The following is a 57,671-nucleotide window of genomic DNA, read 5'->3' on the forward strand; positions in this document are numbered from 1 at the left end:
GGGCCGTTTCGCCCCCGCGGGCCCCCGTGCAGTAGACTCGGCGAAGCCCGTTCGCGGGCGGACGGGGCGTAGCGTAGTGGCTAGCGCGCCTGCTTTGGGAGCAGGAGACCGCAGGTTCGAGTCCTGTCGCCCCGACAACACAACCGGCCCAACCAGGCACTGCGCCCGGGCGGGCCGTTTTCGCATCCATCCTCCAACCCGACGGCACCCGACGACGCGGATCGGTGCACACCATTTCGGACCCCAGTGGCCCAGCACGGCGATGTGTGTGCATACTTGGATTACCTAAGTACCCAGACTCAGACCGACCTTCCCCTGCTTGGCCCTCTGGAAGGATCATCGTGCTCAGAAGCCAGTCCATGGATCCCGCGCCGCATGGCACACCCATCGACGTCGCCGATGAGTCCCGACTGCCCGTACCGCCCGCACCGGGCACGCTCTGGAGGATCGGCAGATCTGGGGAGGTCCAGCGCGTCGTCGCCGTCACCGACGGATGGGTGCGGCTGAGTTCCCTGCACTCCGGGACGCAGTCCAACATGCGCCTCGAGGAGTTCGACCGGGGATGCGTCTTCGTGGGAAGGCTGCTGCCGGACGCGGGCAGGTGAGCCCCGTCGACGATCAGCATTGAGCATTGTGCGCGTTTGCGCACAATATCGCTACGGAGTCGCTAACTTCAGACTTGGCAAGCGCTTGCGCGAGCCACCGACAACGAGGCTGAGGCGATGGGATCCCCCGCCCACGCCGAACTCCGTGTCGTGTACCGCCGCCCTGGCTCCTGTTCCACGGGAGTACCGGGGCGGCATTTCACGTCAGGGGGAGCCGCTGGCGGACCCGGACGGGCGGGACGTTGGTCTTGCTCGTGGACGGCCCGGACCGGGCAGGTGCACAATCGGTACATGCCAGTCCCCGACCGTACGGTGGCAGACCTGGAACTGGTCCGGGACGACTACCGCGCCCTGCTGGCGTCAGCACACCCCGATGAATTGCTGGCACGCACCCTGGGCACGCGCTGGACCAACCGGGAACTCCTGTTCCACATGTGGTTCGGTCAGCACCTGGTGAGGGTGTTCATCCCCCTGTTCGGCGGTTTCGGGCGGCTGCCGCGCTCCGTGTCCATCGGCTACGCGCGTGCACTCGCGATGGTGACCTGGCCCTACAACTGCATCAACTTCGCCGGGCCGGTCGCCGGTGTCCGGGTCGTGGGCCTGCCTCGGGCTGGACGCTGGATGGACCACGACACCGACTGGCTCACCAGGTGGGCGGGCCGGGCGAGCGACGCCGACCTCCGGCTCGGCATGGCCGTCCCCAAGCGCTGGGACCCGTATTTCACGCGTTGGATGACCCGCGCGGACGTGCTCGCGTGGGCGCCTCGGCACTACTACCACCACCGCGCTCAACTGACGCTGGAGGGGACGCGGCGCTGAGTGCCCGTCGAGGCATCAGCGCTCGGTCACCAGGGACCAACCGGAGTCGTCGAGCGTGACGAGACCGCGGTCCCTGAACGCCTCCAGCCAGCCCTCCATCGGGTACCAGCCCCAGCGGGAGTGGAACCGGTTGGCATTGGCGACGATGTCGGCGACGTGCTCGACCGGGGGGCGGCTGACCGGGTGCCACTGGTGGAACACCCCGGCAGCGGCGCTCCACCACAGCCGGCCTCCGGCGGCCGCGAGCCGTTGCCCGAAGTCGGTGTCCTCCCCGCCGTAGCCGACGTAGTCCTCGTCGAACCCCCCGATGGCCGCCCAGTCCCGTGTGGTGACGCCCAGGTTCAGTGACCAGAGCAGCCGCGGGTCTCCGGGCGCCAGCGGTGAGGTGGGCAGCACCCGGGCCGGATGGTCCCGGCCGAGGGCCTCCAGCCTGCTCGGTTCGTAGTCGTCCTCCCCCATGGCCTCGGGCAGGTACCGCACCCGCCCGGAGACCACCGCCGGTCCCGGGCCGGGGGCCATGCCCAGCAGCCGGTCGTAGTCGGCGACGAGGCCGGGCTCAGGTATGCAGTCCACGTCGAGCAGCGCGACCGCGCGCACACCGAGTGCCGCGGCCCGTGCCACGCCCGCGTTGCGGGCGGCCGCCAGCGGAAGCTTGCCGCTCGCCGGCAGCTGCACCAGATCGCTGGGGAGCCCGGGCTCCAGCGACATCACGTCGCTGACGGACGGGTCGCCCATGCTGACCACCACGTGCACCGCAGGGGGGACCCCTCCTGCGACCAGCCCGCGGCGCTGGCGCTGCAGGTGCCGGTGGCGGCCGCTCACGACGGTGACGACGGCCAGTTCTCCGCTCATGGGGTCACCCGGGCCGCCAGGTGCGCGAGCGCCTCGGCGGCACGCCCCGCGCCGTCGCGGCGGTTCCACTGCTTCCAGCCCTCGCCGCCACGGCGCCGCGCCTCGTCGAGAAGCTGCGGCCAGGTATCGGGCTCGGGCCATTCGTCCAGCGCCACGGCGAGCCCTGCCCTGCGGATGGCGGCTGCTGCGTGGCGCTGCTCGTCGAACGGCCGCGGCTGGGCGACCACGACGGCGGGGCGACGAGCCGAGGCGACCTCCGCCAACGCGTTGTTGCCGGCGTGGCACACGACGACGTCGCACCCGTGCAGGTCCGCCCAGAGATCGGGGGAAGGATCCGCCGGCGAGCGCCAGACCCAGTCCCAGCCGGGGGTGGCCGCTCGCGCGGCCTGCACGGCGCCAGCGGGCAGGTCCGTACCCCCGCCACCCCAGACGCCGAGGACCCTGCGCCCGGCCCGGGCCCGGGTGGCGGGTGGCTCCAGGTCGTCGAACCTGGACATCGCTCCCACGAAATGGGTCTTCTCACTCCAGTGCGCGGGCCACCCTTGGTCGGCGAACCGCTGCTCCCACGGGGCGAGCAGCGTGCAGGCCGAGTCGTAGGCCGCGAGGTGGGGGCGGTCCGAACGGTCGCCGCGCATTGCGACGACGACCGTGGGGACGCCGAACAGCCGGGCGAGCAGTGCAACCTCGACCGAGACGTCGACGACCACCAGGCACAGGTCCGGGAGCCGCTCGGCGATCGCGCGCATGCGCCCGCCGAGGCCCTCGTGGCCCAGCGGCGCCCAGTGCAGCACTCCCCCAGCTGTCGGCTCGAACGGTGTGTTGGTCTCGTCGGTGGGCAACCGGACCCACTCACCGGTCCAGTCGTCGGGCCGCACCAAGCTGCTGAAGGCGACGACACCCACGCCGCGCCGCGCCAGCTCCCGGCCGATCCCGCGGGCCCGGGTGACGTGCCCCAGCCCTTGGTGGTGCACGTAGTAGCCGATCACGCGATCAACTCCTCGTACAGGGCGATGTAGCGCTCGACGACGGCCCCGAGGTCGAACCGACGGGCAGCATGGTCGCGAACTCCTGCCCGGTCGAGGGCCTCCACCTCGCCGAGGGCGGCCCCGGCCGCGTTGACGGTGTCCTCCTCGTCCGCCTGGACGGGCACCGCAAGGCCTCCCGGAGGCTGGACCACCTCGGGGATCCCTCCGCGCGCCAGCGCGAGCACGGGTGTGCCGCAGGCCATCGCCTCCGCGGCGACCAGCCCGAACGGCTCCTCCCACAGCGGTGTCACCAGACAGGCGGCGCTGGAGCCGACGAGGACGGCTAGCTCCCGACGCCTGAGGTGGCCGACGTAGGTGATGTCGTCGTCGAGCAGCGGGGCCAGCGTGTTCTCGTAGTACTCCATGTTGGACAGGGGTCCGGCGATCCGCAGCCTGCGCCCCGCCCGCTTCGCGATCAGCGCCGCCACGTGCGGGCCCTTCTCCGGCACGATCCTGCCCATCCAGACCAGGTCCGGGCCACCGTCGCCGAACCCCCACTCCGCGAGGTCGACGCCGTTGTGGATCACGCGGGGACTGACGAGGTGCGACCAGCGCTGGGCGATGGCGTGGCTGACGGCGGTGACGTGTGCGTCTGCCCCGAGGTTGCGCAGCGCGGGCTCCAGCCACGGCGTCGGCGGGGTGTGCAGAGTGGTGACGAACGGCATGGGCAGCAGGTCGCTGAGTGCGATGGGCAGGTAGTGCAGCGAGTTGTTGTGCACGATGTCGATGCCGCGCCGATGGATGAGCTGCTGCATGCACCCCAGGTACGCGAAGGTCTCCTGCACCACCCGCTCCAGTGGCATAGAGACGTCCGCGCGGGCCTGGGCGCTGAGGTGCACCGGTTCCACGTAGAGTTCCTCCAGATCGAGTTCTGGGTCGCTGCCCCGCCCCGCGAAGACCGTGACGCCGATGCCACGGTCGCGGAGGCCCCGGGCCAGCTGCCAGGTGAATGACTCCAGTCCGCCCGCGAAGGGCTCGGCTATCGGGAACCTGTCATGCGCGACCAGGGCGATCCTCATGTCGCGCTCCCCCGGACCAGTGACGAGTAGATGGCCTCGTGGGACGCGGCCAGGACACTGCGCTGGGTCCGGCGCCAGCCAGGATCGGCTCCCCACCGGCCGCCCTCGGCCACGACGTCGAGGGCCGCGGCGACGTCCCCCGGGTCGGGCACACCGTCCTCCAGCCGGTAGCCGAGCACGTCCGGTTCCTGCTGGTGGTAGTGGCCGATGCGCGGCGCGAGCACCCTGGTCCCGAGGTCGAAGCAGGCCTCCAACCAGCCCGAGTGGGTACCGAAGCGGTAGGGCAGCACCGACAGCGCCAGGGAGCGGAAGTAGTCCCACAGCTCACCGTCGTCGTAGTAGTCGTGGACGTGGACCTCGACGTGGCCGAGCCGCTCCAGCGTGGACAGCACCGAGACCACGTCGGCCGAGTGGTTGCGCATCCCGGGCGTCACGACGTCGGTGTGGACGTCGACCACCAATTGCAGGTCGCGCTCGGCGGTCTGCTCGGCCAGCAGGGGAAGCAGCGGCAGGGGGTTCATGTTGGCCCGCAGGCTCTTCAGGTGGATTCCCACGCGCCTCGCGGCGGACGCCGGCCGCGGCACGCCCATCTCCTCGATCGGGACGACGTGCGGATGCGGCAGCACGTGGGCTAGCCGCCCCCACCGTCGCCAGATCTCGTCGGCGGCGCCTCGGGTCAGCGTGACCAGCGCGTCGGCCTCGCCCACCAGGACTTCCAGTGCTGCGGCGTGGAGCCCCGGGTCGGCGTGGTGCGGATTGACCAGGTCGTGGACGGTGTACACCAGCGGCCGGTTCGCCGCACGGAGTTCCCGCACCACGGTTCGGAGGTCGTCTGGACCGAGCGCGTCGAACCCGAAGTGGACGTGGAAGACGTCGAACTCATCCGCGTGCTGCGTGATCCAGCCCGGCTGCAGCATCACCGGGGGCCACCACTGCTGCTCACTGGCGGCCTCGGGGGGGCGCGGGTCCGGCAGCCGCTGGGCGCCGGCGCCGTCGCTGCGGCCGATGTGACGGACGTAGACGTGTCCCGAAGGAACCGATGCGACTCTCAAGACAAACCTCCCAAGTCAGTGCCGGGGGTCGGATCTCTCGCCACTCGGGAGCCCCGACGCCCCTCAGGGACGCCTTCAGGTCAAGATAGCGCGTCCGTGGATCGGAACCGTGATGCCTTGCGATCAGGGTTCGGCACGCCGTTGGACAAACCCCGGGGCCGGGGGTTGACTGTTGCGGTGCACCGCTCCCGCAACCCCATGATCACGACGCTCCTCAGCCTCCGAGGCAACGGCCGCGCCTCGGTCTACACGGAGCCCATGTGGGGCCTGTCGATGATGCTGGTGCTCCCCTACGCCTCGGTGTTCATGCTCGCGCTGGGTGTGCACGATGCACAGATCGGGCTGCTCGCGACCATCTCCATGCTGTCCCAGGTGGTCTTCGGCCTGCTCAGTGGGGTGATCACCGACAAGCTCGGTCGACGCCGGACCACCGCCCTGTTCGACGTCATCGCATGGGTGATCCCGTGCCTGGTCTGGGCCTTCGCGCAGAACTTCTGGTGGTTCCTGATCGCTTCGGTCATCAACGGCGCCTGGCAGGTCACCCAGAATTCCTGGGACTGCCTCCTCGTGGAGGACGTCGACCGGGCCGAGATCCCCAAGGTGTACTCGCTGGTCAAGGTGGCGGCCGAGTTCTCCGCCCTGTTCGCCCCGATCGCCGCCCTGCTGGTGGCGAACCTGGGCCTCGAGTTGGCGGTACGGATCCTGTACCTGAACGCGTTCCTGATCATGGCCGTGAAGATCTGGCTGCTCTACCGGTTCACCACCGAGACCGCGACCGGTCGCCTCAGGATGGAGCAGACCCGTGGCGTGAGCATCTGGAGATCGCTGTGGGAGTACCGCAGCGTGCTGGGGCTGATCGTGCGCTCCAAGGGCACCATCTTCTCCCTGGGCATCTCCGCCATCGTGGGCGCCGTGACCCTGGTCAACGGCACCTTCTGGCAGATCGTCATCAACCAGCGCCTCGGCGTGCCCGACGCGCTGCTGCCGTTCTTCCCCATGGTGCGCTCGCTACTGTCGGTGCTCTTCTTCTTCACCCTCATCCCCCTGCTCACGCACGCCCGGCACCTCAAGGCGCCCACCCTGATCGGGTTCGGCGTCTACCTCGCAGGGCAGCTGCTGCTCGTCGCGATCCCGTCCCCCGATGGCGCCGCCGCGGTCTCCACCTACCTGCTGCTCGCGGTGTGTCTGCTGCTCGACGCCTTCGGTGCCGGGATCCTGTTCATGCTTGCCGAGTCGCTGGTGGCGCTCCACGTCGACCGCAACGAGCGCTCCCGGGTGATGGCCATCCAGCGCACCGCCGTGATGCTGGTCACCGCGCCCTTCGGCTGGATCAGCGGCTGGCTCTCGGGAATGGACCGGACCTGGCCGTTCCTCCTGACCTCGGCCCTGTTGGTCCTCGGGCTCGTGGTCGCGGGTCGGTTCTGGGTGACCACGCACGAGGAAACGCAGGACGCCGCCACCTGACGCACTTCCGACGGCCCGGGTGGGACAATGCTGCATGGACAACATCGACCCGGCCCTGGTCGCGGAGGCGCTCGACACGAAGGCCGACGAGCTGCGTGCCCGCATCGAGGAACTCACCCGCCCTCCCGAGGCCGGCGCGACGATCGGCTTCGGCAAGCGCATCGGGGACGGCACCATCCAGGCGGTCCAACAGTTGGCGGACTCCTCCACAGCCGAGTCCCTGCAGCGCACTCTGAACGAGGTCGTCGACGCCCGCGCCCGGCTCGAGGCGGGCGAGTACGGCCGCTGCGTGGTGTGCGGCGAGCCGATCCCCGCGGCGCGGCTCGAGTTCCGCCCATGGGCGGCCACCTGCGTCCAGCACGCCGGTTAGCGCACAGCCACCCTTCCGCCGGGTCGGGCCGCGGTCGTAGGATAGGTGGGCCCGCAGGATTCGGAGACGACGATGACTCGATTCGTACCACCCGCGCCCGCCTTCATGGCCCTGGGCGACGGCACCCACAAGCTGCCCGTCAACGCCGACGTCCGCAGGCGGATCGGCAAGACCGACGGCGACGAGGTCGAGGTGCACCTGACCCGTCGGCGTTCCTGAAGCACGCGTTGACTACGATGAGCGTCGTAGCCAACCGAAAGGGTGTCCGATGCAGTACCGCCGTCTCGGCAACTCAGGTCTGAGTGTCTCCATCGTCGGGCTGGGGTGCAACAACCTCGGCCGCGCGCAGACCGCCACCGAGGACCAGGCCGGCACCGACGCCGTCGTCAACGCCGCGCTCGACGCCGGGGTGACGCTGTTCGACGTCGCCGACACCTACGGCCGCGAACAGGGTCTCTCGGAGGTTCTCCTCGGCAGGGCGCTCGGCGCCCGCCGCGACGACGTCGTCCTGGCCACCAAGTTCGGCATGCCGATGCACGGCCTCAACGGACCGGACTTCGACGCCCGCGGCTCCCGCCGCTACATCATGCGCGCGGTGGAGGCCTCGCTGAAGCGCCTCGGCACGGACCACATCGACCTCTACCAGTTCCACACCCCGGACCCCCTCACGCCGATCGAGGAGACGCTGGCCGCCCTCGACGACCTGGTCCGCGCAGGCAAGGTGCGCTACGTCGGACACTCGAACCGCGCGGGCTGGCAGATCGCCGAGGCGGAGTTCGTCGCAAGGGCAGCAGGCGGCACCAGGTTCGTGTCCGCCCAGAACCACTACAACCTGCTGGACCGACGCGCCGAGCTCGAGGTCACCCCTGCCGCGGAGGCCTACGGACTCGGGGTGCTGCCCTACTTCCCGCTCGCCAACGGGCTCCTCACTGGCAAGTACTCCGACGGCACCGCCCCGGAAGGCAGCCGACTCACCCACGCCCGCCAGTACCTGATGGACAAGACCGACTTCGAGCAGTTGCGGCGGTTCGGGGACTTCGCCGCCGAGCGCGGCCTGAGCGAGATCGAGGTGGCGTTCTCCTGGCTGGCCTCGCGCCGGTCCGTCGCCAGCGTCATCGCCGGCGCCACCCGGCCCGAGCAGATCACGCAGAACGCAGCCGCGGCCGACTGGGTCCCCACGGCCGAGGACGAGGCCGCCCTCGACAAGATCTTCCCGCCCGCGAAGAAGATCGCGCTGTTCTGAGGGCCCGGGAGCGTGGTGCTGCCGCCCACGGGATCTGGAGCGCGCATCGCGGACCTGCGAGGATGAGCGCGTGAGCCCGTGGCTGATCATCGACATCCTGCTCGTCGCGTACTGGCTGGGCGCCATCGTCCTGATAATCAGCGAGGACCGGGACCCGACTGCGGCCCTGGGCTGGTTGCTCGTGCTGGTGATGCTGCCCGTGGTGGGAATCGTCATCTACTTCTTCTTCGGCAGGAACTGGGCGGCGATCTCGCAACGTTCTGCGGTGCGCAGGAGACTGCTGGAACTGGGCCGCGCGTTCATGCCCCGGATCCACCGACCGCACGCCGGGCAGGTGGCCGCCTTCCGGGCCGACCCGCCGTCGGACTGGGCCCTGCGGATGAGCACCCTGATCACCGGCAAGGCGGAGTCACCGCCACTGCCCGTGCGGACCTGTGAGATCCACGTCGACGGCTCGGAGTACTTCGACACGCTGATCGCGGACCTCGGCGCGGCGCAGCGCTTCATCCACATGGGCTACTTCATCTGGAAGCAGGACGAGCTCACCGGGCGCATCACCGAGGTTCTGCTCGAGCGCCTCGCCGCCGGTGTGGAGGTCCGGATCCTGAACGACTTCTTCGGGTGCCTGCCCTACCCCAAGCAGGAGATGCGCCGCCTCAGGGCCGCCGGCGCGCTGGTGGGCAGCGACATGAAGGGGCTGGCCCGCCTCAACTACCGTAACCACCGCAAGATCACGGTCGTCGACGGGGAGATCGGACACACCGGCGGATTCAACATCGGCCAGGAGTACATCGACGGCGGCAAGAGGTTCCCCGCCTGGCGGGACACGGGCCTGCGCCTCACGGGTCCGGGCGTCGCGGACCTCGAGAAGCTGTTCGACATCCGCTGGTACGAGGCGTTCCGGGAGGACCTGTTCCGTGACGAGTACTACCCCGACCCCTCGCTGCCGGGTGGCGACATCATGGTTCAGACCGTGCACCACGCGCACGACGACCCGTGGCACGCGACCACCCGCGCCCACCAGGTGGCCATCTCGGGCGCGAGGGACCGGATCCTCATCCAGTCCCCCTACTTCGTCCCGGACACCTCCACCATGGACGCGCTGGTCAACGCCGCCGCCAGCGGCGTGCGGGTGGACCTGATGACCACGCTCCACCTGGACAAGCGGATCCCCTGGTACGCCGCCGAGACCTACTTCCTGCAGTTCCTGCGCGCCGGTGGCCGGATCCACCAGTGGGAAAAGGGCTTCTTCCACGCCAAGTCCATGACCGTCGACGGTGTCGCGTGCTCCATCGGCACCCTGAACCTGGACATGCGCAGCCTGCGGCTCCACAAGGAGCTGATGGTGTGGATCTACGACGCGCAACTCACCGCCGAGCACGAGCGCCACTTCGAGAACGACCTGGCCGAGTGCCGCGAGATCACCCTCGAGGAGGTCGAGGCCTGGGGGCCGCTGCGGCGCTTCCGAAACTCCGCCTGTCGGCTGCTGTCCAACCTGCTCTAGGCACGGCTCCGGGCCCGGAGCGTCCTGGCCGGGATCAGGCCTCGAACAGCCAGGTGTCGGCGAGCAGCAGCCACGCCACCTCCTGCGGATCCGGGTCCACCGAGTGGATCGCCAGCAGGCGTGCGAACGTCCGGACAGTGGCTCGGGCCACCTCCAGCTGCCCCTCGGACTGCTCGTGGACGGCCAGCCACAGGCAGGCCAGCGCCACCCCCCTGGCCCCGTGCACCGGCGGGACGGAGGTGGTCAGTCCGTAGTCCACCCACTCGAGCACGCGGTGGCGCAGCGTCTCGTAGTCGCCCGTGAGCACGGCCCACCAGTCCATCGCGGGCCGACCGCGGGCGGCCTCGGGCCCGACGGTGACCCTGACCCCCTGCGCCATCAGGATGGGGGCGAGCTCAGAGCCCGGGTCCGCGGCCAGCAGCGCGTCCGCGGCCGCAGCGGCCTCGCCCCCCACCGGCAGCTCGGTGGTCGCCGCGGCCCGCAGCCCGGCGAGGACACCCCACAGCGTTGGCGCCTCGAAGGACTCCCCCAGCAGCATGTCGAGCTCGTCCAGTGCGGCGCGGTCCTCGACCCGGCGCGCCGAGCCGGCCACGTGCAACCAGGCGGCGAGGTCGTCGCTGCGCGCCGCGCCGACCGCCTCGGCCGCGATCTCCGACGGCTGCAGGTGCCAGCCGACGTCGAAGCTCGTGGTGCCGCGGGCATCGGACAGCCGAACCGGGTGCACCCCCACGGGGCCGGTGAGCGTCGTCGAGTCGCCGTCGGAGGACTCGCGCAGCCCGACGGTGGACACGGCCGCGTCGGGAGCGAGGATGTCGACGTCGTCCCCCTCCGTGACGAAACAGCGCTCGGGCAGCCAGCCCGGCTCCTGCGGGAGCCCATCCAGTACCTCGAGGCGCCAGCCGGACCCGAGGGACTGGCCGGCCCGGACCCAGCCGCCGTCGCCGAAGATGGCGATCCCGTCCGCGGCCGTCCCGCCCGGGGGCGGCCCGCAGTTGCCGCGCCACTGCCGGAAGAGCCCCACCCCCGACGGCGTGGGCAGCACCACGCGTCCGGTGGCACCCCCCAGCCAAGCCAGCTGCGGCGCCGCGGAGTGGAGCACGAGCACGGGCGAGTCCGTGACGAGCAGGTCCTCCTCGGAGGTGTTGTCGATCTCGACGTCGATCCCGAAGCGTGGTTCGGGCCTTACCCGGACCCGCATCACCAGGTGCCCCTGGCCGAAGACCAGCACGTCCTCCTCCGGGCCCGGGGCCCGGGACCAGCCGTCGGGCAGCGCGAGCTCCAGCCACTCCAGGGGCGCGGGCAGGTCCTCGACGCGGAACCCTGCCGGGGTCTGAATGACGTCCACTTCAGTCGATGACGCCGGAGATGCGCTGGTCGTGGGACTCCGGAACGTTGGCGGTGATGACCGAACCGTCGGCGCGGCGGCCGCCCGTGACCGGGTGCTTCGCGTCCAGCGACGGCAGGTCCTCGCCCTGGTGGTCCAGGCGCACCACGACGGGGTCGGGTCCGCTCACGACGACGTCGGCCCCCCGCACCGCGAGCTCCACCGGGCCACCCCTCTCGAGCGTGAACGAGATCTGCTCACGCTCCAGGTGGACCCGGATGCGGGAACCGCGGATCTGGAGCGGGAACCGCATGCTGGGCCAGTCGCGGGGCAGTCGGGGGTCGAAGGTGATCCGTCCCTCGTAGTCGCGCAGGCCGCCGAAGCCGTAGACGAGGGCGTTCCACACGCCGCCGGCGGAGGCGACGTGGACGCCGTCGCGCGCATTCTGGTGCAGGTCCGCCAGATCCACGAACAGGCCGCTCAGGAAGTACTCCATGGCCATCTCCTGGTAGCCGACCTCCGAGGCGATCACCGACTGCACCACCCCGGACAACGACGAGTCGCCGGTGGTGATCGGGTCGTAGTACTCGAAGTCGGCGCGCTTCTCCGCCAGGGTGAAGTGGTCGCCCTGCAGGAACAGGGCGAGCACGACGTCGGCCTGTTTCAGCACCTGGAAACGGTAGATCACCAGGGGGTGGTAGTTGAGCAGCAGCGGGTACTTGTCGAGGGGCGTGTTGGCCACGTCCCACAGCTCGCTGCTGAGGAACTTCTCGTCCTGCGGGTGGATGCCGAGGGTCTCGTCGAAGAGCACCACCATCGCGTCGGCGCACCGCTCCCACTCGGCGACCTCGTCCGGTCGGAGTCCCAGGTGGTCGTTGACCCGGCGGTACGCCACCGGGTAGTCACGCTCCAGCTCTTTCATCAGGGACACGGCGGCGCGCAGGTTACCGCGGGCCATGACGTTGGTGTACATGTTGTTGTTCACGACGGCGGTGTACTCGTCGGGGCCGGTGACGCCGTGGATGTGGAACGTCCTGTGGCCGTCCGCCTCTGTCCGCCAGAACCCCAGGTCGGCCCACAGCCGCGCCGTCTCCACCAGGACCGCGGCGCCGTCGCGGTGCATGAACCCGGTGTCGCCCGTGACGTCGTGGTACTTGGAGAAGGCGAACGCCACGTCGGCGTTGATGTGGAACTGGGCGGTGCCGGCGGCGTAGTAAGCCGATGCCTCCTCGCCGTTGATCGTGCGCCACGGGAACAGCGCACCCTCCTGGGACAGCACCCGGGCGCGCTCCCGCGCCTGCGGCAGGATGTTCACGCGGAACCGGAGTGCGTTTCGCGCCATCCCGGGGTTGGTGTAGATCAGGAACGGCACCAGGTAGACCTCTGAGTCCCAGAAGTAGTGGCCCTCGTACCCGGAGCCGGTCACCCCTTTCGCGGGGATGCCCATCTGGTCGCTGCGCGCGGCGGCCTGCGCCAGCTGCAGCAGGCACCAGCGGGTCGCCTGCTGGACCGCGGGCTGGTCCTCGACCTCGACGTCGGTGTTGGACCAGTACTCGTCGAGCCATTCCCGCTGCAGGTTGTAGTAGTACTCGAAGCCGTTGTCCTGCACCCGGTCGAGCGTGCGGCGGCAGCGGTCGAACAGCTCGGTGACGGGGACGCCGCGGGAGGTGTGGTACGCCACGGCCTTGCGGATCTTGACGGGCACGCCCTCGCGGGCCTCCACCCGGAACACCTGCTTGCCGAGGTCGTCCTCGGTGGAGATGAACGACTCGAACTCGTTCTCGGTGTCGATGTAGTTGTCGGCGGCCACACCCAGCGTCATGCAGGAGTTCGTGGTCTCGTACCCCAGCGCCATCCGGCCGCCCTGGTACCAGTTGGCCCTGGGCTGCAGCACGCGCCCGTTGAACCGGGCCGCGCGCCGCGGGTCGAAACCCTCCTCGGAGCCCGGGCGGCGGTAGTCGTCGAAGCCGTCCTGCCGGTTCACGATCTGGGAGCTGATGATCACGGGGGCGTCGCCGCTGACCATCGTCACCTCCAGCTCGAACAACGCCAGGTGACGGTCGGTGAGGCTGGTCATCCGCTTCGACACGACCCGCACGTACTTGCCTGCCGGGGTGCGCCAGACCAGTTCCCGCTCGAGGCGGCCCGTGCGGAAATCCAGTGCCCGCTCGTAGCTGTCCAGGTCGGCCACGGACAGGGTCAGCGGCTCGTCGTCGACGTAGAGCTTGATGAGCTTGCTGTCGGGTACGTGGACGATCGTCTGGCCGGTGTGGGCGAACCCGAACGCCTCCTCGGCATGCTTGATCTGCCACGTCTCGTGGAAGCCGTTGATGTAGGTGCCGTGTGCGTACGAGGTGCGCCCCTCCTCGGGGTTGCCGCGCATCCCGAGATAACCGTTGCCCACGGAGAACAGCGTCTCGGTGGTGCCGACGTCGAGGGCCGAGGGCTCGCTCTCCACGAGGCGCCACGGCTCGACGGGGAACCGCGAGCGGTTCAACGGGTCCGAGGACACGACCCGGCGCATCACAGCCCCACCAACTCCTGCAGGTCCGCCACGACGACGTGCGCGCCGGCGGCCACCAGCGCATCGCGCCCGACACCCCTGTCGACGCCGACGATCAGCCCGAAGTCGCCCGCGGCGGCGGCCATGACCCCGGAGAGTGCGTCCTCGAACACCACCGACTCCGCGGGGGTGGCCCCGAGTTCCGCGGCACCGTGCACGAACGTGGCGGGCGCCGGCTTGCCGGGCAGACCGAGCTGGCGCGCGACATTGCCGTCGACCACCACGGGGAACAGGTCGGCGAGCCCCGCGGCCTTCAGCACGGCGGGGGCGTTCTTCGAGGAGGACACCACGCCCATGCGCGCCCGCCTGCCCGCGAGTTCACGGATGAACGCCACGGTGCCGGGGTACGGCTCGACACCGTCGCGGTCGATGATCGTGTTGAAGGTCGCGTTCTTGCGGTTCCCCAGCCCGCGCACCGTCAGCGCGGTGGGTGGATCCTCGCGGTACCCCTCCGGGAGGGCGATCCCGCGGGAGGTCAGGAAGTCGCGCACGCCGTCGTAGCGGGGCTTGCCGTCGACGAATCGGTAGTAGTCCTCGTCGGTGTAGGGCAGTTGCCCCTCGACGGTGCCGAGGAAGGCGTTGAACATCTCCGACCACGCGCGCATGTGCACCTCCGCGGTCGGCGTGATCACGCCGTCGAGGTCGAACAGGTATGCCGAGTACGAACCCAGGTCCATGATTGCCACCCTAGCGACCGATGCGCGGCACCCAAGGGAGGTTCGGGGCCCGCCGCGAGTTTGGCTCAGCCGTCCGCCGGGTTCCCCCGCCGCTCCAGGGCCCTGCTGACGAGCGCCACCAGGAGTCCGAGGACTGCCAGCCCCACCCCCACCCAGGCCGGTGCCAGGTATCCGAACTGGGCGGCGATCACGGCGCCACCCAGCGCCGCGCCGAGGGCGTTGCCGACGTTGAGGGCGGCGTGGTTCAGCGCTGCGGCCAGGGTCTGGGCGCGACCGGCGACATCCATCAGTCGGGTCTGGATGGAAGGCACGAGCGCCGAGGTGACGGCCCCGAAGCCGAACAGGCACGCGAACAGCAGGAAGGGCTGCTCGGCGACCGCCCACAGCAGCACCAGCCAGGCTGCGATCACGGGCAGCAGGACGGTGATGGCGCGCAGGGCCCCCGAGTCGGCGAGCCGACCACCGACGAGGTTCCCCACCGTCATTCCGGATCCGATGCACACCAGTGCCAGCGACACCCAGCCCTGCCCGAGACCCGCCACCTCCGTGACCATCGGGGCGACGTAGGAGTAGACGGCGAAGAACCCGCCCAGACCGACGGACCCGACGGCGAGCGCGAGCCAGACCTGGGGTTGGCGGAAGGCGCTCAGTTCGGCCCGGATCGTGGCCCTGGGGTTGCCCGGTTGCCGCGGCACGGTGAGCGCGATTGCAGCGGTGGCGAGGGCGAAGACGGCCGCGACGATGTAGTAGGAGGCGCGCCAGCCGAACTGTTGTCCCACCACCGTGATGGCGGGCACGCCGACGACGTTGGCGATGGTCAGGCCGGACATCACGAGAGCGACACCCTGGCCGCGCTTGCCGGGACCCATCAGGTCGGCGGCGATCAGGGAGGCGATCCCGAAGTACGCCCCGTGCGGGAGTCCGGCGAGGAACCGCGCGATCACCACGAGTTCGAACGTGGGTGCCATCGCGGACAGGATCGACCCGACGGTGAACGCCACCGCGAACGCGATCACGAGGCTGCGGCGCGGCAGTTTCGCGGTGGCTGCGGCGATGGTGGCGGCGCCCAGGACCACCCCCAGCGCGTAGGCGGTGATCACGACGCCGGCCCGCGCGATGGCGTCCTCCGGTGAGGTCGCCCACAGCTGCGGCAACAGGTCCTGGGCGATCTGCGGCAGGACGCCCATGGCGACGAACTCCGTCGCGCCCACACCGAAACCGCCGAGCGCGAGCGCGCCGAGGGCCAGTCTCGTCCGGGAACGGTCCGGTTCGCTCACTCAGGCTCCCTGTTGTCCGTCGGCCCTCGTGGGCCCGGGCAACCCTAGCGCAGCGGCGCCACGCGGGAGTTCACGAAACCCCGCCACTCGCTTTGGTCGAATCGTTACCTGAGCCGCTGCATGAGCACCTCGCGGGCCTCCTCGACCGCGTGCAGCACCGCCCCTCGCACCGGGCCCTCCAGCGCGAGCGCCGCCAGTTCGACGCGCGGGTGCACGGGGGCGATGCGCGAGACGGCGTCGGCCACCGCCGCCGGCAGCAGCGGCCCCGCGGCAAAGACCGTCTCCCCGGTCAGGACGAACAGCGAGGGGTCCTGGATGGTTCCGATAGCGGCCACGCCCAGCCCGATGCGACGGCCCAGCTCCGCCACGAACGCGAGGCTCGCGGCCACGGCGTCGGGATCGGCCATCGAGAGGCCGTGCTCCTTGGCCAACTCCTGGACGGCGGATGCGCCGACGACGCGCTGGAAGGAACCTTGCTCGAGATTGTCCACGCGGTCGGGCAGCGGCACCCCGGGCACCGGCAGGTAGCCGATCTCACCGGCCGCACCGCTGCTGCCCACCCGCACCACGCCGTCGATGACGCTCGCCATCCCGATGCCTCGCCCGACCCAAAGGAGCACGAAGTCGTGCTCCCCCGCAGCCACCCCCGCGCGGCGTTCTGCGAGCGCGGCGAGGTGGACGTCGTTGCCGAGGGAGACGGGCACGCCGAGGGCCTTGGTGAGGTCCCCGCGCAGGTCGGTGTCGGTGGCGAGGTCGTGGGCGAAGGCCAGGTTGCCGGTGGCCGGGTCGATGACCCCGGGGGTGGCGACAGTGACCTCCAGCAGGGGCCCCACCTCCTCACCGGCCTCCGCAAGGACTGCGCGGACGGCCGCCGCGCAGGCCGCGGCCGGGGCGTCGTCGAGCGGGAACACGACGACAGCGCGCACCTCACCGGTGAGGTCGGCCAGCTCGGCTCGAACCTCGCTGGCGTACAGGGCCACCCCGACGGCGCATCCCACCCCGGGGGCCAGCACGTAGAGCTCGGCCGCCGGGCCGCGTGCGCCGGGGCGCCTGCCGCCGCTGCTGATGAGGCCCAGCGCCTCGAGCCGCGCGAGTGCCTGGGAGCTGGTCACTCGCGAGAGGCCGGTGTGCGCGGCCAGTTCGGACCGGGTCACTCCTCCGACCAACATGATGTGTTTCAGTGCCGCGGAGTCGTTGAGCTCCCGCAGCAGACTGGGCACGCCCGGCTTGGATCCCGTCACAACACACTCCCGCGTCCAGCAGTTTTGTTTACGGTAGCTCACCGAGCCGGGGCGGCGCTGTGGTCCCAGAACCCCTGGTGCCAGAACGCTACGCCGCGCGGCGGCGGCGCTGGCAGTTGCCGCACCAGTACATGTTGCGACCCTCCAGCATCGCGGTGCGTACCGGCCTGCCGCAGACCAGGCAGGGGTCCCCGGCCCGGCGGTACACGTAGACCTCGCCGCCGTGCCGGTCGACGCGCGGGAGCCTGCCCTGCGCGTCGGGGCCGTGCTCGTCGACGACCGTGTCGATGCGGCCGGCACCGACGGCGGTGTGCATCAGCCCCACGAGGTCGTCGTAGATGACCTGCCACGTGTGGCGGTCGACGTCCTTGCCCGGCGTGTTCGGTGAGAGCCGGTGCCGAAACAGCACCTCCGCCCGGAAGATGTTGCCCACGCCCGCGGCGATCTTCTGGTCCATCAGCAGCGCGGCGATCGACTTGCCCGAGCGCTTCAGGCGCTGGTAGCCCACCTCCGGATCGGAGTCGGCGCGCAGCGGGTCCGGCCCGCTGGCCGCCACGACGGCGTCGCGCTCCGCCCGCGTGATGGCCCGGCACCACTGGGGGCCGTGCAGGTGGGCCGTCGTCCGGCCGTCGGTGATGCGCAGGCGGACCTGCCCCTTCGACGGCTCGCCCGGCCCGATGAACAGCTTGCCGATCAGGCCCAGGTGGATGTGGACCAGCGCCGGCTCGGGCACGTCGAAGGAGATGAACAGGTGCTTTCCGACCGCCTCGGCCCCGGTCAGGACCGATCCGTCCAGGCGCTCCGCCTCGAAGGCGAACCGGCCCTGCGGCGAGGTCACCTGCACGGGGTCACCACCGAAGGACTCCGTTAGGGCGGATGCGAGGCGGTGGATGACGTGACCTTCGGGCATGCCCGGATCCTAGCGCTGCGCAACGCCCGCCACGGGGCGGCTCAGGGGTGCAGCGGGTTCTCAAGCATCGGCTCCTGGACCGTGACCGAGTCCCCGTCGAACTCGACGGCGGAAAGCCACATCTGCCGACCGATCGCGTCGTTCCCGATGAAACCGGGCTCCCAGGCGTGGTAGACCATCCACCACTGCCCGTCCACCTCGATCATGTGGTTGTGCCCCGGTCCCGCGGCCACCTCGTTGGTGACCAGGATCGGCTCGCCCGACTTGGTGAACGGTCCGGTGGGGCTCGGCGCGGTGGCGTGGCCGACGGCGTACCTGTCGGTCCAGTAGCCGTTGCCGGAGTAGAACATGTGGAACGTCCCGTCCACCTCGACGACGACGGCACCCTCGACGATGTCCCCCTCCCAGGGCAGGTCCTGTTGCATCAGGTCGGTGACCTCACCGGTGACCCCGAGACCGTCGTCGGTGAGCTGCTGCACGCGGATCCACGTGTCGACCCCCTTGGCGTTGCCGTCGTTCTTCCAGTACAGCCAGGCCGTGCCGTCGGAGGCGATGAACGGCGACTGGTCGATGGATCCGCCCTCGTCCAGCTCGCAGACCAGCGGTTCCGTGCTCGAGTCCGTGTAGGGGCCGGCGAGGGTGTCGGAGACGGCGACGGAGATGCACTGCCACTCCGGGTCCGGGGAACGGGTGGTGTAGTAGAGGCGGTAGGTGCCGTCGCTCCAGCGGACGATCTCGGGCGCCCAGACCTTGCCCGGGAAGGACCACGATGCGAGCGTCGGCAGCGCGTCGTCGCCCTCGCTCCAGTTGACCATGTCGTCGCTGTGCAGCGTCTGGACGTTGTAGCCGTTGCCGTTGGTGGCGATGGCCAGGTAGCCCCCGGCCTCGTCGGCGATGATCTGCGGGTCCGGGAAGTTGTAGGGGTACACGGGGTTGGAGAACCCGTCCCCCTCCGCCGGCGCGGAGGCGGGGGCGGAGGGGGTCTGCTCGTTCGGTGCCGTCACTGTCGGTGTCTCCTCGGGCGTGGATTCCTGCGTGGCGCCGCAGCCGGAGACCAGGAGGCCGGCCAGCAGCAGCGCGGTGGGGGTGGTGCGTGCCCGCATGCGGCTCATCCCTTCAGGCCGGAGCTGGCGACCCCGGCGATGATGTAGCGCTGGACGAACGCGTAGATGAACAGCACCGGGATGGCTGCCACCATGGCTCCGGCCATCACCACGGGGTAGTCGATCGTGTAGGCGCCCTGCAGTCTGCTGAGCCCCACCGGCAGTGTCAGGTTCGAGTCACTGAACAAGACGTAGATCGGCCAGATGAAGTCGTTCCAGTTGGCCAGGAAACTGATGATGAACAGCGTCACCAGCGCCGCCCTGGTGTTGGGGAGCACCACCGAGACGAACGTGCGAAGCGGACCCGCACCGTCGATGCGGGCACTCTCCTCGAACTCGATGGGCAGCTTCAGGAAGAACTGGCGCATGAAGAACACGCCGAACGCCCCGGCCGCGCCCGGCACGACGATCGCCGCGAGGCTGTCGAGCCAGGCCAGCCGGTTGAGCATCTCGAAGTTCGGGATCAGGAACACGAACCCTGGCACCAGCATGGTGGAGATGATGATGGCGAACACCACGTTCTTGCCCCGGAACTGCATCCGGGCCAGGGCGTACCCGGCGAGCGAACAGACCGTCACCACCAGGATCGCGTGCATGGTGGCGGCGGCCAGCGAGTTGAGGAACCAGCGCAGTACGGGCGACGCGTCGTCGATGAAGAACAGCTGCTCGTAGGCGCGCAGCGTCCAGGTCTCGGGGACGATCGTGGGGGGCACGGACTGGGCCTCGATCATCGGCTTGAGCGAGGTCAGGAGGACGAACAGGATCGGCCCGATGAACAGCAGCGACAGCGCCACCATCAGGATCCAGAAGAACGGGTTGCGAGTAGCCCTGCTCATCGGACCGTCCCTTCGGAGTTCCTGCTGGCACGACGGCGCAGCTTCTCCTCACGCGCGAGGTCCTTGTCCCGCATCAGCCAGAAGTTGACCACGGAGACCACGGCCAGGAAGAGGGCGAGGATGTAGCTCATCGCCGCGGCCTCGCCGGGCCGGTTCTGCGAGAAGCCGGTTGCGGTGATCACCATGATCGCCGTGCGGGTGCTCTCGGTGGGCCCGCCGTCGGTGATCAGGTAGGACTGGCCGAACATGTTCGCGCTCGCCAGCGTCGTGGTGATGATGATGAAGATCAGCACCGGCCGCAGGCCCGGCAGTGTGACGTACCAGAACTTCTGCCAGGCCGAGGCCCCGTCGAGGGAGGCGGCCTCGTACTGTTCCTGGGGGATGTCGCCGAGGCCCGCGAGGTAGATGATGGCGTTGAAACCGAGGGTCCACCACACCGTCACACCGACCAGCGCGATCCATGCCCACGGCTGTGTGGTGGTCCACTGGATGTCGGTGCCGAGCAGGTGGTTGACCAGCCCGAAGTTGCCGTTGAGGAGGTATTGCCACATCAGGCCGATGACGGCCACGCCCAGCACGTACGGGGCGAAGAACACCGCCCTGAAGAACGTCCGTCCGGGGAAGTTGCGGTGCAGCAGCAGCGCGAGCCCGAGCGGCGCCACGATCAGCAGCGGGACGCTCCACAGGGTGAAGGTGCCGGTGGCGAGCATGCCGTTCCAGAACGGCTCGAACTGCAGCGACGCCGGGTCGAACAGTTGGGAGTAGTTCCCCAGCCCCACCCACGGCTTGGCGGGCATGACGAAGTCCCAGGCGTGCAGGCTCATCCAGATGCCGTAGAAGGCCGGGATGACGATGAACATGGTGAACAGGACGAGGTAGGGCGCGAGGAACGCGAGCGGCGTCCAGGCCGAGCCCCGGATGCCGCGCCCCGGGCGGCGGGGGCCGCTGGGCCCCCGCCCCGGCACGGCAGCCGGCTCCGCTCCCCCACCCCCCGTGACCTGGGTGGCGGTGGTCGTCATCAGCCGTACCGCTTGGCGTTGTCCTCGAGGATCTTGTTGGCACGCTCCACCGACTGGTCGAGGGTGGCGGCGACGTCCTTGCCCGCGAGGGTGATCTCGTTGAGCGCCTTGTCCCACTCCACCATCGCGTCCCCGATGCCGGGGACGGCCGGCAGGAAGTGGAGGTCGTCGATCTGGCCCGCGAGCTCGGCCTGGTCGGTGAGCTCCTGGAACTCGGCGGACTCTCGCACGGAGTTGCGGGCGGGCACCTGGCCGCCCTTGGCCCACTCGAGGGACTGCTCGGAGATCCAGTTCAGGAACACCCGCGAGGCCTGGTCCTTGTCCTCGTCGGGGCTCGGCCGCACCGGCAGCACGAACTGGTGGGAGCCCGCCCACGCAGCGGGGGTACCGCCGATGTTGGGCAGCCGCTTGACGCCCCACTCCAGGTCGGTCTTCTCCTTGAGGGTGTTGATGGACCAGATGCCGTTCCAGTTGAACGCCGTCTGGCCGTTCTGCAGCGCGATGAAGTCGGCGTCCTGTGCCACCTCCTGCGGCGAGTGCCCGTCCTTGGCGAGGTTCTGCCACCAGGTGAACGCCTCGACGCCCGGGGCCTCGGCCCAGACGGCCTCGGTGGCGTCGGCGTTGAACAGGTCCCCACCGAACTGCCACAGCAGCGACTGCATGGTGAGGCCGCCGGTGAACGGGAACGGCGAGGTCCAGTGGCCCTGGATGCCGGCGCTCTTCAGCTTGTCCAACGCGTCCATGTAGGAGTCGAGGTCCATGGGCGGGTTCTCCGGGTCCAGCCCGGCCTGTTCCATGACCGTCTTGTTGTAGAAGAAGCCGAGCGGGTGGACGTCCAGCGGGATCGAGTAGCGGACGTCCTGGTAGAGACCCGCCTCCCAGGGGACGGGCGCGAAGTCGTCCGCGGTGAGTTCGAGGGCCGAGGCGACGTCGTCCAGCGGCTGGATGATCTCGCGGGCGGCGTTGGTCGCCACGGAGTCGACGTGCATGACGCCGATGTCGGGACCACGCCCGGCCTGCACCGCGGTGGGGAGGGTGTCGTAGTAGTCGGCCCACTGCAGGGTCCGCACGGACACGGCGATGTTGGCGTTCTCCTCATTGAACTGGTCCACGAGGGTCTTCATGAACGCACCGTCACCGCCGGTGAAGCCGTTCCAGAACTGGAGCTCGACGTTCGGGCCGTCGTAGCCGGCCGAGCCACCGTCGCCGGTGGAGGTGGTCTGCGGAGCGCTGGTGTCCACGGGGTCCTGCTGCATGCTCTGACCCCCGCAGGCCGTGAGGCCGGCGGCGGTACCGACTGCAAGTGAACTGCCGAGGAATCCGCGGCGAGAGATGTTACGCATCTTGCTTCCCTTCGGTGAGTCGGACGCAGTGCCAGGAGACTGCCGGCGCTGCGATGGTGAGGATCCCGTCCTCGATGCGGGAGGTTCCCGCGTGGGGACGGACGCGGTCGGGGTCATCAGCGGTGTTGACCTCGGACGCGTTGTCGGTGTGGACCTGGAGGTGTTCCACCAGGGCTGGGTCCCCGAGACCGGACAGGTCGACCGCGACCTCGATGTCCTCGTCCAGGGACCGGTTGGCCAGGAGTACCGTGACGGCCCCCGTGGCCGGGTCATGTGTGGCGGTGGCCCAGACCTGCTCCACGGAACCGTGGCGCTCGGTCTCGATCCGCGGCGAGTCCACCGCCAGTTGCAGCACCCTCCCCTTGGCGTGGCGCGCGGTCAGCGCGAACGGGTGGAAGATGGTCTGCCGCCATGCCCGCCCGCCGGGTTCGGTCATGATGGGCCCGATCACGTTCGCGAGTTGGGCCTGGCAGGCAACTGCCACCCGGTCTGTGTGGCGCAGCAGCGTGATGAGCAGGGAGCCGACGACGACGGCGTCGAGCGTGGAGTAGACGTCCTCGATGATGCGCGGCGCCTCCTGGATCGGCAGCGATGTCTCCCCGCCGAACCTGGACTGGTACCAGACGTTCCACTCGTCGAAGCTGACACCGATGCGCTTGTCCGAGCCCTTCACCGCGGCGACGTGGTCGGCCGTCGCCACCACCTCTCGGATGAAGCGGTCCATGTCCTCGGCGCAGGCCAGGAACGAGGTGAGGTCCCCGTCGACGGGCTCGTAGTAGGCGTGGGCGGAGATGTGGTCGACCTTGTCGAACGACGCCTCCAGCGTGACCCGCTCCCAGGTGCCGAAGGTCTCGATCTGCCGGTTGGAGGAACCGCAGGCCACCAGCTCCAGCCCGGGGTCGAGCCTGCGGAAGGCGTTGGCCACCTCCTGAGCCAACCTGGCGTACTCGTGCGGTTCCTTGTGCCCCATCTGCCACGGCCCGTCCATCTCGTTGCCGAGGCACCACAGGCGCACGTCCCACGGCTCGCCGCGGCCGTTCGCGGCCCGACGGCGGGTGAGCTCGAGATCTGCGTCCCCCAGCACGTACTGGAGGTACTCGATCGCCTCCGCGAGCCCCCTCGTTCCGAGGTTGACCGCCAGCATCGGCTCGATGTCCTCGCGTTCACACCAGTCGAGGAACTCGTGCGTGCCGAACTGGTTGGTCTCGATGGAGCGCCATGCCATGTCCAGCCGCCGGGGCCGTTCCTCGGCCGGGCCGACGCCGTCCTCCCAGTTGTAGCCGGAGACGAAGTTCCCGCCGGGGTACCTGGCCACCGTCGCGCCCAGTTCGCGCACCAGCTCGGCCACGTCGCCGCGGAAGCCGTGCTCGTCGGCGGTGGGGTGGTCCGGCTCGAAGATGCCCGTGTACACGCACCTGCCCATGTGCTCGACGAAGGTGCCGAACAACCGGGGGTTGACGTCGCCCACCACGAAGGCCGGGTCGAGACGGATCGAAGCTGATGCCACATTGACTCCTCGGTTCGGGCGGCGACCTTGCCAACCGATTTACAACGGAAGTAAAACTAGCGATGCCCAATCTTTACAACGGTTGACATTCCGTGTCCAGAGGGTTCCCGAAAATCGTCTCGCATCGTTACCGCTTCGATACGATCAGCCGCATGGCTGTGCGACTGCGGGACGTGGCGGAACGAGCGGGAGTGTCCCTGAAGACGGCCTCGAACGTCATCAACAACTACCAACACGTCAAGGCCTCCACGCGCGAGAAGGTGACCCGGGCCATCGCGGAGCTCGGCTACCGTCCCAACCTCTCAGCCCGGCAGCTCAAGTACGGCCGCAGCGGTTTCCTGGCCCTCGCGCTGCCCCACCTCGACTCCCCCTACTTCTCGGAGCTGGCGAGCATGTTCTCCAGCGCCGCGGTGGCCAAGGGGTTCATCCCGCTGCTGGACATCACCAACGCCGACATCGAGGCGGAGCGGCTCGTGCTGTCCGGGGTGCAGTCGCACATGATCGACGCCGTGGTGTTCTCCCCGCTGACGCTGACGGCCGAGGAGATCGCCGCGCGTCAGGACACCGTCCCCATGGTGCTGTTGGGTGAGCGGGCGGTACCGTCGGGCTACAACCACGTCGCGGTCGACTCCGTGTCAGCTGCCCGGGCTGTGACCCAGCACCTCGTCGGCCTGGGCAGGCGACGCATCGCCGCCATCGGGCGCGAGTCCGCGCAGGGCACGGCCTCGGTGCGCCTCGACGGCCACCTCGCCGCGCTAGAGGAGGCCGGGCTGCCCAACGACGAGACGCTGATCGTGGGCGTCCCCAACTACGAGCGTTCTGCCGGCTATGCGGCGATGGAGCAGCTGCTCGCGCTGCCCGAACCTCCCGATGCGGTGTTCTGCTTCAACGACCTGCTGGCCATCGGCGCGATGCGCGCCTGCGCCGACGCGGGGGTGCGGGTACCCGAGGACGTCGCCGTCGCGGGCTTCGACGACATCGCCGAGGGCCGCTACTCGACGCCCCGCCTGACCACCGTGCGCCCGGACATGGAGCAACTCGTCGGCGAGGTGCTGAGGCTGCTCCAGGGCCTGATCGAACGCACGCCCGTCGACGTCGAGGACGTCAACGTCGACTGGTCACTGGAGGTGCGGGAGTCCACCGTCGGCCGGTAGCGCAGCAGCGGCCGCGCGGGCCCGGGGCAGGCCCGAACCCGCGCGCGGATCAGCCCTGGTTCTCGTAGGCCCGCATCTGCTCGACGCGGCGCGCGTGGCGCTCGTCGCCGGAGAACGGGGTGTTGAGGAACGTGTCGACGATCTCCCACGCCTCCTCGTGCGACTGCATCCGCCCGCCGAGAGAGACGATGTTGGCGTCGTTGTGCTCGCGGGCCAGGCGCGCCAGTTCGGGGTTGTAGGCCAGTGCGGCGCGGATGCCCTTGACCTTGTTGGCGGCCATCTGCTCGCCGTTGCCGGAGCCGCCGAGCACGATTCCGATTCCGCTCTCGGCTGAAACCGCCTCCGCGGCGGGGATGACCAGTTCCGGGTAGTCGTCGAGGGGCTCATAGGTCTCGGCGCCGTGGTCCACGACCTCGTGTCCCGCCTCGGTGAGCCGTGCGACGAGGTAGTTCTTCAGCTCGAACGCAGCATGGTCAGTGGCAATGTGAACTCGCATGGGCCCAATCTATTCCACTGAACACCGCCCGGCGCACGCGCCCGGCACCGTTAGGCTCGAAGGCATGCCTGAGGTCCAGACCATTCCCGTGACCACTGAACTAACCCCGGAGCTGCGCACCTACGCCGAGTCGATGCGCGACGGCTTCTTCGAGTCCCCTCCCACCGAGAAGGGGCTCGAGGTTTGGCACTCCTACCTGCTTGCCGACGGAACCCGCCTGCGCCGCATCATGTCCGAGGAGGAACGCCCGTTCGGCCTCAAGGACCATCCCGTGGCCACCTTCGCGTCGTGGGACGGCACCATCAACACCGGCACCGAGTTGGCGCCCACCAACTTCATCACCGACGTGACGGTGCAGGCCAGCCACCGTCGACGCGGCCTGATGAACCGACTGATGACCACCGATCTAACCGAGGCGCGCGAGCGCGGGGACGTGTTCGCCGTCCTGACCGCCACGGACGCCCGCATCTACGGCCGGTTCGGGTTCGGCGTGACCGCCACCGCGCGTCGCATCGAGATCAACACCGGATCCCGCTTCCAACTGCGCACCGAGCCCACTGGGCGCGCAGTGTTCGCGGAGGCTGCGAGTATCACCGGGCTGCGCCGCGAGCTGTTCGAGAAGTTCCATGCCTCGCAGTTCTTGTCGGTGGGTCGCGCCGCCCACTACTGGGGATCGAAGTTCGACTGGTCCACCCAGAAGCCGCGCGACGAGCGGGCAGCGGTCCACTTCGCCGAGGACGGCACCCCTGACGCGACGATGGTGTTCGAGGTCATGGAGGACCACATCCAGATCATCGACCTGCTGGGCCTCACCTCCCGGGCCGAGATCGAACTGCTCCGGTTGATCGGGCAGGCGGAGGGCCACGAGAAGGTGGTGTGGCCGCGCTGCCACGACCCACGACACCCGCTGCCGTGGGCGATGGTGGACTCCCGCGTGGTGCAGACCATCAAGGAGTTCGACACCATCTGGATCCGGATCCTCGACGTCGAGCGCGCCCTGTCCAGTCGGGCCTACGACGTCGACGGCGAGGCCGTCCTGGCCGTGACCGACACGCTGGACTGGTGCACCGGCACCTACCGGGTCCAGGTCAGCGGTGGCCGCGCGACGGTCACGCGCACCGACGCCGATCCTGACGCCGTGCTCTCCATGGAGGGGCTCTCCCCCCTGTACTCGGGCATCCAGGACGCGGCCGGGCTGGCCGCGGCAGGTCACGCCGAGGGCAGCCAAGAGGGACTGGCGAAGGTCAGCCGCCTGTTCGGGAAGGCGCAGCCCCCCGTCGCGGCCTCGATCTTCTAGGCCTCAGGCCGACGGCTCGGCGCCCCGCAAGGCGTCGGGCCCTCCGGCGAGCAGGCGGCGGAAGCCGTCCTCGTCGAGGATTGGGCGGCCCAACTGCTCGGCCTTGTCCGCCTTGCTGCCCGCGTTCTCGCCGACGACGACGAAGTCGGTCTTCCTGCTGACCGACCCCGACGCCTTGCCGCCGCGCGCGAGGATCGCCTCCTTCGCCTCGTCCCGGCTGAACCCCTCGAGGCTCCCGGTCACCACGACGGTCAGGCCCTCGAGGGTGCGGGGCGCGGAGTCGTCCACGTCGTCGGCCATCCGCACGCCGGAGTCCGCCCATTCCGCGACGATCTCCTGGTGCCAGTCCACCTTGAACCACTCCACGACGGACTCGGCGATGACCTGGCCGACGCCGTCGGCCGAGGCGAGCTCGTCCACCGACGCCGCCCGGATCGCGTCGATCGAGACGAACCGGGTGGCCAGCGAGCGGGCCGCCGTCGGGCCGACGTGCCGAATGGACAGAGCCACCAGCACCCGCCACAGGGGCTGCGACTTCGCCTCCTGCAGGTTCGCCAGCAGCTTCTCCCCCACGCTGGAGAGCACCCGACCGTCTCGGATGCCGCCGGGCAGTTCCTCGGGCCGCTCCAGCTCGGATTTCTTGGCCGCGCGGGTGTAGAAGTCGGTCCGCACCAGGTCCTCGGCCGTCAGGTCGAACAGGCCCGACTCGTCGCTGAGCAGCCCCGACCCGAGGAGCGCGGAGGCGCCCTCCCAGCCGAGGGCCTCGATGTCCAGCGCCGAGCGGGAGGCGAGCGCGAACATCCGCTCGCGCAGCTGGCTGGGGCAGGAGCGCGAGTTGGGGCAGCGGATGTCCTTGTCGCCCTCCTTCTCCGGGCGCAACTCGGTGCCGCAGGCTGGGCAGTGCGTGGGCATCACGAAGGCCCGCTCGCTGCCGTCGCGCAGGGCGACGACGGGGGCCACGATCTCCGGGATCACGTCACCGGCCTTGCGGAGCACGACGGTGTCGCCGATCAGGACACCCTTGCGCTCCACCTCGAAGGCGTTGTGCAGGGTGGCCATCTCCACGGTGGAGCCGGAGACGACCACGGGCTCCATCACGCCGTACGGGGTCACGCGGCCGGTCCGGCCCACGTTCACCCGGATGTCGAGGAGCTTGGTGTTGACCTCCTCCGGTGGGTACTTGTAGGCGATCGCCCAGCGTGGCGCGCGTGACGTCGTGCCCATCCGCGACTGCTCGGCGAAGTCGTCGACCTTCACCACGATGCCGTCGATCTCGTGCTCGACGTCGTGGCGGTGCTCGCCGTAGTGGGCGACGAAGGCCTCCACCTCCTCGACGCTGTCCACCACCTTGTAGCGCTCGCTGACGGGCAGTCCCCACTCCGCGAGCTTGGCGTAGGTTTCGCTCTGCGAGCCGACGTCGAGCCCGCCCCGTTCCCCGACGCCGTGCACGATCATCCGGAGCTTGCGGCTGGCCGTGACGCCGGGATCCTTCTGCCGCAGGGAGCCGGCGGCGGTGTTGCGGGGGTTGGCGAAGGGGGCCTTGCCGGCGGCCACCAGGGACGCGTTCAGCTCGTCGAAGTCCGCCACTGGGAAGAACACCTCGCCGCGCACCTCGAGCTCCGCGGGCCAGTCGTCACCGGCCAGCCGGTGCGGGATGCCGCGCACGGTCTCGACGTTGGGGGTCACGTCCTCACCCACCCGGCCATCGCCGCGGGTGGCCCCGACCCGCAGCCGACCGTCGAGGTAGAGCAGGTTGATGGCCAGCCCGTCGATCTTGAGTTCACACAGGTAGCGCGCCGCGTTGGTGCGCGCCAGCCATGCGGTGAGTTCCTCGGCGCTGAAGACGTTGTCCAGACTGAGCATCCGCTGCCGGTGCTCGACCGGCTTGAAGTCGGTGATCCGCGCGGCCCCGACCTTTTGGGTGACCGAGTCGGGCGCCACCAGTTCGGGATGCTCGGCCTCGAGCTGCTGGAGCGTGCGCATCGCCTCGTCGTAGGCCTCGTCCGACATGGTGGGCGCGTCGGCGCCGTAGTACGCCTCCTGGGCCGCCTCGAGGATGCCGTTGAGTTCGGTCCACCGCTGGCGCAGTTCGTCAGTGGGCTCCGGGGCGTTCGGCGTGGCCATCGTCATGGACCAATGCTGGCACAGTGGTAGGACAATGAGGTCGGACAACTCTTTGCCGCAACCGCTAACATCGCAGGGTTTGATCCGCCGCCACTGACCAGATTGGGAAATCGAAGATGCCAACCGCAAACATCACACGCGACGATGCCGCCGAGCGTTCGGAGCTGGTGACTGCAAAGGCCTACCGGGTCACCGTCGACGTCACGGGGGCCGGGGTCGACGACCCCGAGCGCCTGTTCGTCTCCACCACCGAGCTGGACCTGGACGCCACCGGCGGGGCGACCCACCTGGACCTGATCGCGGCCGAGGTGACCTCCGCCACCGTCGACGGCGAGTCCATCGACACCTCCGGCTTCGACGGCTTTCGGCTGCCGCTGCCCGAACTGGCCGAGGGTGCCCACACCGTCGTCGTCAAGGCGGTGTGCCGCTACTCCCGCACCGGCGAGGGCCTGCACCGCTTCGTGGACCAGGCCGACGGCCGGGTGTACCTGTACTCGCAGTTCGAGACCGCCGACGCGCGGCGGATGTTCGCCAACTTCGAGCAGCCCGACCAGAAGGCGACCTTCCAGCTGACCGTCCTCGCGCCGATCAACTGGGTCGTGTTCACCAACGCAGCCGGGATCTCCCCCGAGGACCTCGGCGACGGCGTCGGCCGCTGGGAGCACGCCCCCACCCCGCGCGTGTCCACCTACATCACCGCACTCGTGGCCGGCGAGTACCACTTCGTCGACACCGAGATCACCACCGACGGCCGCTCGATCCCCGCGCGCATCGCCTGTCGGCAGTCGGTGGCCCAGCACCTGGACGCCGAGCGCATCCACACCACCACCCAGCGTGGCTTCGAGGTGTTCGAGGAGGCCTTCCAGACCCCCTACGCCTTCGACTCCTACGACCAGATCTTCGTGCCCGAGTTCAACGCCGGCGCCATGGAGAACGCCGGCTGCGTCACGTTCCGCGACGAGTACCTGTTCCGCTCACGCGTCACCGCCCGCGAGATGGAGGCCCGTGACAACACGATCCTCCACGAGCTGGCGCACATGTGGTTCGGAGACCTCGTGACGATGCGCTGGTGGGACGACCTGTGGCTGAACGAGTCCTTCGCCGAGTGGGCCTCCAGCTTCGCCGCCGACGAGATCTCGCGGCGCTGGGGCGGCGGGGCGAACCCCTGGGCATCGTTCAGCAACGAGCGCAAGGCCTGGGCCTACCTCCAGGACCAGCTCAGCACCACTCACCCGATCGCCGCCGACATGAGCGACCTCGACAAGGTGGAACAGAACTTCGACGGCATCACCTACGCCAAGGGCGCCTCCGTCCTGAAGTTGCTGGTGTCCTTCGTCGGCCGCGAGGACTTCCTCAGGGGCGTCGCCGCCTACTTCGCCAAGCACTCGTGGGGCAACACGGAACTGCGCGACCTGCTCGTCGAACTCGAGGCCACCTCCGGCCGCGACCTGTCCTGGTTCTCCGGCGAATGGCTGGAGACGGCGGGCGTGAACACCCTGCGCGCAGACTTCGACGTCGATGACGAGGGCCGCTTCACGCGCTTCGCCGTCACCCAGAGCGCCCATCCCGAATGGCCCACGCTGCGCACGCACCGCCTCGGGATCGGTCTCTACTCGATGGCCGATGACGAACTCGGCCGGGTGCACTACGTCGAGACCGACGTGAAGGGCGCCACCACGGAGGTCCCCGAACTGGTCGGCGTGCAGCGCGGCGACGTCGTGCTCCTCAACGACGGCGACCTGACCTACGCCAAGGTCCGCCTGGACGACGCGTCCGTCGCCGCGCTGGTGGCCGGCATCGACCGCCTCCGCGACCCGCTCGCCCGCGCTGTGACCTGGGGCTGCTTCTGGGACTCCGTGCGCGACGCCGAGATCGCCCCGCAGGACTTCGTCTCCCTCGCCCTGGCAGGACTCGCCAGCGAGGAGGACATGGCGGCCGTCACCACCGTGGCCAACCAGGCAGCGGTCTGCTCCACCCGCTTCATGGCACCCGAGTTGCGCGACGAGGCGAACAACCGCCTCGTCACCGGCCTGGCGCGGCTGCTGAAGGAGGCCGAGCCGGCCTCGGACAAGCAGCTGATCTTCGCGAAGACCCTGATCGGCGTCGCCCGGTCCGCCACGGCACTGGACCTCATCAAGGCCTGGCTCGAGGGCGAGGAGGTGCCGCAAGGTCTCGCGGTCGACACCGCCGTGCGCTGGTCCATCTTGTCCACCCTCGCCGCCCGCGGCGTCGCCGGCCACGCCGAGATCGATGCCGAACTGGCCCGGGACAACACCAACGCCGGCGCCGAGCGCGCGGCCGGTGCCCGCGCCGGCATGCCCGACGCCGAGTCCAAGGCGGAGGCCTGGCGACTGGTGACGGCGGACCCGGACGTCCCCAATGAGACGCACCGTTCCATCGTGATGGGCTTCCACCGCTACGGGCAGGAGGAGGCCCTGGCGCCGTACGCGGACAAGTACAAGGAGGTCGCCGGCCAGATCGCCCGCCGTGAGGGCATCTGGGGCGAGCGCGGCTACGCCACCATCGGCAACGTGTTGCGGTTCGGGTTCCCCGACACCATCGTCGATGACGCCCTCGTGGCGGACTTCGAGGCCTGGCTCGGCACCGTGGAGCACGACCAGGTACGCCGTTCCGTCACCGAGCGCCTCGACGAGGCCCGCCGCACTCTGCGGGTCCAGCAGGCCAGTCGCGGCTGAGACCCCCGGGCGCGGACGTGGGTGGAGCGGACGGCACCGGAGACGGAGCCGCCCGCTCCACCCGTCCGGGCGGGTGTTCGCGGGAGACTCGACGCCGGCGTTTCGAGTAAGGTGCTGCCCATGAACTGGATGCTCCCCCTCGAAACGCTGCCGGGCTGGCCCGAGGCGGCGGACGTCTCGTACTCCCAGCTGCTCTTCCTGATCCTGATCGCACCGCTCGCGGTCGGCGTCGTGGTCTCGCTGCTGGCCTGGACCCCGAAGCTTGCGGCCCGGTTCCGCGGCGAGGAGCCAGCAGCAGGCACCGAGGTGGCCCGCCGCGAGCAGGCCCCCTCCCCCGAGCACGCCGCCTGAGCCCGGCGGGATGAGCGAGCCGACCACGGTCCTCTCCGCGGAGGAGATGTCGCGCGCCATCCGGCGCATGTCGCACGAACTGCTCGAGCTCGACGCGGGCGCCGACGACGTGGTGCTGCTCGGCATCATCACCCGCGGCGTTCCGCTCGCGCACCGGGTGGCAGCGGCCATCGCCGATGCCGAGGGCACGTCAGTCCCCGTCGGGGAACTGGACATCACGATGTACCGCGACGACCTGCGCGACAACCCCACCCGGCCCGTCGGCCGCACGGTGATCCCGCGCAGCCTCGACGACGCGGTCGTCGTCCTCGTCGATGACGTGCTGAACTCCGGCCGCACCGTCCAGGCCGCCCTGCACGCCATCGCCGACCTCGGCCGGCCCCGCCGCATCCAGCTCATGGTGCTGGTGGACCGCGGCCACCGGGAACTCCCGATCCAGGCCGACGTCGTCGGCAAGGACCTCCCGACCTCGCGCTCGGAGCGGGTTCGGGTGCACGTCGCCGAGCTGGACGGCGTCGACGAGGTGCTCATCGAACGAACAGAAGGCCGCGCGTGAAGCACCTCCTCAGCATCTCGGACCTGACCGACGCCGAACTGGCGATGGTCCTCGACACGGCCGAGGAGATGCACGACGTGCAGTCCCGGTCGATCAAGAAGCTGCCCGCACTGCGCGGTCGCACCGTCGTCAACCTATTCTTCGAGGACTCGACCCGCACGCGCTCGTCGTTCGAGTTGGCCGCGAAGTGGCTCTCCGCCGACGCCATCAACGTCTCCGCGAAGGGCTCCTCGGCCTCCAAGGGCGAATCGATGAAGGACACCCTGCTCACGCTGGACGCGATGGGCGTGGACGCGATCATCATGCGCCACGCCGGATCCGGCTCCGTGGCCCAGGCCGCCGGCTGGGTCCGGGCGAGCATGGTCAACGCGGGCGACGGAATGCACGAGCACCCGACGCAGGCCCTGCTGGATGCGCACGCGATGCTGCGGCACTTCCGCAAGCACGAAATGGGCAGCCTCGAGGGCAAGCGCGTGGCCATCACCGGTGACCTGCTGCACTCCCGGGTGGTCCGCTCCAACGTCCTGCTGCTGCCCCGCCTCGGCGCGCACGTCACGCTGGTGGCGCCCCCGACGCTCCTGCCCTCCGGTGTGCGCAGCTGGGGCGTCGAGGTCACCCACGACCTCGACGAGGTGCTCCCGGAGGTGGACGTCGCCATGATGCTACGGGTGCAGCGCGAACGCATGCACGGCGGCTACTTCCCCTCGGAGCGGGAGTACATCGCCGGCTACGGCCTCACCGCCGCCCGCCTCTCGAGGCTCAAGGAGGGCGCCGTGATCGCACACCCCGGCCCGATGAACCGCGGCCTGGAGATCTCCTCGGACGCCGCCGACAGCGCCGGCTCGCTGGTCCTCGACCAGGTCTCGGCCGGTGTCGCGGTGCGGATGAGCATCCTCTACCACCTGCTCGCGGGCAACACCCCAGAAAGCTGATCGCATGACCAACCTGACCATTGCCGGTGCCGCGCTCGCGGACGGCTCCCGCACCGACCTGCACATCGCCGACGGCCGCCTCGTGGCCGAGGCGCCGTCGGGCGCGGAGCGGATCGATGCCGACGGCCTGGTGGCGCTGCCCGGACTGGTGGACCTGCACACCCACCTGCGCGAGCCGGGGCGCGAGGACACCGAGACGGTCGAGTCGGGTTCCCGCGCCGCCGCCCGGGGTGGCTTCACGTGCGTGCACGCCATGGCCAACACCCAGCCCGTCACCGACACCGCCGAGAAGGCCGAGCACGTGCTCGACCTCGGCAGAGCCGCGGGGCTGGTGCAGGTGGTGCCGGTGGGGGCGATCACCAAGGGCCTCGCAGGCACCGAGCTCGCCGAGCTGGGCCTGATGCACGACTCGCGGGCGGGCGTGAACGTCTTCTCCGACGACGGCGTGTGCGTGATGGACGCCGGCATCATGCGGCGCGCGTTCGAGTGGGTCAGCCGCTTCGGCGGCCTGCTCGCGCAGCACGCCCAGGACTCCAACCTCGCCGGGCCGGGCGCCTGCTGCCACGAGGGCGAGCTGTCGGGCCGGCTGGGGCTGCCGGGCTGGCCGCCCGTGGCGGAGTCCGTGATCATCGCGCGCGACGTGCAGCTCGCCGAGGCCACCGGCTCCCGACTGCACGTGTGCCACGTCTCCACCTCCGAGGGGGTCGAGGTGATCCGCTGGGCGAAGGCGCGCGGCATCGCCGTCACCGCCGAGGTCACCCCGCACCACCTGTTGCTCACGACGTCGGAGCTTGCCGGCTACGACACCACCTACAAGGTGAACCCGCCGCTTCGCACCGACGAGCACGTCGAGTCACTGCGCGCAGCCCTGGCGGACGGGACCATCGACACCGTCGGCACGGACCACGCCCCCCACGCGGCCCACGACAAGGACCATGCGTTCGTCGACGCCCGCCCCGGCATGCTCGGGCTGGAGCAGGCCCTCGCGGTGGTCATGGAGACGATGGCCGAGCGGCTCGACTGGGCCGGGATCGCCGACCGAATGAGCATCGCACCCGCCCGCATCGGCGGCGTCGCGGGGCAGGGCCGGCCGCTGGCCGTCGGGGAGCCCGCCAACCTGGTCCTCGTGGACCCGGAGCGGCGCACGACGGTGGACCGTGCGGCCTCCGCCTCGCGCAGCCGCAACAACCCGTACCACGGCCGCAGCCTCCCCGACCCCGTCGAGCTGACGCTGTTCCGCGGGAGGATCACGCACCGCCGTTGACCCGGAGGACACCGCCCGACCACTCGCAGTGAGCGAACCGGACTCCCTGCTTGCCGGAATCGGGAGCCCGTTGCCAGACTCGCAGTCACAACTCTGCAATGACGCGAGGAAAGGGCTCCCAGCGTGCACAAGAAGCTCCTGTCCCAACTGGCGGTGGTCATCACCGTCCTGGCCATGGCCGTCGCCGGATTCGTCGCCTCCCCCACCGCCCGAGCGGTGGATCCGGAGGTCCATCAGGGCAACAAGGTCAACTTCCCCGGCAACGACGGTCAGCCGCACGAGGCCACGTGGGACAAGAACTCCTTCATGATCGACGGCGAACGCCTGCAGATCTGGTCGGGGGAACTCCACCACTGGCGCGTTCCGTCGGAGGACGGCTGGCGCGACGTGCTGCAGAAGCTCCGCGCATCTGGCTACAACGCCGTGTCCCTGTACTTCTTCTGGGGGATGCACCAGAGCGTCGAGGGCGGCGAGTTCGACTTCAGTGCGCCGCACAACATCGACAGGCTGCTCGAGATGGCGGCCGAGGAGGGCCTCTACGTCATCGCCCGCCCCGGCCCCTACGTCAACGCAGAGATCTCCATGGGTGGCCTGCCCGGGTTCATGGTGAACAAGAATGCGGGCTCGCTCCGATCCACCGACCCGAGCGTGTTGGAGCCGTCCAAGGCGTGGCTGAGTGCGTTCAACGACGTCGTCCGCGACCACCAGGTCACCGACGGCGGCGGCTCCGTGCTGCTCTACCAGATCGAGAACGAACTCCTCGGTGACCAGCAGTGGCGCAGGGACTTCCTGACGGCGCTGACCACCCACGTCGTGGACGACGGCATCACCGTGCCCGTGTTCCACAACGACTGGGGCATGGGCGGCCGGTTCAGCGACGTCGACACCTACGGCGCTGTGCGGAGTTCACCGACCCGGCCTTCACGCGCCAATGGGGCGTGGGCAACTTCGGCAACGGCGTCACCGCCTTCAACTACTACATGATCATCGGCGGCACGAACTGGGGCTACTCCGGTGCCCCGGCCTCGGGCTTCACCTCCTACGACTACGGCGCGGCCCTCGATGAGGACCGCACCATCACCCCGAAGCTGGCCACGCAGAAGGAGCTCGGCTACTTCCAGGACGCGCTGCCCGAACTCCTGACGATGGATCCGGTCGAGGCGCCCGCGGTCCAGGAGCACAACGGCGCGGCGGTCAAGGTTTACCAGCGCCAGGCCATCGAGGCACTCGACGACTCGGTCACCGGCAACGGTGCGCGCTACCTCGGCGCCCGCCTTGCCGACTCCAACAACACCACCGAGACCAGCTTCACAATCCCGCTGGTCCTCGACGAGGGTGAGGCCTCCCAGGGCCAGCAGTTCTCCGCGGATGACCGCGCCACCAGCCTGACCTTCGCGGGTGACTGGGAGCAGGTCGATGACGTCAGCGCCTACGAGGGCACCCTGACGCGGAGCGGCAACGCGGGTGACTCAGTGACGTTCACCTTCAACGGCACCGGCCTGGAGGTGATCGCGCCGCAGGGCAGCGACTACGGCATGGCCACCATCTCGTTGGATGGCGGCGCCACGCAGGAGTTCACGTCCTGGTACTACACGGACCAGAACGCCCCGACCCAGTCCGTGGTCCACACCGTCTCCGGACTGGCCCCCGGCCAGCACACGGTCACCATCACCGTCGCCGGCGAGGCCGCTCCCGAGAGCACCTCCGGCGGGACCACGGTGGCCATCGACGCCCTGAACGTCCTGGGCGGCAGCAGCGACGGCGGCATCCTCATCAACGACGACGCCGACTTCATCACCTACAGCGACGGTCACTGGACCTACGCCACCGGGCAGGCCTGGACCGCGGGCGACATCAACGGTGACGAGACCTTCTCCAACCTGGCGGGAGCCTCGTTCGAGTTCGAGTTCGAAGGCGTCGGCTTCCAGCTGATCGCCGCCCACTCCAGCAACCACGGCCCCGGCCGCGTATTCATCAACGACGTCGAGGTGGGACTCACCGAGGAGGAGGTCACCAACAACGCCGTCCCGCAGCAGGTGATCTTCGAGGCCATGGACCTGGAGCCCGGAACGCACACGGTGCGCGTCGAGCGGACCGGTGACTTCTTCCCCGGCGCCGAGGACCCCCGCGGCGCCTTCCTCTCGATCGATGCGGTCAAGGTCTACCCCACCGCCCCGGTGGTCGAGGAGCCCGAGGTTCCCACCGACGCCATCTCATGGCCCCGCATCCCGCAGCAGGAAGGCACGAAGCTGCACCTGCACGGCCGCGACGCCATCGCGCTGGCCGCCGACTTCAACATCGGCGACCAGGGCGTCTACTACACCACCTCCCAGCTGTTCGCCGAGCCGATCCTGACTGCCGACGGTCTGCTGCAGACCCTCGTCGGACACCCAGGGGACCCGGGAGAGACGGTGCTCGCCGTCGGCTCCGCCCACACCGTCGACGCGCCACAGGGCGTGACCACCACCTACGACGGGGAGAAAGGCCAACTGCGTCTCAACTACAGCCATGGGGCGCCGGTGGACGTCACGATCACCGATGCCGGCCAGACCACCGTGCTGCGCCTGATGGATCGCGATCATGCCGCCGACGTGTGGCAGATCGAGGGCAAGAGCGCGGCCGGCACCGGTAACGACTCGGTGATCGTGGACGGGGCGTACCTCGCTCGCACTGTGTCCTTCGAGGGCACCACCGCCCACATCACCGGTTCCATGGCCGCCGACGGTGAGCTCTCCGTCACCCTGCCCGCCGGCATCACGTCCTGGACGTGGAACGGCGCGACGCTCTCCGGCGTCGCCCCCGGACCGGAGACCGTTGCCGAGCCCGAACTCGACTGGGTGATGGCCACGGAGAACCCGGAATCCGCCATTGACTACGACGACTCCGAATGGACGCTCGCCAACGCCACCGATCCGCTGAACAGGTGGCAGGGCCCGGGCAGCAGCGGCGTCGTGCTGGACTCCAACCGGTACGGCTTCTTCGAGGGCTCGGTCTGGTACCGCGCCTCCTACAAGGCCGCAACCTCGAACCCGACGCTGACCTTCCGCGGCAACGGCGGCTCCGGAGTGCCGGGTCACGGCAAGAACCCCGCGTTCCTGCAGGTTTGGGTCAACGGCGTCTACGCCGGCGCCCGGTCAGCCTCCGGCGGCACCGTCACCGTCCCGGCCCCGGCCGGCACCGTCACCGCAGGAGAGGACGTCGTCGTGGCCGTGGTGGTGCACAACCTCGGCCACAACCTGGACTGGGGCGACGACGGGCTCTCGCGCCAGAACCGTGGACTCTACGAAGCCAACCTGGCCGCCTCCGGCGCGGTGTCCTGGAAGATCCACGGCGCCCAGTACACCGAGGCGGACGAGGCCGACCCGGTGCGCGGTCTCTACAACCGTGGTGGCCTCTACGGCGAGCGCGCCGGCTGGTACCTGCCCGGTTACCCGACCAGCGACTGGGCCTCCGCCTCCACCTTCGAGGCCGACGCCCCGGGGGTGGCCTGGTACCGCACCTCGGCGACGCTCGACGTACCCGAGGGCCAGGACACCGTCTGGCGCCTGGACATCGAGTCCAGCAGGTTCGATGCCGGCCGCACCGACGGCTCCCAGGTCAACATGTACGTCAACGGCTGGATGGTCGGCACCTACATCGGCGACATCGGCCCGCAGAACTCGTTCACCATCCCCGCCGGCTTCCTCAACAGCCACGGCGAGAACGAGATCGCGGTCTCCGTGGCCGCAAAGGCTGCAGGCATGGGACCGCAGGACATCCGCTTGGTCCAGGTGCACAGCACCACTGGAGCCCCTGCGGACTTCGATGCGACCGAGGCCCCTGAGTTCACCGAGCTCTCCGCAACGGTCTCCGTCAATGCCACCGAGGTTTCCGAAGGCGACGTCGTCACCGCCACTGGAGCGGCCGACGAACTGCCGGTGATCGCCGAGGGGGCCGACGTCGAGTTGCGCTACCTGTGGACCGCACCCGGTGGCGAGCCGGTCGTCGGCGAGGCATCGCGGGCACTGGTCGGCGCCGGCACTCACACGGTGCGGGCCGTGCTCGTCGACGTCGTCAGCGGGCAGACGCTGGCCACGAGCGGGCCGGTCGAGGTGCTCGTCGGCGATGGCAGCACTGCGGAGCCGACTGGGGAGCCGAACGAGGAGCCCACGGGCAGGCCCACGCAGGCCCCGACCAAGGTGCCGGGCCCTCGGCCCACCGCAACGGTCACGGCGGAGCCGGTGAACCTCTACACCACGCCGGGCTTCCACCTGGTCAACGGCCGCTCCTGGTACACCGAGTGCGAGCCGTACTCGATCACCAAGCGCTGCACCACCGAGATCTGGGCCACCCAGGTCGCGTTCACCGACGGGCGGTTCGTGAAGTCCACCGGCTGGGTGTTCAACAACCTCACCTACCTGCCCTCCCCGCGTGCAGTGTGGGCGGACAACCCGCTCGGCAACACCGGGGCATGGACCGCGGAGGACGGCCGCAAGTGGCACACCGAGTGCGACACGGCGGTGACCGGCAAGAACGGTTGTCGTTCCTACACCCTGACCAGCTTCGTGAAGTCGACGCAGAACGCCGACGGCACGTGGAGCTACGCGGTGGTGCGGGACTTCGTGTTCAACAACATGGTGCTGTTCAGCTGAACGCACTCTGAAGTGGCCAAGTGGCGCCGGGTCCCGCAGGGGCCCGGCGTCGCTGCTTCTCGTGCCGGAAACACCCCTCCGGCCCGACGCCGACCCGGGGCGTGAACAGCGGGCAGAGGCGTTTCGCAAGACTGACTCCCTCGACGGGGCCCGCCCATACACGATCGACGGGGACCGTCGGCCGCCGTGCAACTCAGTGCACGCGCGGGCCCGCGGCACCGCCGCCGGGATAGGGTGCTCACCAGGAATTCTTCATTTGTCGAAAGGCGAACATGACCAACCAGAGCCTCGCGAACGTCGGAGTGATCGGGATGGCGGTGATGGGGTCCAACCTCGCCCGCAACCTGGCCCGCAACGGATACGCGGTCGCCGTCTACAACCGGACCACGAGCAAGACCGACGCCGTCATCGCCGAGCACGGCCACGAGGGCGACTTCCGCCCGTCCGCCGAGCTGGCCGACTTCGTCGCGTCCCTCGAGCGCCCCCGCCGCATCATCATCATGGTGAAAGCAGGCCGCGGCACCGACGCCACCATCGACTCCCTCATCCCGCTGCTGGAGGAGGGCGACATCGTCGTCGACGGCGGCAACGCCAAGTTCCAGGACACCCGCCGCCGCGAGGAGAAGCTGCGTGGCCTCGGCCTCCACTTCGTCGGCGCCGGCATCTCCGGCGGCGAGGTGGGCGCCCTCGAGGGACCGTCCATCATGCCCGGCGGCTCCGTCGAGTCCTACCAGGCCCTCGGCCCCATCCTGGAGAAGATCTCCGCCAAGGTCGACGGCGAGCCCTGCGCCACCTACATCGGCACCGACGGTGCTGGTCACTTCGTGAAGATGGTGCACAACGGCATCGAGTACGCCGACATGCAGTTCATCGGCGAGGCCTACGTCCTCCTCAAGGCCCTCGGCCTCAACCACACGGAGATGGCCGACACCTTCGCCACCTGGAACACGGGCGACCTCGACTCCTACCTGATCGAGATCACCTCCGAGGTGCTGCGCAAGGTCGACGAGAAGACCGGCCAGCCGCTGGTGGACGTGATCGTGGACGCCGCCGGCATGAAGGGCACCGGCACCTGGACCGTGCAGGCCGCCCTCGACCTCGGCACGCCCGTCAACACCATCGCCGAGTCGGTCTTCGCCCGCGCGGTCTCCTCGCACCCCGAACTGCGCGCCGCCTCGCAGCAGGCGCTCAGCGGCCCCGACGGCACCTTCCAGGTGGCGGACCGCGACGCGTTCATCGACGCCATCCGCCAGGCCCTGTGGGCCAGCAAGGTGGTTGCCTACGCCCAGGGCCTGGACGAGATCCGCCAGGCGGGCGTCGAGTACGGCTGGGACATCAACGTCGCCGAGGTCGCCAAGATCTGGCGCGCCGGCTGCATCATCCGCGCCAAGCTGCTTGAGCGCATCCGCTCCGAGTACGCCGCCGGAAACCTGGTCACCCTGCTCGAGGCCCCGTCCGTGGCCGCCGACCTCGCCGCCGCGCAGGACGGCTGGCGCGAGGTCATCGCCACCGCTGTTCGGGCCGGCGTCCCCGTCCCCGGGTTCAGCGCCGCACTGGCCCACTACGACCAGGCCCGCGCGCCGCGCCTAAACGCCTCCCTCACCCAGGGCCTGCGGGACTACTTCGGTGCGCACACCTACCGTCGCACCGACGCCGAGGGCACGTTCCACACCAACTGGAGCACCGACGGCAGCGAGGTCGCCGCGGAGGACACCCACTGATCCCGCGGATGTCGGTGGGGCAGGGCAGACTTGCCCCATGACCTCTGAGCACGACGCGCTGGCCCGGTTCTCCGGGCCGGCGCGTTCGTGGTTCCGGGAGGTCTTCTCCTCCCCCACTCCCGTGCAGTCGGCCGCCTGGGACGCCATCGCGCAGGGCCACCACGCGCTCGTCGTGGCACCCACCGGCTCCGGCAAGACGCTGGCCGCCTTCTTCCACGCCCTCGACCGGCTCTCAACGCGGCCGAAACCGCCGGGCACCGGCACCCGCGTGGTGTACCTGTCACCACTCAAGGCCCTCGGCGTCGACGTCGAGCGCAACCTGCGCGCGCCGCTGGTGGGGATCCGGCGCACCGCGGAGCGGCTGGGACAGGACGTCCCCGACGTGACAGTCGGCGTCCGCTCGGGGGACACCACCCCACGGGAGCGCTCCGCACTGGTCCGGCGCCCGCCCGACATCCTCATCACCACTCCCGAGTCGCTCTACCTGATGCTGACGTCGGCTGCCCAGTCCACACTGACCGACGTCGAGACCGTCATCATCGACGAGATCCACGCCATCGCCGGCACCAAGCGCGGTTCGCACCTCGCGCTCAGCCTCGAGCGCCTCGACGCCCTCGCCGGACGCGACGTCCAGCGGGTTGCCCTGTCCGCGACGGTCCGTCCGATCGAGACGGTGGCCGCCTTCCTCGGCGGCAACCGGCCCGTCGAGGTGGTGGCACCACCAGCGGAGAAGGACTGGGAGGTCTCCGTCCGCCTCAACGTGCCCGACATCACCCGGCCCGGCCCACCGCCGGGCACTGTCCCCGAACCGGTCGACCCGCTGCTGGACGCCCCTGCCGAGACCACCGAGTCGCTGTGGCCGCACGTCGAGGCCGACGTCTATGAATCGGTCATGGAGGGCAGGTCCACGCTCGTTTTCACCAACTCGCGCCGAACCGCCGAGCGCCTGACCGCCCGGCTGAACGAGATCTGGGCGGAGCAGCACGACCCGGACTCCCTCGCCCCACCCTCCCGTCGCCCACCCGCACAGGTGATGGCGGCCTCCGACGAGGTGGGGGCCGCGCCAGCGGTGATCGCCCGCGCGCACCACGGCTCGGTCAGCAAGGAGGCGCGCGCGCAGATCGAGGCGGCGCTGAAGTCCGGTGAGCTGCGGTGCGTGGTGGCGACGTCGTCGCTCGAGCTCGGCATCGACATGGGCGCAGTGGACCGGGTGATCCAGGTCTCGGCGCCGCCGTCGGTGGCCAGTGCCCTGCAACGCATCGGCAGGGCCGGGCACGACGTCGGCGCCACCTCCCATGGAACGGTCTACCCCCTGTTCCGGGGAGACCTGGTGCCCGCCGCTGTCGTGACCGAGCGAATGCTGCGCGGGGAGATCGAGGAAGTCCACATCCCCCGCTCGCCGCTGGACGTGCTGGCGCAGCAGACGGTCGCCGCCGCGGTCGCGACCGGCGAGGCGGGCCTGGAGGTGGACCAGTGGTACGAGTCGGTGCGCCGGGCCATGCCCTACGCCGGGCTCGACCGCGCCCTGTTCGACTCGGTGGTGGAGCTGCTGACCGGGGCCTACCCGAGCGCCGACTTCGGTGACCTGCGGGCACGCCTCGTGGAGTCCGACGGGCGCCTCCACGCCCGGCCGGGAGCGCTCCGGCTGGCGGTCATCTCCGGCGGAACCATCCCGGACCGCGGCCTGTTCGGGGTGTTCCTCGCCGGCGAGGAGGGCCCCGGGCGCAGGGTCGGCGAGCTCGACGAGGAGATGGTCTACGAGTCCCGGGTGGGCGACGTGTTCGCCCTCGGCGCGTCGTCGTGGCGGATCGTCGAGATCACCCGGGACCAGGTGCTGGTGGTACCTGCTCCCGGGCACACGGGCCGCCTGCCGTTCTGGCACGGCGAGCAGGAATCCCGGCCCGCGGAGCTGGGCCGCCAGATCGGTCGCTTCCACCGCGAGGTGCTGCGCCGCCCCGAGCGCCTCGAGCGGCCCGAGCTGGAGCCGTACGTGCGCGAGAACATCCGCAGCTACCTGGCCGAGCAGCGGGAGGCCACCGGCCAGGTCCCCGACGACACCACCGTCCTCGTCGAGCGGTTCCGCGACGAGGTCGGAGACTGGCGCTTCGTGCTCCACAGCCCGCTGGGCCGGGCCGTGTTGGCGCCCTGGGCGCTGGCCATCGGCGCCTCGCTGCAGGCGGCCACCGGCGTCGCGGTCGTCCCGACCGCCTCCGACGACGCCATCATCTGGCGGCTCCCCGACAGCGAGGCGGCCGAGCACATCATCGACCACATCCTGCCGGACCCTGACGACATCGCGGACCTCGTCACCACAGAGGTGGGCGGCACCGCCCTGTTCGCAGCCAGGTTCCGCGAGTGCGCGGCCCGCGCGCTGCTCCTGCCCCAGCGGGATCCCAGCCGCCGCAGTCCGCTGTGGCAGCAGCGCCAGCGAGCGAGCCAACTCCTCGAGGTGGCGAGGCACCACCCACGCTTCCCCATCATCATCGAGACGGTCCGGGAGGTCCTCCAGGACGTCTACGACCTGCCGGGTCTGACCGAGCTGCTGCGAGCGCTCCGGAGCGGCAGGGTCCGCGTGGTCGAGGTCACCACACCCACTCCCAGCCCGTTCGCCGCCAGCATGCTGTTCCGCTACACGGGTGAGTTCATGTACTCCGGGGACACGCCACTCGCCGAGCGCCGCGCGGCCACCCTCTCGATGGACCCGGCACTCCTGGCTGCCGTGCTGGGCACGGTGGACCTGCGCGAGCTCCTCGACCTCGAGGTGATCGAGGAGGTCGAGGCGGAGCTCCAGCACACCGCTCCCGAACGCCGGGTCCGCTCCGCCGAGGAACTGGCGGACCTGCCGCGCCTGCTCGGCCCGATCCCGCTGGAGGACCTGCCGCAGCGGGCCACCGACGAGTTCGCACCCGGACTCGACGACGCTGTGGCGGCCCTCGCCGGGCGCGTGTTCGTGGTGCAGTTGGCGGGTCGGCCCCACCTGGTGGCCGCCGCCGACCTGGGCCTGCTGCGGGACGCCCTTGGCCTGCCGCTGCCGCCCGGCGCCCCCGAGTCTGCAACCGAACCCGGCCGCGATCCCCTGACCCAGCTGGTGCTGCGCCACGCCCGCACTCACGCACCCTTCACCACGGCGCAGGTGGCCTCCGCATTCCGTCTGGGCACCGCCACGGCAGAGCTGGTGCTGGAGCGGGAGCTGGCGGCCAAACGACTGGTCAAGGGCCACTTCACGCCGGGACGCACGGAGGCCGAGTACGCAGACCCGGAGGTCCTGCGCCGGATCCGCAGCCGCTGCCTCAACGCCGCCAGGGCCCAGATCCAGCCGGTCTCCACCTCCGGCCTCGCCCGTTTCCTCGCCTCCTGGCACGGCATCGACGAGCGGCCCTCCTCCAGCCCCGACGAGGTGCTGCTCGCGTTGCAGCGGTTGGGCGGGGCGGCCCTGCCCGCGAGCGCGTGGGAGACGCACGTCCTGCCCGCCCGGCTGCGGGACTACTCCCCGGCGCACCTGGACACCCTCATCGCCGAGGGCGAGGTGCTGGTCCGGGTGCGCGGGGCGCTGGGGCCCGAGGACCCGCTGGTGGCGTTGGTCCCGGTGGGAGACCTGGACCTGCTCGCCCCGGCCGCCGCGGCGGACCCGGCCCTTCAGGGGTTGGCGGACAAGGTCGCGGAGACTGGCGGCCTGTTCACGGAGCTGCGGTCCGCGCTGGACGGGCAGGACGCCCCCGTGAGCACGCCAGAACTGTTGGAGTCGTGGTGGCGGACGGCCGAGGCGGGACTGATCGCCCCGTCGTCCCTGGCCCCGGTGCGCGCCCGTGTCGGCGGGCCGACACGAGCGGGGCACAAGAGCCCCCGCAGCAACCCGCGCTCGCGAGCACGTCTGCCCCGCCCCGGACGGGCGCTGCTCGCCCGTCCCGGACTCGACGGCGCCCCACCGACGGTGGCGGGCCGCTGGTACCGGGTGTCGGACCCGCGGTTGGAGGTCGCCGAGCAGGCGGTCGCCCGGGTCTCGGCCTGGCTGGAGCGCCACGGTGTGATCACCCGCGGCGCCGTCGTCGCCGAGGACAACGAGGGCGGGTTCGCGGCCGCGTACCGCGTGCTCGCCGAGCTGGAGCGGGCCGGGAAGGTGGTGCGGGGATACGTCGTGGAGGGGCTGGGCGGCTCCCAGTTCGCCACGTCGGCCACCATCGACCACATCCGGGCCTTCGCCGACAGCCCGGACGAGACCACCTGGCCCTCCGGCAAGCGCCGGCCCACACCCGCCGTGCTGTCCGCACTCGATCCGGCCAACCCGTACGGCAGCGTGATCGGCTGGCCACCACACCCGAGCGCGCGGGTCTCGCGGGCGGTGGGGGCGGTGGTGGTGCTGGCGGACGGGCTGTGCCTGGCGCACCTGACCCGTGGCGGGCGCAACCTGACCGTCTTCGACCCTCCCGACGGCGCGGGCCAGGACCGCGCCACGCGTGTCTCCCTGGTGGGAGCGGCGCTGCAGCAGGCCGTCGACGAGAAGCGGATGGCGCGCATCCGGATCGAGGAGATCGACGGCGCCCGCGCTGGTGTCGGCCCGGACGTGGAGGCGCTCCTGCAGGCCGGCGCTCGGATCACGCCACGCGGGGTCTCGTTCGAGGCGCGTCGTGCCTGAGGGTGACTCGGTGTACCAGCTCGCCCGCCGGCTCGAGCCGCTCACCGGCCGGACGGTGACGGGCTGGGACGCTCGCACCCCCGCGCTGGCCACCACCGACGCCACCGGCGCCGTCGTCCGCCGGGTGTGGCCGTGGGGCAAGCACCTGTTCTGGGAACTCGCCACCCCCGAGGGCAGCGACATCCTCCACACCCACCTGAAGATGGAGGGCCACTGGCGGATCCATCCTGCAGGGACGCGCTGGTCGGAGCCAGCGCACACCGCGCGGATCGTGGTGCGGGTCTCCGGCGCGACGGACGGCGCACCGGAGGTGGAGCTCGTCGGCCACTCGCTCGGCCTCGTCGAGCTGTGGCCGGCGGCACAGTACCCCGCCCGGACGGCCCACCTCGGTCCCGACCCCCTCGGCCCCGACTGGGACTCCCCCGGACGGTGGCCGCGCCCGGGCCGCGACGAGGCGGTCGCGAGACTGGCCGCCCTGAGGGCGACAACGATTGGCGAGGCCCTGCTGGACCAACGGGTCCTGGCCGGTCTGGGCACCATCTACCGGGCCGAGACGTGCTTCCTCTCTGGCATCCACCCCGCCTCGGACGTCGGCCGGCTGGACCCCGAGCAGGTGGTGGACCTGGCCGCCCGCCTGCTGCAGTTCAACCACGACCGTCCCGTCCGAGTGTTCACCGGCAACGAGCGCCGGGGGGCCAACACCTGGGTCCACGGCCGCACGCACAGGCCGTGCCACCGCTGCGGCGCCGCGATCCGCCAGGCCGAGCTGGGCGGCGCGCACTCGGTGGCGGACCCGAAGGTGGACCAGCAGCGCGCCATCTGGTGGTGCCCGAACTGCCAGCCGCTGCTGCGGGAACCTGGCACGGCCAATTGATTCAGCCCGCTGGAGGCTTGATCAGTGGTCGCGTTCGTATTCGCAGATCACGGCCACCTTCTCCGCCGACGGCGAGTCGGGATCGAACTCGTGGTCCAGGAACTCGGAGGCCAGTCGCAGGGCGAGATCCAAACCGATGACGCGCTGCCCCAGGCAGAGCACCTGGGCGTCGTTGGACATGACCAGCCGCTCCACCGAGTAGGAGTCGTGGGCGGTGCTGGCGCGGATCCCGGACACCTTGTTCGCCGCGATCGCCACGCCCATCCCGGTGCCGCAGACGAAGATCCCCCGGTCCGCCCTCCCCTCGGCGATGAGCTCGGCCCCGGCCACCGCGAGATGCGGGTACGCGCTCGCGTCCGAGACGTCGCCGACCCCCACGTCGATTACCTCGTCGACCCTGGGATGCTGCCGCAACCGCTCCGCTATCGCGTCCTTGTACCCGACACCGGCCTGGTCAGCCGCGAGCACCACTCGAAGACCCATGGTCCGCCTCCTCCCCGGGGTGGTTCGCCGGTTCGCCGAGCACCTCGGCGACGGCGTTGACGCAGAGCGCGAAGGACAGGGCCCCCGGGTCCGGGTGCCCGATGCTGCGCTCGGCCAGCGGGCGGGCGCGCCCCAACTTCGGGCGCAGCGCCGACGTCGCGGCCGCACGCTCCGTGGCCACCGCTGCCGCACCAGCCCAGGCATCGGGAACGGCTCGTCCGTCCCCGAGCGCCGCGGCGAGTTCGTCGCGGAACGGTGCGGCGGCGTCGATGATCGTCTTGTCTCCCGGCTGGGCACCGCCGAGGTTGGCCACCGCCTCCACGTAGGCGGCGACACCGCGCGCGACGACCTCCGGTGTGACGGGCTCCTCGTTCCCGGCCGCCCTGGCGAAGGCGCGCAGGCCGGCACCCCAGAGGACTCCGGAGGCGCCACCTGCGTTGTCGGCCCAGGCGTCCGCGGCGGCCTCGAGCACGCCGCCGGCGCCCCAACCTGCTGCCTGTGCCGCGTGAGCCGCAGTGGTGGCGAAGTCCACGCCGCGGAGCATCCCCCGCCCGTGGTCGCCGTCGCCGGCGATGGCGTCGCTGCGCCCCAGTTCGTCCTCGGCCCCACGCAGCACCTCCAACATGGCCTCCAGTGAGCTGACCACCCGTCGGGCAGCGCTGCGGGAGGCGTCGGAGCCGGTCGCCGGCACGGACGCGCGCTCCTCGACAGGATCCTCGGACGCGGCCCGCGTCGCGGACCGCCCGGGGGGCGGCACTGCGCCCCTGCGCCAGGCCGGGGTGTCGGCCGGGTCCAGCCACAGCTGTTCGAGTTCTTCGTCCAGCCAACACAGGGTCAGCGAGACCCCGCCCATGTCGAGGCTGGTGACCAGTTCCCCGACCTCCGGCGCCACCAGTTCCAGACCTTGGTCCCGCAGGAGTCGTGCCACGATCCCCCAGAGCAGGAACAACTCCTCGTACTTGGTGCACCCGAGCCCGTTGAGGATGGGCGCCACGCGCGGCCCGGAACCGTCGGGGCGTTCGGCCAGCAAGCGGGAGACCAGCATCTCGGCCAGTTCCGAGGCCGGCCGCCAGGGCACGTCCTCGAGGCCGGGTTCGCCGTGGATCCCGAGCCCAAGCCCCATCATCTTGTCCGGGACCGTGAAGTGCGGCTCGTCCGCTCCCGGGAACGTGCAGCCGGAGAAGGCGACCCCGATGGTGAACGTGAGGTCGTTCGCGTGGTTGCCCACGCGTTCCACCTCGTCGATGTCCCAGCCCCGCTCGGCAGCGGCCCCCATGACCTTGAACACAACGAAGTCCCCGGCGATGCCGCGACGCTTGTCTCGTTCGTGGGGACCGGCGCTGGCGACGTCGTCGGTGACCACCACCTGGCGGGCATCGATGCCCTCGTCGCGCAGGCGGTCGCCGGCGCTGCCGAAGTTCATGACGTCGCCCGCGTAGTTGCCGTAAGTGTAGATGACCCCGGCGCCGCTGTTGGCCGCCCGCCCGACCCCGTAGGCGTGCGTGGTCGACGGCGAGGTGAACAGGTTCCCGATGATGGCACCGTCGGCGAAGCCGGGGCCGACCAAGCCCGCGAAGGCCGGGTAGTGGCCCGATCCCCCGCCCACGAGCACGGCCACCTTCGGGCCGGGTGGTGCGCCGGTGCGAACGACGCCGCCGGTGACACCTCGCACCCGGTCGGAGTACAGGTCGACGAAACCGGCCACGGCTTCGTCCGTGAACTCGGCTGGGTCGTTGTGGATGGTCGTCATGTTCTGTCTCCCCAGGTTCGACGTCGAGGTGTTCGGGTGGGCGGTCGCCAGACCACCGTTGAGGTTCGTCCTGCCGTCAGCGCAACCAGTGGGCCGGCAGCGCGGCGGCCTCCCGCGAGGCTTCCGACGAGGTCGGTGTCGAGCACCAGTTCCCCGCCGTCGTGCGCCTCGAAGTCGGCGTCCACGAGGCGGGCTCGTCCCAGCTGTCGGCCGGTGACGGCGGGTTGTCCGGCCAGGTCGAACTCCGCGGGGAGGTCGGCCTCCAGCACCAGCGTCCCGTCGTCCGTTGCCCGGACCCGGATCCAGCCGCCGGGCAGCCGGGTCGCCCCGATCTCCCACGCGTGCGCCTTGGCGCCACCGAGGTAGACGTTGCCCTGGATGGTGACGCCCTGCCTCACGCCGTTGAAGCGGCGGTGGTCGCCCGGGCGGGATTCGGTGATCCGGAAGTACTCCTGCTCACCGGCTGGGAACCCGTCGTAGGGGTCCGTGCCCCAACCGACGAGCGCCTCGTCCGGGAGCGCCACGAGATAGGGTTCGGGCTCGCCCTCACCGGAGAAGATGTTGCCGATCAGCCTGTCGTCGCCGCCCTCGATGACGCCATAGCCGCGGATCCTGGTGCTGTGCGGCAGGTGGTATGGCGTCGCGCGGTCCCGCACCGGCTCCAACCGCAGCGATCCCAGGAACAGGTTGTTGACGTAGGCGCCACCCTGGGAGAAGTTCTCCAGCGACACGGGTGAGGCGAGGATGTTGTGGTCCACCACGTAGGGCCCGTGGCTGACCTCGACGAACAGGTCCCGGTTGTTGCCGTGCAGGACGTTGCGGGTGACCCGCGTGCCCTGTGTCTGCCAGTCCAGCCACACCGCGAGGGTGCAGTCGTGCACGTTGTTGCCCTCGATCCGCACGTCGATCGGCGCGTGCAGCTTGATGCCGGCGATCTCGTGGCCGTAGAACTGGCGGCGGGTGCCGATGTGGTGGATGTGGTTGTCGGCGATCGTCGAGAAGACGCACCCGAGGTGGCCCACGACCCCGTTCTGTCCGCAGTCACGGATGGTGTTGCGCCGCACGATGTGGGAGCCGACGCGCTCCCGGCCCCAACCCACGTCCTCGGCCGCGAACACCGCCTCGAGCTGGTACTGGTAGCCCGGCTTGTCCCGACGCACGCTGGCGAGGTTGTCTCCGGTGCGGGCGTCCTTGCCCAAGGAGATCGCGGAACACTTCGAGTGGTGGAGCAGGTTGTCTTCGATGATCCATCCCGTGGCCCAGTTGGGGCCCACCATCCCCGGCTGGTCGGCGGTCGGGGGCGCCCACGGCGTGGCACCGTGCCGGATCTCGAAGCCGCGCAGCGTGATGTGGTCCACGTGGTTGGCCTCGGGCTGGAAGACCGAGCGACGCACGTTGATCTCCACGAGCTCCCCCCGCGGGTCGGCGTCCCCGAAGTTCGCGTGGATGACCGTGGCGTCCTCGGCCACCTCGGCATGCCACACCAGCCGTGGACCCGACGGTGTGGGCTGCGGCACGCCCGTCCAGTCGTCGACGAGTTCGGTCTGCGGACCGGGCTCGACCACCGCTGCCACGGAGTGGACCTCGCTGAGCGCCTGACCGTTCAGGTAGACCTCGCCCAGGTGCACGGGTGGCTCGTCGGGGCCGGGCCGGACCAGCCAGTCCCCCCACACGGTCTCGGCGTACGGATTGAAGTCCCCGAAGACGGCGTTGTCGACGGCGGTTCGCCACACCCCGTCGCCGACGGACTCCCAGTCGGTGACCTCCTCGGAGCCGGCGAGGACGACGTGCTCACCCTCGGCTGCGGTGAACACGATGCGACGGTTGTGGCCGAGCCCGCCGTGCGGTGGCCTGACCCATTCCCGGTACACGCCCGCGTGCACCACGACGGTGTCACCCGGCCGGGCCCGCCGGGCAGCGGCGTTGACCGTGGCGAGCGGCCGGCGCACGGAGCCGTCGGCGTCGTCGGATCCCTGCTTCGAGACGTGGATGTCCATCGTTGATCACTCCCCGCCAGGTTTGCGCCCGGCCAGGAAGGCAGCGACCGCCGAGTCGTCGGCCGCCTCGAGACCTGCGGTGGTTGCCATGCGGTAGAGGTTCTCGGCCGCGGCCGCAACGCCAGTGGGCAGTCGGTGGCGACGGGTCAGTTCGCCGACGATCCCCATGTCCTTGGCGATCACGTCGGTGCGGGAGCGCAACTCGGGCTCCGCCCCCCGGAGCTGCTGCACCATCCTGGGGCCGCGGTCCTGCAGCATGAACGAGGCGGCGGCACCCTGCCCGAGGACGGCCACGCACTGCTCCAGGTCCAGTCCCATCGCATTCGCCAGCGCGAGTGCCTCCGCCGCGGCGGCGGTGTGGATGCCGCAGAGCAGTTGGTTGACGGTCTTCATGTTCTGGCCGTCGCCCACGTCCCCGACCTCGACGAGGCTGGTGGCCATCGCCTCGAGCACGTCCCGTGCCCCGGCCAGGACCTCGGGCGATCCCCCGACGGTGATCAGCAGGTCCCCGGCGCGGGCCCGCAGCGCCCCTCCAGAGACCGGTGCGTCCACCGTTGCGATCCCGGACTCCGCGAGTCGGCGGGCGACGTCGGTGACGGCTGCCGCCCCGACGGTCGAGGTCACGACGACGCAGGCGCCGGGCGCGAGCGCGACCGCCGCACCCTCGTCGGAGAAGAGGACCTGCTCGAGCTGCGCACCGTCGCGCACCGCCACCACGACGTGCGAGGCGCCCGTGACCGCCGCGCGCACCGAATCGGCCGGGACGACCCCCTCGGCCGCGGCCAGGTCACGCCGCTGGGGTGCGACGTCGAAGCCTCGGACCTCTCGGGTCTCCGCCAGTCTCGCGGCAATGGGCAGGCCCATCGCGCCGAGGCCGAGCACTGCGACCGGTGTACTCATGACGTCGCTCCCTGCCGTTTGGTGTCGGGCTCCCCGAGTGCCACCGCGAGCATCCGTCGGATGTAGTCGCGGTTCTGGGCGCTGACGCTCAGCCCGTCGCCGCCGTAGTGCTCCACGCAGAAGGGACCGTCGAACCCAGCCTCCACGGCGATCCGGATCGCCTTGCGGTAGTCGGCGCTGCCCGAGGCCATCGGCGCCGGGATGCTCACGTAGTTGCCCGCCGCGTCCTCGCTCCGGAAGTAGTTCTTGACGTGCCAGTAGTTCGAGTGCGGCAGGCAGCGCTCCACGGCCGCGAGAAAGTCCTCCACGGGGCGGTGGAGCCGGAACAGGTTGCCGAGGTCGGGGTTGAGTCCGACGTTGTCCAGGCCGATGTCGTTCACCAGCCGCACCGCGGACTCGGACGTGCCCAACAGGGTGTCCTCGTACATCTCGAGCGACATCTCCAGGCCGAGTTCGGCGGCGTGCGAGCCCAGCTCGCGAAGCCTCGCAACGGCCAACTGCCAGGTGCGGTCGTCCGTGTCGTCCACCGGGCCGGGCTCGGTCCAGAACCAGAAGGCGGCACGTTGGGAAGGCGTCAGCGGGCGGTGCAGACCGAAGGAGACCACGTCGGCACCCACAGCCCTGGACGCCTCCAGCACCCGGTGCGAGTACGCCAGGTTGTCCGCGCCGCTTTCGGGGTCTATGACGCTGCGCCTGATGGCAGAGACTGCGACCGGCCGCAGCGACAGCTGCTCCAGGATGGCGACGAGGTCATCGAGCCGGCTCTGGGGCAGGTCTCCGATGCGGAGCCAGTTGTCGGTGAGGTCCACCTCGCTGAATCCCTCACGCACCACCTGGTCCAGCTGGTCCGGCCAGGCCGCCGGATCCTCCTGGGAGTTGGGGAAGGGCAGCATGGCGGCAGCCACAGGCCATGACTGCGACGAGAACCGCCGCCCTCCATCGTTGTAATCCGGTTGCACCATCTGGGTCGCTCCTGGGTCGGCTGTCGGGTGAGGTTGGGCTGCCTTACTTGACCTTCACCGCGGTCCAGGACACGGGTGGAAGCACCACGCGGATCACACCGCCCTCCACGGACACGCTGTCATTCCCGGCGGGCGCGACGCGCTCCGGATCCTGCAGGGTGTTGGCGGCGTGCATGTCGGCATCGGCCAGTGTGGTCGCGGAGGCGCCGGAGAACTCCCCAAGGCTGGAGGCGTCGATGGTCAGCTCGACGGCCTCGGTCTGGCTCCGGTTCACCAGGAACACGGCGGTATGGCCATTCTCCGCATCGTGGGTGGCCACCGCGTCGACGAGAGGGACCTCGCCGTACTCGTCGGTCTGCTGGGTGGGGCTCTCGAGCTTCAACTCGAGCGCCTCCCCCGTCGCGAGTTCCGACGTGATGGCGAACGGGAAGAACGTCGTCTGTCGCCAGGCCGGCCCACCCGGTTCGGTCATGATCGGCGCGATGACGTTGACCAGCTGGGCGAGGCTCGCCGACTTCACCCGGTCGCAATGGCGCAGCAGGGAGATCAGGAGGTTGCCGAAGACCACGGCGTCCAGCACGGAGTAGCTGTCCTCGAGGATCCGGGGCGCCTCGGGCCAGGACTGCACGTCGGTGATCCTATCGACGTTCTGGTAGCGGGACTGGTACCAGACGTTCCACTCGTCGAAGGAGATCAGCATCTCCTTGTCGCTGCCCCGGACCGCCTTGACATGGTCGGCCGTGGCCACGACGGCCTCGATGAAGCGGTCCATCCCGACGGCCGAGGCGAGGAAGCTGTCGTAGTCTCCGTCCTTCGGCTCGTAGTAGGCGTGGCAGGAGATGTAGTCGACGACGTCGTAGGTGTGCTCGAGGACCACCCGCTCCCATTCGCCGAACGTGGGCATCTGCGCGCTCGAGCTACCGCAGACCACGAGCTCCAGGTCCGGATCGACCTGCCGCATCGCGCGGGCCGCCCTGGCTGCCAGCGAGCCGTACTCGTCGGCGGTGCTGTGGCCGAGCTGCCACGGGCCGTCCATCTCGTTGCCCAGGCACCACATGCGGATGCTGTGGGGTTCGGGGTGCCCGTTGGCCGCACGGAGGTCGGACCAGTGGGTCCCCTGCCTGATGTTGGCGTACTCGAGGACGTCCAGCGCCTCCAGGACACCGCGTGTGCCGAGGTTGATCGCGTACATGAGCTCGGCGTCGACGTGACTCAGCCAGTTCGCGAACTCGTCGAGCCCGATCCGGTTGGTCTCGGTGGAGTGCCAGGCGAGGTCGAGCCGACGGGGGCGCTGGTCCACCGGCCCCACCCCGTCCTCCCACCGGTAGCCGGAGACGAAGTTCCCGCCGGGGTAACGGATCGTCGAGACCCCGAGCTCGCGGACGAGGTCGACGACGTCGCTGCGGAAGCCCTCCTCGTCAGCCGAGGGGTGCCCTGGCTCGTAGATGCCCTGGTAGACGCAGCGCCCGAGATGCTCGACGAACGAGCCGAAGAGTCGACGGTCTACGGCCCCGATCGTGAAGTGGGGGTCGAGGGTGAGGTGTGCCTTGGTCATGAAACTCTTTCGCTACTTCGGTCGTCGTGCCGAGAAGCCTGGTCGCATCGGTGCAATCGCCGGAACGTCACGGTTCCGGGGAGCCTCTCCAACGTTATAAATTCTGGTCTGGGGTCCACGATTTGTCAAGCACTGGGAGAAACCTCTGTTGTGTGCCGACGGGGTCCGGACGTCGCTCGATGGAGGGCATAGAATGACCTCGTTCCAACGAGAGAGTTTTCCGCTTCGTGCAGCGCTGCGCCCGGGAACAGGGTCAGGTGGCAGTTCCACCAACAGCATCCGCACTTGGAGCAGCCTGAAGGGGCTGCACGTAAGAAAGGGTGACCAGTGGGATCCACCATGCACGACGTGGCACGACTCGCCGGAGTTTCCATCAAGACCGTCTCCAACGTGATCAACGACTACCCGCACGTCCGCGACGTCACGAGGAACCGTGTCCTGGATGCCATCGGGAAGCTGGACTACCGTCCCAACCTCTCCGCCCGCGGACTCAGGTCCGGCCGCACCGGGTTCATCAGCCTGGTCATCCCAGCCGTCCGGGAGAACTACTTCGCCGAGTTGGCACACGCGGTGATAGGCCAGGCGGAACGGCACGGGCTGTGGGTGATGATCGAACAGACCGGCGGGGACCGCAAGGCAGAACTGCAGGCGGTCTCCGGAACGGGCCGCCCACACTTCGTAGACGGGATCCTTTTCAACCCGGTGGGTCTGCACCCCTCGGACGTGAGCTCCTTCGACAGGACGGTCCCCATGGTGCTCCTGGGCGAACGCATCTTCGGCGGCCCGACGGACCACGTCGCCATAGAGAACATCAGCGCCGCCCGGGCGGCCGTGCAGCACCTGGTGCAGAGGGGACGCAGGCGGATCGCCGTGGTGGGTGCCAGTCTGGACGGCATGGAGGAGGTCGGGTCTGCCGGCCTGCGTCTGCAGGGTTACTGCCAAGCCCTCGAGGAGGCCGGGATCCCGCTCGATCCTGACCTGGTGCGCCCCAGCGGCGCCTGGAACCGGGAGGCCGGCGCTCTGGCGGTCACCGGCATGGTCGAGGAAGGGGTGGACTTCGACGCGGTGTTCACACTCAACGACACCCTCGGACTGGGCGCGCTGCGCGGCCTTGCCTCCGCCGGGATCTCGGTGCCCGAGGACGTCGCGCTGATCGGGTTCGACAACATCGACGAGACCCTATACTCCGTCCCCTCCATGACGACGGTGGACCCGGGACGCAGCTCGATCGCCGTAACGGCGGTGGACCTGCTGGTGGAACGCATCTCCGGCAAGGGCGCCGACACGCCGCCGCGGACCATCCGATCCTCGTTCGAGATCATCGAACGTGAGTCCACGGGGTCCGCCGCCCCCGGCATCGGCACCGCCGCAGCGCACTGACCCCGGCCGAGCCCTTCTGGGAGAATGCCTTGCGTGCCTGCATTCGATCTCCCCGCCATCGGCGCCGATCTCGTGGTCAGCGGCGCCCATGACGCTCTGGTGGCGGCCGCTGGCTCCGGGGCGTTCGTCGTCACGGCACCACCGGGCACCGGCAAGACCACCTACGTGCCGCCCGTGCTGGCCAACCTCCTGACCGGCCGGGGCGCCGGCCGAGTCCTCGTCAGCCAGCCGCGGCGGGTTGCCGTCCGCGCGGCCGCGCGTCGGCTGGCGCAGCTCGACGGCAGCGCCGTGGGTGGTCCGTCCGGGTTCACGATCCGGGGCGAGCGACAGGTCGGGCCCGGGACCAGGGTGGAGTTCACCACCCCCGGGGTCCTGCTGCGCCGACTGATGGCGGACCCGGCGCTCGAGGGCGTCGGTGCGGTGGTCCTGGACGAGGTCCACGAGCGATCACTGGATGGTGACCTGCTGCTGGGGATGTTGGCCGAGGTCCGCACGCTCCGGGAGGACCTGGTCGTGGCGGCCATGTCGGCCACCCTCGACGCCGTGGGCGTCGCCCGGCTCCTCGGGGACGTCACCCCGGCCCCCGTGGTGGAGGTCCCCTCTGCGCTGCACCCCCTCACCGTCGACTACTCCCCCGTCCCCGGCCGCCGGCTGGACGCCCTCGGCGTGACGAGGGAGTTCATCTCGCACGTGGCCCGGGTCGCGGCCGGGGCGCAGGCCGCCGACGGCGTGGACGCGCTGGTGTTCGTCCCCTCCGCCCGCGACGTCGACGCGGTGGTCCGCGAACTTCGCCAGCTTGGCGGTCCCGCAGAGGTGCTGCCGCTGCACGGCCGGCTGCCCAGCCGGGACCAGGACCGCGCCACGCGGGGCCGGACCTCCGAGGCCGAACCGCACCGCATCGTCGTCAGCACGGCCCTGGCCGAGAGCTCGCTGACCGTCCCCGGCGTCCGGCTCGTCATCGACGCGGGGTTGTCCCGCGAGGTGCGCCGGGACCGGGCGCGGGACATGACCGGGCTGGTGACGGTCAGCGCCTCGCGCGCGAGCGTCGAGCAACGGGCCGGGCGCGCGGCCCGCCTGGGTCCGGGAAGGGCGGTCCGCCTCTTCACCGAGGACGAGTTCGCCCGCCTGAATCCTGCGGCACCACCGGAGATCACCTCCGCGGACCTGGTGGACGCCGCCCTCCTGTTGGGGGTGTGGGGCGCTCCGGCGGGCCAGGGTCTTGACCTGCTCACCCCGGCTCCCGAGGAGTCGATGAGGAGGGCGGTCGAGGTCCTCCGATCCTTGGCGCTGACGGACCATGAGGGGCGCCCCACGGCGCTGGGCCGACGCGTGGCGGGGCTGCCGATCGGAGCCCGCGAGACGCGCGCGCTGTTGGTCGGGTCGGCGGCACTGCGCGACGCCCGGGCCGTCGCCGAGGTGGTGGCCGCGATCTCCGACGACCACCGAGAGCCGTCAGCCGACCTCTCCGCGCTGCTGCGGGAGCTCCGGTCCGGCCGCTCCCCCGGCGCCCAGCGCTGGAACCGCGAGGTGAAGCGCCTGACCAGGATCGCCGAGGCCGAGGAGGGCGGCGTCGACGTCCTGAGCGCGCTCGCGGTGGGCCCGGCGTCGCAACCGGCCGGCGTCGTCACCGCGCTCGGCAGGCCGGAGTGGATCGCCCGGCGCACCGGGGAACACTCCCGCTCCTATCTCCTGGCCAGCGGCACCCGTGCCGCCCTGCCGGAGGGCAGTGGGCTCCGTGCGTCGGAGTGGCTGGCCGTGCACGACGTGCAACGCGCGGAGGGCCGGGTGGCCGACGGCACCGGCGCCGTGATCCGGATGGCCGCCCCGCTCCGGGAGGAGGATGCGCTCGCGATCGGCGCGGCCCTGCTCCGCGAGCGGCGCACCTCTTGGATTGAATCCGGCAGGCTCCGGGTCCGGGCGCAGCGGACCCTCGGCGAGATCGTCCTGTCGTCGACCCCGGTGGCGGCAGAGGCGAAGGACGTCGCGCCCGCATTCGCCGCGCACCTGCGCGCCGAGGGGATCGGCGTCCTGAACTGGACCCAGCGTGCCACCGCCCTGCGGGCCAGGCTTGCGCTGCTGTACCGCGAGCTGGGTGATCCCTGGCCCTCGGTGGACGACGGGTCGCTGCTGCGTGACCTCGAGTCCTGGCTCGGCCCGGACCT

General features: G+C 70.3%; 44 protein-coding genes and 1 tRNA gene (1 of these 45 only partly in view). 22 read left to right on the forward strand and 23 right to left on the reverse strand.

All coding sequences use genetic code 11. The annotated features are described in order from the left end of the window. The first annotated feature begins 62 nt into the window (after positions 1-62). The 3 genes from FOJ82_RS01885 (at position 63) to FOJ82_RS01895 (ending at position 1,424) form a co-directional block, all read left to right on the forward strand. Positions 63-135 (forward strand) — tRNA-Pro (locus FOJ82_RS01885). Between the two features lie 206 nt (positions 136-341). Continuing rightward, entirely contained in the window at positions 342-605 is a 264-nt protein-coding gene (locus FOJ82_RS01890) for a hypothetical protein (protein ID WP_143936748.1), read from the forward strand. Between the two features lie 291 nt (positions 606-896). Then, positions 897-1,424 carry a DinB family protein gene (locus tag FOJ82_RS01895; protein ID WP_185975578.1) on the forward strand — a complete coding sequence of 176 codons (528 nt, stop codon included), beginning with the start codon at positions 897-899 and terminating at the stop codon, positions 1,422-1,424. 15 nt (positions 1,425-1,439) lie between these two features. On the opposite strand, the gene FOJ82_RS01900 is transcribed toward FOJ82_RS01895, so the two are convergent. The 4 genes from FOJ82_RS01900 to FOJ82_RS01915 are packed head-to-tail and all read right to left on the reverse strand — an operon-like array spanning position 1,440 to position 5,372. Then, entirely contained in the window at positions 1,440-2,276 is an 837-nt protein-coding gene (locus tag FOJ82_RS01900) for a glycosyltransferase family 2 protein (protein ID WP_143936750.1), read from the reverse strand. After that, the gene (locus FOJ82_RS01905) at positions 2,273-3,262 is read right to left on the reverse strand and encodes a glycosyltransferase (protein ID WP_143936751.1); all 990 of its coding nucleotides are present in this window, start codon (positions 3,260-3,262) and stop codon (positions 2,273-2,275) included. Before FOJ82_RS01905 ends, FOJ82_RS01900 begins: the two co-directional genes overlap by 4 nt. After that, entirely contained in the window at positions 3,259-4,320 is a 1,062-nt protein-coding gene (locus tag FOJ82_RS01910) for a glycosyltransferase family 4 protein (RefSeq protein ID WP_143936752.1), read from the reverse strand. The genes FOJ82_RS01905 and FOJ82_RS01910 overlap by 4 nt, the downstream gene beginning before the upstream one ends. Then, entirely contained in the window at positions 4,317-5,372 is a 1,056-nt protein-coding gene (locus tag FOJ82_RS01915) for a glycosyltransferase family 1 protein (protein ID WP_143936753.1), read from the reverse strand. Before FOJ82_RS01915 ends, FOJ82_RS01910 begins: the two co-directional genes overlap by 4 nt. Positions 5,373-5,549: 177 nt before the next feature. Between FOJ82_RS01915 and FOJ82_RS01920 the strand changes: the two genes are divergently transcribed. From FOJ82_RS01920 to cls, 5 genes are all read left to right on the forward strand, one after another. Then, positions 5,550-6,836 carry an MFS transporter gene (locus FOJ82_RS01920; protein ID WP_143936754.1) on the forward strand — a complete coding sequence of 429 codons (1,287 nt, stop codon included), beginning with the start codon at positions 5,550-5,552 and terminating at the stop codon, positions 6,834-6,836. 34 nt (positions 6,837-6,870) lie between these two features. Beyond that, entirely contained in the window at positions 6,871-7,206 is a 336-nt protein-coding gene (locus FOJ82_RS01925) for a TraR/DksA family transcriptional regulator (RefSeq protein ID WP_143936755.1), read from the forward strand. Positions 7,207-7,278: 72 nt separating this feature from the next. Then, positions 7,279-7,425: a DUF1905 domain-containing protein gene (locus tag FOJ82_RS01930; protein WP_143936756.1), complete on the forward strand. Its 147-nt coding sequence runs from the start codon at positions 7,279-7,281 to the stop codon at positions 7,423-7,425. A 49-nt stretch (positions 7,426-7,474) separates the two neighbouring features. Next, positions 7,475-8,449 carry an aldo/keto reductase gene (locus tag FOJ82_RS01935; RefSeq protein ID WP_143936757.1) on the forward strand — a complete coding sequence of 325 codons (975 nt, stop codon included), beginning with the start codon at positions 7,475-7,477 and terminating at the stop codon, positions 8,447-8,449. 70 nt (positions 8,450-8,519) lie between these two features. Continuing rightward, positions 8,520-9,953, forward strand: coding sequence for a cardiolipin synthase (gene cls, locus FOJ82_RS01940; RefSeq protein WP_185975579.1), 1,434 nt, complete (start codon positions 8,520-8,522; stop codon positions 9,951-9,953). A gap of 34 nt (positions 9,954-9,987) precedes the next feature. Here the strand turns inward: cls and FOJ82_RS01945 are convergent, their stop codons facing one another. The 11 genes from FOJ82_RS01945 to arfA (FOJ82_RS01995) form a co-directional block, all read right to left on the reverse strand. Then, complete coding sequence (locus tag FOJ82_RS01945; RefSeq protein ID WP_143936759.1) at positions 9,988-11,298, reverse strand: hypothetical protein; 1,311 nt, start codon at positions 11,296-11,298, stop codon at positions 9,988-9,990. A gap of 1 nt (position 11,299) precedes the next feature. Beyond that, a complete protein-coding gene (locus FOJ82_RS01950; protein WP_143936760.1) occupies positions 11,300-13,801 on the reverse strand; it encodes a glycoside hydrolase family 65 protein in 2,502 nt (833 codons plus the stop codon). Further along, positions 13,801-14,517 carry an HAD family hydrolase gene (locus tag FOJ82_RS01955; RefSeq protein ID WP_143936761.1) on the reverse strand — a complete coding sequence of 239 codons (717 nt, stop codon included), beginning with the start codon at positions 14,515-14,517 and terminating at the stop codon, positions 13,801-13,803. Before FOJ82_RS01955 ends, FOJ82_RS01950 begins: the two co-directional genes overlap by 1 nt. 65 nt (positions 14,518-14,582) lie before the next feature. Next, the gene (locus FOJ82_RS01960) at positions 14,583-15,794 is read right to left on the reverse strand and encodes an MFS transporter (protein ID WP_246099703.1); all 1,212 of its coding nucleotides are present in this window, start codon (positions 15,792-15,794) and stop codon (positions 14,583-14,585) included. A 104-nt stretch (positions 15,795-15,898) separates the two neighbouring features. Further along, positions 15,899-17,035, reverse strand: coding sequence for an ROK family transcriptional regulator (locus FOJ82_RS01965; protein ID WP_143936762.1), 1,137 nt, complete (start codon positions 17,033-17,035; stop codon positions 15,899-15,901). Between the two features lie 88 nt (positions 17,036-17,123). After that, positions 17,124-17,945: an Fpg/Nei family DNA glycosylase gene (locus tag FOJ82_RS01970; RefSeq protein ID WP_143936763.1), complete on the reverse strand. Its 822-nt coding sequence runs from the start codon at positions 17,943-17,945 to the stop codon at positions 17,124-17,126. Between the two features lie 41 nt (positions 17,946-17,986). Next, entirely contained in the window at positions 17,987-19,048 is a 1,062-nt protein-coding gene (locus FOJ82_RS01975) for a glycoside hydrolase family 43 protein (RefSeq protein ID WP_221932994.1), read from the reverse strand. A 5-nt stretch (positions 19,049-19,053) separates the two neighbouring features. Continuing rightward, positions 19,054-19,884, reverse strand: a complete 831-nt coding sequence (locus tag FOJ82_RS01980) for a carbohydrate ABC transporter permease (RefSeq protein WP_143936765.1) — start codon at positions 19,882-19,884, stop codon at positions 19,054-19,056. After that, positions 19,881-20,903, reverse strand: a complete 1,023-nt coding sequence (locus FOJ82_RS01985; RefSeq protein WP_143936766.1) for a carbohydrate ABC transporter permease — start codon at positions 20,901-20,903, stop codon at positions 19,881-19,883. Before FOJ82_RS01985 ends, FOJ82_RS01980 begins: the two co-directional genes overlap by 4 nt. Continuing rightward, positions 20,903-22,246: an ABC transporter substrate-binding protein gene (locus FOJ82_RS01990; protein ID WP_143936767.1), complete on the reverse strand. Its 1,344-nt coding sequence runs from the start codon at positions 22,244-22,246 to the stop codon at positions 20,903-20,905. Before FOJ82_RS01990 ends, FOJ82_RS01985 begins: the two co-directional genes overlap by 1 nt. Continuing rightward, positions 22,239-23,753 (reverse strand): arabinosylfuranosidase ArfA, encoded by a 1,515-nt coding sequence (gene arfA / locus FOJ82_RS01995; protein WP_143936768.1) that lies wholly within the window; start codon positions 23,751-23,753, stop codon positions 22,239-22,241. Before arfA (FOJ82_RS01995) ends, FOJ82_RS01990 begins: the two co-directional genes overlap by 8 nt. A 152-nt stretch (positions 23,754-23,905) precedes the next feature. On the opposite strand from arfA (FOJ82_RS01995), the gene FOJ82_RS02000 reads away from it, so the two are divergent. Next, positions 23,906-24,907 (forward strand): LacI family DNA-binding transcriptional regulator, encoded by a 1,002-nt coding sequence (locus tag FOJ82_RS02000; RefSeq protein WP_143936769.1) that lies wholly within the window; start codon positions 23,906-23,908, stop codon positions 24,905-24,907. 49 nt (positions 24,908-24,956) lie between these two features. On the opposite strand, the gene FOJ82_RS02005 is transcribed toward FOJ82_RS02000, so the two are convergent. Continuing rightward, positions 24,957-25,403 carry a ribose-5-phosphate isomerase gene (locus FOJ82_RS02005; protein WP_143936770.1) on the reverse strand — a complete coding sequence of 149 codons (447 nt, stop codon included), beginning with the start codon at positions 25,401-25,403 and terminating at the stop codon, positions 24,957-24,959. A 64-nt stretch (positions 25,404-25,467) separates the two neighbouring features. On the opposite strand from FOJ82_RS02005, the gene FOJ82_RS02010 reads away from it, so the two are divergent. Then, positions 25,468-26,700 (forward strand): GNAT family N-acetyltransferase, encoded by a 1,233-nt coding sequence (locus FOJ82_RS02010; RefSeq protein ID WP_185975580.1) that lies wholly within the window; start codon positions 25,468-25,470, stop codon positions 26,698-26,700. 3 nt (positions 26,701-26,703) lie between these two features. On the opposite strand, the gene ligA is transcribed toward FOJ82_RS02010, so the two are convergent. Next, on the reverse strand, positions 26,704-28,830 hold the full coding sequence (gene ligA, locus FOJ82_RS02015; RefSeq protein ID WP_246099705.1) for an NAD-dependent DNA ligase LigA: 2,127 nt from the start codon (positions 28,828-28,830) through the stop codon (positions 26,704-26,706). Positions 28,831-28,940: 110 nt separating this feature from the next. On the opposite strand from ligA, the gene pepN reads away from it, so the two are divergent. The 10 genes from pepN (at position 28,941) to FOJ82_RS02065 (ending at position 46,482) form a co-directional block, all read left to right on the forward strand. Further along, positions 28,941-31,520, forward strand: coding sequence for an aminopeptidase N (gene pepN, locus FOJ82_RS02020; RefSeq protein ID WP_143936772.1), 2,580 nt, complete (start codon positions 28,941-28,943; stop codon positions 31,518-31,520). Between the two features lie 120 nt (positions 31,521-31,640). Further along, on the forward strand, positions 31,641-31,871 hold the full coding sequence (locus FOJ82_RS02025) for a hypothetical protein (protein ID WP_143936773.1): 231 nt from the start codon (positions 31,641-31,643) through the stop codon (positions 31,869-31,871). 10 nt (positions 31,872-31,881) lie between these two features. Next, a complete protein-coding gene (pyrR, locus tag FOJ82_RS02030; protein WP_143936774.1) occupies positions 31,882-32,427 on the forward strand; it encodes a bifunctional pyr operon transcriptional regulator/uracil phosphoribosyltransferase PyrR in 546 nt (181 codons plus the stop codon). Next, complete coding sequence (locus tag FOJ82_RS02035; protein ID WP_143936775.1) at positions 32,424-33,359, forward strand: aspartate carbamoyltransferase catalytic subunit; 936 nt, start codon at positions 32,424-32,426, stop codon at positions 33,357-33,359. Before pyrR ends, FOJ82_RS02035 begins: the two co-directional genes overlap by 4 nt. Positions 33,360-33,363: 4 nt before the next feature. Beyond that, positions 33,364-34,623 carry a dihydroorotase gene (locus tag FOJ82_RS02040; protein ID WP_143936776.1) on the forward strand — a complete coding sequence of 420 codons (1,260 nt, stop codon included), beginning with the start codon at positions 33,364-33,366 and terminating at the stop codon, positions 34,621-34,623. Positions 34,624-34,746: 123 nt separating this feature from the next. After that, entirely contained in the window at positions 34,747-35,607 is an 861-nt protein-coding gene (locus tag FOJ82_RS02045; protein WP_246099707.1) for a beta-galactosidase, read from the forward strand. Continuing rightward, a complete protein-coding gene (locus FOJ82_RS02050) occupies positions 35,562-39,254 on the forward strand; it encodes a beta galactosidase jelly roll domain-containing protein (protein ID WP_143936777.1) in 3,693 nt (1,230 codons plus the stop codon). Before FOJ82_RS02045 ends, FOJ82_RS02050 begins: the two co-directional genes overlap by 46 nt. Positions 39,255-39,526: 272 nt before the next feature. Next, positions 39,527-40,975: an NADP-dependent phosphogluconate dehydrogenase gene (gene gndA, locus FOJ82_RS02055; protein ID WP_143936778.1), complete on the forward strand. Its 1,449-nt coding sequence runs from the start codon at positions 39,527-39,529 to the stop codon at positions 40,973-40,975. A 37-nt stretch (positions 40,976-41,012) separates the two neighbouring features. Further along, a complete protein-coding gene (locus FOJ82_RS02060) occupies positions 41,013-45,608 on the forward strand; it encodes an ATP-dependent helicase (RefSeq protein WP_143936779.1) in 4,596 nt (1,531 codons plus the stop codon). Then, a complete protein-coding gene (locus FOJ82_RS02065; protein WP_143936780.1) occupies positions 45,601-46,482 on the forward strand; it encodes a DNA-formamidopyrimidine glycosylase family protein in 882 nt (293 codons plus the stop codon). Before FOJ82_RS02060 ends, FOJ82_RS02065 begins: the two co-directional genes overlap by 8 nt. Before the next feature lie 21 nt (positions 46,483-46,503). Here the strand turns inward: FOJ82_RS02065 and FOJ82_RS02070 are convergent, their stop codons facing one another. The 6 genes from FOJ82_RS02070 to arfA (FOJ82_RS02095) form a co-directional block, all read right to left on the reverse strand. Then, a complete protein-coding gene (locus FOJ82_RS02070; RefSeq protein WP_143936781.1) occupies positions 46,504-46,965 on the reverse strand; it encodes a ribose-5-phosphate isomerase in 462 nt (153 codons plus the stop codon). Continuing rightward, positions 46,937-48,715, reverse strand: a complete 1,779-nt coding sequence (locus FOJ82_RS02075) for a dihydroxyacetone kinase family protein (protein WP_143936782.1) — start codon at positions 48,713-48,715, stop codon at positions 46,937-46,939. Before FOJ82_RS02075 ends, FOJ82_RS02070 begins: the two co-directional genes overlap by 29 nt. After that, positions 48,712-50,712, reverse strand: a complete 2,001-nt coding sequence (locus FOJ82_RS02080; RefSeq protein ID WP_143936783.1) for a right-handed parallel beta-helix repeat-containing protein — start codon at positions 50,710-50,712, stop codon at positions 48,712-48,714. The genes FOJ82_RS02075 and FOJ82_RS02080 overlap by 4 nt, the downstream gene beginning before the upstream one ends. A gap of 6 nt (positions 50,713-50,718) precedes the next feature. Continuing rightward, positions 50,719-51,612: an NAD(P)-dependent oxidoreductase gene (locus tag FOJ82_RS02085; RefSeq protein ID WP_143936784.1), complete on the reverse strand. Its 894-nt coding sequence runs from the start codon at positions 51,610-51,612 to the stop codon at positions 50,719-50,721. Continuing rightward, a complete protein-coding gene (locus FOJ82_RS02090; protein WP_221932995.1) occupies positions 51,609-52,505 on the reverse strand; it encodes a sugar phosphate isomerase/epimerase family protein in 897 nt (298 codons plus the stop codon). Before FOJ82_RS02090 ends, FOJ82_RS02085 begins: the two co-directional genes overlap by 4 nt. Before the next feature lie 112 nt (positions 52,506-52,617). Continuing rightward, positions 52,618-54,129 (reverse strand): arabinosylfuranosidase ArfA, encoded by a 1,512-nt coding sequence (arfA, locus tag FOJ82_RS02095; RefSeq protein ID WP_143936786.1) that lies wholly within the window; start codon positions 54,127-54,129, stop codon positions 52,618-52,620. A gap of 327 nt (positions 54,130-54,456) precedes the next feature. On the opposite strand from arfA (FOJ82_RS02095), the gene FOJ82_RS02100 reads away from it, so the two are divergent. Then, positions 54,457-55,509 carry a LacI family DNA-binding transcriptional regulator gene (locus FOJ82_RS02100; RefSeq protein WP_143936787.1) on the forward strand — a complete coding sequence of 351 codons (1,053 nt, stop codon included), beginning with the start codon at positions 54,457-54,459 and terminating at the stop codon, positions 55,507-55,509. A 24-nt stretch (positions 55,510-55,533) separates the two neighbouring features. Next, positions 55,534-57,671, forward strand: the 5' portion of a protein-coding gene (gene hrpB / locus FOJ82_RS02105) for an ATP-dependent helicase HrpB (RefSeq protein WP_143936788.1). The gene runs 427 nt beyond the window's last position; only the first 2,138 of its 2,565 coding nucleotides appear in the window; its start codon is at positions 55,534-55,536; its stop codon lies beyond the right edge, outside the window.

The sequence above is a fragment of the Tessaracoccus rhinocerotis genome, assembly GCF_007197885.1.
In the GTDB taxonomy this organism is placed as follows: Bacteria; Actinomycetota; Actinomycetes; order Propionibacteriales; family Propionibacteriaceae; genus Arachnia; species Arachnia rhinocerotis.

Coding starts and splice junctions, on each gene's coding strand:
- FOJ82_RS01895 (WP_185975578.1), top strand. CDS start 897: ATGCCAGTCCCCGACCGTACGGTGGCAGACCTGGAACTGGTCCGGGAC.
- FOJ82_RS01900 (WP_143936750.1), bottom strand. CDS start 2,276: ATGAGCGGAGAACTGGCCGTCGTCACCGTCGTGAGCGGCCGCCACCGG.
- FOJ82_RS01910 (WP_143936752.1), bottom strand. CDS start 4,320: ATGAGGATCGCCCTGGTCGCGCATGACAGGTTCCCGATAGCCGAGCCC.
- FOJ82_RS01925 (WP_143936755.1), top strand. CDS start 6,871: ATGGACAACATCGACCCGGCCCTGGTCGCGGAGGCGCTCGACACGAAG.
- FOJ82_RS01930 (WP_143936756.1), top strand. CDS start 7,279: ATGACTCGATTCGTACCACCCGCGCCCGCCTTCATGGCCCTGGGCGAC.
- FOJ82_RS01935 (WP_143936757.1), top strand. CDS start 7,475: ATGCAGTACCGCCGTCTCGGCAACTCAGGTCTGAGTGTCTCCATCGTC.
- FOJ82_RS01950 (WP_143936760.1), bottom strand. CDS start 13,801: ATGCGCCGGGTCGTGTCCTCGGACCCGTTGAACCGCTCGCGGTTCCCC.
- FOJ82_RS01955 (WP_143936761.1), bottom strand. CDS start 14,517: ATGGACCTGGGTTCGTACTCGGCATACCTGTTCGACCTCGACGGCGTG.
- FOJ82_RS01970 (WP_143936763.1), bottom strand. CDS start 17,945: ATGCCCGAAGGTCACGTCATCCACCGCCTCGCATCCGCCCTAACGGAG.
- FOJ82_RS01975 (WP_221932994.1), bottom strand. CDS start 19,048: ATGCGGGCACGCACCACCCCCACCGCGCTGCTGCTGGCCGGCCTCCTG.
- FOJ82_RS01980 (WP_143936765.1), bottom strand. CDS start 19,884: ATGAGCAGGGCTACTCGCAACCCGTTCTTCTGGATCCTGATGGTGGCG.
- FOJ82_RS01985 (WP_143936766.1), bottom strand. CDS start 20,903: ATGACGACCACCGCCACCCAGGTCACGGGGGGTGGGGGAGCGGAGCCG.
- FOJ82_RS01990 (WP_143936767.1), bottom strand. CDS start 22,246: ATGCGTAACATCTCTCGCCGCGGATTCCTCGGCAGTTCACTTGCAGTC.
- FOJ82_RS02000 (WP_143936769.1), top strand. CDS start 23,906: ATGGCTGTGCGACTGCGGGACGTGGCGGAACGAGCGGGAGTGTCCCTG.
- FOJ82_RS02005 (WP_143936770.1), bottom strand. CDS start 25,403: ATGCGAGTTCACATTGCCACTGACCATGCTGCGTTCGAGCTGAAGAAC.
- FOJ82_RS02010 (WP_185975580.1), top strand. CDS start 25,468: ATGCCTGAGGTCCAGACCATTCCCGTGACCACTGAACTAACCCCGGAG.
- ligA (WP_246099705.1), bottom strand. CDS start 28,830: ATGACGATGGCCACGCCGAACGCCCCGGAGCCCACTGACGAACTGCGC.
- pepN (WP_143936772.1), top strand. CDS start 28,941: ATGCCAACCGCAAACATCACACGCGACGATGCCGCCGAGCGTTCGGAG.
- FOJ82_RS02025 (WP_143936773.1), top strand. CDS start 31,641: ATGAACTGGATGCTCCCCCTCGAAACGCTGCCGGGCTGGCCCGAGGCG.
- pyrR (WP_143936774.1), top strand. CDS start 31,882: ATGAGCGAGCCGACCACGGTCCTCTCCGCGGAGGAGATGTCGCGCGCC.
- FOJ82_RS02040 (WP_143936776.1), top strand. CDS start 33,364: ATGACCAACCTGACCATTGCCGGTGCCGCGCTCGCGGACGGCTCCCGC.
- gndA (WP_143936778.1), top strand. CDS start 39,527: ATGACCAACCAGAGCCTCGCGAACGTCGGAGTGATCGGGATGGCGGTG.
- FOJ82_RS02060 (WP_143936779.1), top strand. CDS start 41,013: ATGACCTCTGAGCACGACGCGCTGGCCCGGTTCTCCGGGCCGGCGCGT.
- FOJ82_RS02070 (WP_143936781.1), bottom strand. CDS start 46,965: ATGGGTCTTCGAGTGGTGCTCGCGGCTGACCAGGCCGGTGTCGGGTAC.
- FOJ82_RS02075 (WP_143936782.1), bottom strand. CDS start 48,715: ATGACGACCATCCACAACGACCCAGCCGAGTTCACGGACGAAGCCGTG.
- FOJ82_RS02080 (WP_143936783.1), bottom strand. CDS start 50,712: ATGGACATCCACGTCTCGAAGCAGGGATCCGACGACGCCGACGGCTCC.
- FOJ82_RS02085 (WP_143936784.1), bottom strand. CDS start 51,612: ATGAGTACACCGGTCGCAGTGCTCGGCCTCGGCGCGATGGGCCTGCCC.
- FOJ82_RS02090 (WP_221932995.1), bottom strand. CDS start 52,505: ATGCTGCCCTTCCCCAACTCCCAGGAGGATCCGGCGGCCTGGCCGGAC.
- arfA (WP_143936786.1), bottom strand. CDS start 54,129: ATGACCAAGGCACACCTCACCCTCGACCCCCACTTCACGATCGGGGCC.